The 56,438-nt window shown below is 71.9% G+C and carries 52 protein-coding genes, 1 tRNA gene, 1 pseudogene and 1 riboswitch (2 of these 55 only partly in view); of the genes and pseudogenes, 30 read left to right on the forward strand and 24 right to left on the reverse strand.

The features are described 5' to 3' along the window. Positions 1–2,552, forward strand: partial view of a BTAD domain-containing putative transcriptional regulator gene (locus ACWDVB_RS08930; protein WP_451514884.1) — the 3' portion only. The gene continues 1,153 nt to the left of window position 1, outside the view; 2,552 of the gene's 3,705 nt are visible here — the last part of the coding sequence; its start codon lies off the left edge, out of view; it ends in the stop codon at positions 2,550–2,552. Between the two features lie 3 nt (positions 2,553–2,555). Here the strand turns inward: ACWDVB_RS08930 and rocD are convergent, their stop codons facing one another. Beyond that, the gene (gene rocD / locus ACWDVB_RS08935; RefSeq protein ID WP_451515028.1) at positions 2,556–3,737 is read right to left on the reverse strand and encodes an ornithine--oxo-acid transaminase; all 1,182 of its coding nucleotides are present in this window, start codon (positions 3,735–3,737) and stop codon (positions 2,556–2,558) included. Positions 3,738–4,046: 309 nt separating this feature from the next. After that, positions 4,047–4,137: riboswitch (ZMP/ZTP riboswitch) on the forward strand. A gap of 40 nt (positions 4,138–4,177) precedes the next feature. Between rocD and ACWDVB_RS08940 the strand changes: the two genes are divergently transcribed. Continuing rightward, complete coding sequence (locus tag ACWDVB_RS08940) at positions 4,178–5,461, forward strand: serine hydroxymethyltransferase (RefSeq protein WP_451514885.1); 1,284 nt, start codon at positions 4,178–4,180, stop codon at positions 5,459–5,461. An 8-nt stretch (positions 5,462–5,469) separates the two neighbouring features. Here ACWDVB_RS08940 and ACWDVB_RS08945 read toward each other — a convergent pair whose 3' ends face one another. From ACWDVB_RS08945 to ACWDVB_RS08955, 3 genes are all read right to left on the reverse strand, one after another. Further along, entirely contained in the window at positions 5,470–6,192 is a 723-nt protein-coding gene (locus ACWDVB_RS08945; RefSeq protein WP_451514886.1) for a hypothetical protein, read from the reverse strand. A 71-nt stretch (positions 6,193–6,263) separates the two neighbouring features. Then, positions 6,264–7,133, reverse strand: a complete 870-nt coding sequence (locus tag ACWDVB_RS08950) for a hypothetical protein (protein ID WP_451514887.1) — start codon at positions 7,131–7,133, stop codon at positions 6,264–6,266. Beyond that, on the reverse strand, positions 7,126–7,674 hold the full coding sequence (locus tag ACWDVB_RS08955) for an RNA polymerase sigma factor (protein ID WP_451515029.1): 549 nt from the start codon (positions 7,672–7,674) through the stop codon (positions 7,126–7,128). Before ACWDVB_RS08955 ends, ACWDVB_RS08950 begins: the two co-directional genes overlap by 8 nt. A 142-nt stretch (positions 7,675–7,816) precedes the next feature. On the opposite strand from ACWDVB_RS08955, the gene trpS reads away from it, so the two are divergent. The 4 genes from trpS to ACWDVB_RS08975 all read left to right on the forward strand — a co-directional run bounded on the left by trpS (position 7,817) and on the right by ACWDVB_RS08975 (position 11,961). After that, the gene (gene trpS, locus ACWDVB_RS08960) at positions 7,817–8,830 is read left to right on the forward strand and encodes a tryptophan--tRNA ligase (protein WP_451514888.1); all 1,014 of its coding nucleotides are present in this window, start codon (positions 7,817–7,819) and stop codon (positions 8,828–8,830) included. A gap of 85 nt (positions 8,831–8,915) precedes the next feature. Further along, positions 8,916–9,497, forward strand: a complete 582-nt coding sequence (locus ACWDVB_RS08965) for a 2'-5' RNA ligase family protein (protein ID WP_451514889.1) — start codon at positions 8,916–8,918, stop codon at positions 9,495–9,497. 37 nt (positions 9,498–9,534) lie between these two features. Continuing rightward, positions 9,535–10,731, forward strand: a complete 1,197-nt coding sequence (locus ACWDVB_RS08970) for a hypothetical protein (protein WP_451514890.1) — start codon at positions 9,535–9,537, stop codon at positions 10,729–10,731. A 9-nt stretch (positions 10,732–10,740) separates the two neighbouring features. Then, positions 10,741–11,961: a hypothetical protein gene (locus ACWDVB_RS08975; protein WP_451514891.1), complete on the forward strand. Its 1,221-nt coding sequence runs from the start codon at positions 10,741–10,743 to the stop codon at positions 11,959–11,961. Between the two features lie 26 nt (positions 11,962–11,987). Here the strand turns inward: ACWDVB_RS08975 and ACWDVB_RS08980 are convergent, their stop codons facing one another. Both ACWDVB_RS08980 and ACWDVB_RS08985 read right to left on the reverse strand, forming a co-directional pair. Beyond that, the gene (locus ACWDVB_RS08980) at positions 11,988–12,743 is read right to left on the reverse strand and encodes a decaprenylphospho-beta-D-erythro-pentofuranosid-2-ulose 2-reductase (RefSeq protein WP_451514892.1); all 756 of its coding nucleotides are present in this window, start codon (positions 12,741–12,743) and stop codon (positions 11,988–11,990) included. A gap of 13 nt (positions 12,744–12,756) precedes the next feature. Beyond that, positions 12,757–14,136, reverse strand: a complete 1,380-nt coding sequence (locus tag ACWDVB_RS08985) for an FAD-binding protein (protein ID WP_451514893.1) — start codon at positions 14,134–14,136, stop codon at positions 12,757–12,759. Between the two features lie 176 nt (positions 14,137–14,312). On the opposite strand from ACWDVB_RS08985, the gene ACWDVB_RS08990 reads away from it, so the two are divergent. The 4 genes from ACWDVB_RS08990 to ACWDVB_RS09005 are packed head-to-tail and all read left to right on the forward strand — an operon-like array spanning position 14,313 to position 17,218. Further along, on the forward strand, positions 14,313–14,834 hold the full coding sequence (locus ACWDVB_RS08990) for a phosphatase PAP2 family protein (RefSeq protein WP_451514894.1): 522 nt from the start codon (positions 14,313–14,315) through the stop codon (positions 14,832–14,834). Beyond that, complete coding sequence (locus tag ACWDVB_RS08995; protein WP_451514895.1) at positions 14,827–15,786, forward strand: decaprenyl-phosphate phosphoribosyltransferase; 960 nt, start codon at positions 14,827–14,829, stop codon at positions 15,784–15,786. The genes ACWDVB_RS08990 and ACWDVB_RS08995 overlap by 8 nt, the downstream gene beginning before the upstream one ends. 2 nt (positions 15,787–15,788) lie before the next feature. Continuing rightward, entirely contained in the window at positions 15,789–16,277 is a 489-nt protein-coding gene (locus ACWDVB_RS09000; protein ID WP_451514896.1) for a GtrA family protein, read from the forward strand. Next, positions 16,265–17,218 carry a YihY/virulence factor BrkB family protein gene (locus tag ACWDVB_RS09005; protein ID WP_451514897.1) on the forward strand — a complete coding sequence of 318 codons (954 nt, stop codon included), beginning with the start codon at positions 16,265–16,267 and terminating at the stop codon, positions 17,216–17,218. Before ACWDVB_RS09000 ends, ACWDVB_RS09005 begins: the two co-directional genes overlap by 13 nt. Here ACWDVB_RS09005 and ACWDVB_RS09010 read toward each other — a convergent pair. Then, positions 17,163–18,371, reverse strand: coding sequence for a D-alanyl-D-alanine carboxypeptidase family protein (locus ACWDVB_RS09010; RefSeq protein WP_451514898.1), 1,209 nt, complete (start codon positions 18,369–18,371; stop codon positions 17,163–17,165). The genes ACWDVB_RS09005 and ACWDVB_RS09010 overlap by 56 nt on opposite strands. A gap of 163 nt (positions 18,372–18,534) precedes the next feature. On the opposite strand from ACWDVB_RS09010, the gene ACWDVB_RS09015 reads away from it, so the two are divergent. From ACWDVB_RS09015 to ACWDVB_RS09025, 3 genes are all read left to right on the forward strand, one after another. Then, on the forward strand, positions 18,535–18,777 hold the full coding sequence (locus ACWDVB_RS09015) for an SCO4848 family membrane protein (protein WP_125514575.1): 243 nt from the start codon (positions 18,535–18,537) through the stop codon (positions 18,775–18,777). 14 nt (positions 18,778–18,791) lie between these two features. Then, the gene (locus ACWDVB_RS09020; protein ID WP_451515030.1) at positions 18,792–20,036 is read left to right on the forward strand and encodes a metallophosphoesterase; all 1,245 of its coding nucleotides are present in this window, start codon (positions 18,792–18,794) and stop codon (positions 20,034–20,036) included. A gap of 132 nt (positions 20,037–20,168) precedes the next feature. Then, positions 20,169–20,528, forward strand: a complete 360-nt coding sequence (locus tag ACWDVB_RS09025) for a DUF7737 domain-containing protein (protein ID WP_451514899.1) — start codon at positions 20,169–20,171, stop codon at positions 20,526–20,528. Here ACWDVB_RS09025 and ACWDVB_RS09030 read toward each other — a convergent pair. After that, positions 20,515–21,807, reverse strand: coding sequence for an MFS transporter (locus tag ACWDVB_RS09030; protein WP_451514900.1), 1,293 nt, complete (start codon positions 21,805–21,807; stop codon positions 20,515–20,517). The two genes, ACWDVB_RS09025 and ACWDVB_RS09030, sit on opposite strands and share 14 nt — an antisense overlap. A 79-nt stretch (positions 21,808–21,886) precedes the next feature. On the opposite strand from ACWDVB_RS09030, the gene ACWDVB_RS09035 reads away from it, so the two are divergent. After that, positions 21,887–22,456 (forward strand): MarR family winged helix-turn-helix transcriptional regulator, encoded by a 570-nt coding sequence (locus tag ACWDVB_RS09035; RefSeq protein WP_451514901.1) that lies wholly within the window; start codon positions 21,887–21,889, stop codon positions 22,454–22,456. A 9-nt stretch (positions 22,457–22,465) separates the two neighbouring features. Here the strand turns inward: ACWDVB_RS09035 and ACWDVB_RS09040 are convergent, their stop codons facing one another. The 6 genes from ACWDVB_RS09040 to ACWDVB_RS09065 all read right to left on the reverse strand — a co-directional run bounded on the left by ACWDVB_RS09040 (position 22,466) and on the right by ACWDVB_RS09065 (position 27,250). Beyond that, positions 22,466–22,909 (reverse strand): VOC family protein, encoded by a 444-nt coding sequence (locus ACWDVB_RS09040; protein ID WP_451514902.1) that lies wholly within the window; start codon positions 22,907–22,909, stop codon positions 22,466–22,468. 211 nt (positions 22,910–23,120) lie between these two features. Continuing rightward, positions 23,121–23,891, reverse strand: a complete 771-nt coding sequence (locus ACWDVB_RS09045) for a succinate dehydrogenase iron-sulfur subunit (protein WP_451514903.1) — start codon at positions 23,889–23,891, stop codon at positions 23,121–23,123. Further along, positions 23,891–25,645: a succinate dehydrogenase flavoprotein subunit gene (gene sdhA, locus ACWDVB_RS09050; protein ID WP_451514904.1), complete on the reverse strand. Its 1,755-nt coding sequence runs from the start codon at positions 25,643–25,645 to the stop codon at positions 23,891–23,893. Before sdhA ends, ACWDVB_RS09045 begins: the two co-directional genes overlap by 1 nt. Before the next feature lie 16 nt (positions 25,646–25,661). After that, the gene (locus ACWDVB_RS09055; RefSeq protein WP_451514905.1) at positions 25,662–26,165 is read right to left on the reverse strand and encodes a succinate dehydrogenase hydrophobic membrane anchor subunit; all 504 of its coding nucleotides are present in this window, start codon (positions 26,163–26,165) and stop codon (positions 25,662–25,664) included. An 8-nt stretch (positions 26,166–26,173) separates the two neighbouring features. Continuing rightward, complete coding sequence (sdhC, locus tag ACWDVB_RS09060; protein ID WP_127911260.1) at positions 26,174–26,554, reverse strand: succinate dehydrogenase, cytochrome b556 subunit; 381 nt, start codon at positions 26,552–26,554, stop codon at positions 26,174–26,176. 147 nt (positions 26,555–26,701) lie between these two features. Then, complete coding sequence (locus ACWDVB_RS09065; protein WP_451514906.1) at positions 26,702–27,250, reverse strand: 2-oxo-4-hydroxy-4-carboxy-5-ureidoimidazoline decarboxylase; 549 nt, start codon at positions 27,248–27,250, stop codon at positions 26,702–26,704. Positions 27,251–27,736: 486 nt separating this feature from the next. On the opposite strand from ACWDVB_RS09065, the gene ACWDVB_RS09070 reads away from it, so the two are divergent. The 6 genes from ACWDVB_RS09070 to ACWDVB_RS09095 all read left to right on the forward strand — a co-directional run bounded on the left by ACWDVB_RS09070 (position 27,737) and on the right by ACWDVB_RS09095 (position 35,717). Then, a complete protein-coding gene (locus tag ACWDVB_RS09070; RefSeq protein ID WP_451514907.1) occupies positions 27,737–29,338 on the forward strand; it encodes a beta-N-acetylhexosaminidase in 1,602 nt (533 codons plus the stop codon). 107 nt (positions 29,339–29,445) lie between these two features. Beyond that, on the forward strand, positions 29,446–30,279 hold the full coding sequence (locus ACWDVB_RS09075) for a DUF4328 domain-containing protein (RefSeq protein ID WP_451514908.1): 834 nt from the start codon (positions 29,446–29,448) through the stop codon (positions 30,277–30,279). Positions 30,280–30,417: 138 nt separating this feature from the next. Beyond that, positions 30,418–30,924 carry a hypothetical protein gene (locus tag ACWDVB_RS09080; protein WP_451514909.1) on the forward strand — a complete coding sequence of 169 codons (507 nt, stop codon included), beginning with the start codon at positions 30,418–30,420 and terminating at the stop codon, positions 30,922–30,924. Between the two features lie 87 nt (positions 30,925–31,011). Further along, positions 31,012–31,620: a hypothetical protein gene (locus ACWDVB_RS09085; RefSeq protein ID WP_451514910.1), complete on the forward strand. Its 609-nt coding sequence runs from the start codon at positions 31,012–31,014 to the stop codon at positions 31,618–31,620. 243 nt (positions 31,621–31,863) lie between these two features. Beyond that, complete coding sequence (locus ACWDVB_RS09090) at positions 31,864–34,074, forward strand: hypothetical protein (RefSeq protein WP_451514911.1); 2,211 nt, start codon at positions 31,864–31,866, stop codon at positions 34,072–34,074. 44 nt (positions 34,075–34,118) lie between these two features. Then, a complete protein-coding gene (locus ACWDVB_RS09095) occupies positions 34,119–35,717 on the forward strand; it encodes an amino acid ABC transporter substrate-binding protein (protein WP_451514912.1) in 1,599 nt (532 codons plus the stop codon). 45 nt (positions 35,718–35,762) lie between these two features. Here the strand turns inward: ACWDVB_RS09095 and ACWDVB_RS09100 are convergent, their stop codons facing one another. Continuing rightward, on the reverse strand, positions 35,763–38,291 hold the full coding sequence (locus ACWDVB_RS09100; protein ID WP_451514913.1) for an FG-GAP-like repeat-containing protein: 2,529 nt from the start codon (positions 38,289–38,291) through the stop codon (positions 35,763–35,765). A 360-nt stretch (positions 38,292–38,651) separates the two neighbouring features. Between ACWDVB_RS09100 and ACWDVB_RS09105 the strand changes: the two genes are divergently transcribed. The 3 genes from ACWDVB_RS09105 (at position 38,652) to ACWDVB_RS09115 (ending at position 41,159) form a co-directional block, all read left to right on the forward strand. Next, positions 38,652–39,599, forward strand: a complete 948-nt coding sequence (locus ACWDVB_RS09105; RefSeq protein ID WP_451514914.1) for a hypothetical protein — start codon at positions 38,652–38,654, stop codon at positions 39,597–39,599. A gap of 148 nt (positions 39,600–39,747) precedes the next feature. Continuing rightward, on the forward strand, positions 39,748–40,374 hold the full coding sequence (locus ACWDVB_RS09110; RefSeq protein WP_451514915.1) for an RNA polymerase sigma factor: 627 nt from the start codon (positions 39,748–39,750) through the stop codon (positions 40,372–40,374). Beyond that, the gene (locus ACWDVB_RS09115) at positions 40,371–41,159 is read left to right on the forward strand and encodes a hypothetical protein (protein ID WP_451514916.1); all 789 of its coding nucleotides are present in this window, start codon (positions 40,371–40,373) and stop codon (positions 41,157–41,159) included. The genes ACWDVB_RS09110 and ACWDVB_RS09115 overlap by 4 nt, the downstream gene beginning before the upstream one ends. A 125-nt stretch (positions 41,160–41,284) precedes the next feature. Here the strand turns inward: ACWDVB_RS09115 and ACWDVB_RS09120 are convergent. The 3 genes and pseudogenes from ACWDVB_RS09120 to ACWDVB_RS09130 form a co-directional block, all read right to left on the reverse strand. Beyond that, positions 41,285–41,358 (reverse strand) — tRNA-Met (locus tag ACWDVB_RS09120). Between the two features lie 67 nt (positions 41,359–41,425). Then, entirely contained in the window at positions 41,426–41,689 is a 264-nt protein-coding gene (locus ACWDVB_RS09125; protein WP_451514917.1) for a type II toxin-antitoxin system RelE family toxin, read from the reverse strand. Next, positions 41,682–41,885: pseudogene (locus tag ACWDVB_RS09130) on the reverse strand (type II toxin-antitoxin system prevent-host-death family antitoxin); the annotation flags it as partial. The pseudogene ACWDVB_RS09130 and the gene ACWDVB_RS09125, both read right to left, overlap by 8 nt. A 285-nt stretch (positions 41,886–42,170) precedes the next feature. On the opposite strand from ACWDVB_RS09130, the gene ACWDVB_RS09135 reads away from it, so the two are divergent. Then, positions 42,171–42,860, forward strand: coding sequence for an RNA polymerase sigma factor (locus tag ACWDVB_RS09135; protein ID WP_451514918.1), 690 nt, complete (start codon positions 42,171–42,173; stop codon positions 42,858–42,860). Next, entirely contained in the window at positions 42,860–43,948 is a 1,089-nt protein-coding gene (locus ACWDVB_RS09140) for a hypothetical protein (protein WP_451514919.1), read from the forward strand. Before ACWDVB_RS09135 ends, ACWDVB_RS09140 begins: the two co-directional genes overlap by 1 nt. Positions 43,949–44,165: 217 nt before the next feature. Here the strand turns inward: ACWDVB_RS09140 and ACWDVB_RS09145 are convergent, their stop codons facing one another. Then, the gene (locus ACWDVB_RS09145) at positions 44,166–45,077 is read right to left on the reverse strand and encodes a L,D-transpeptidase family protein (RefSeq protein ID WP_451515031.1); all 912 of its coding nucleotides are present in this window, start codon (positions 45,075–45,077) and stop codon (positions 44,166–44,168) included. Positions 45,078–45,181: 104 nt separating this feature from the next. Between ACWDVB_RS09145 and ACWDVB_RS09150 the strand changes: the two genes are divergently transcribed. After that, a complete protein-coding gene (locus ACWDVB_RS09150; protein WP_451514920.1) occupies positions 45,182–46,762 on the forward strand; it encodes an acyl-CoA mutase large subunit family protein in 1,581 nt (526 codons plus the stop codon). 118 nt (positions 46,763–46,880) lie between these two features. Further along, positions 46,881–47,540: a leucine efflux protein LeuE gene (leuE, locus tag ACWDVB_RS09155; RefSeq protein ID WP_451514921.1), complete on the forward strand. Its 660-nt coding sequence runs from the start codon at positions 46,881–46,883 to the stop codon at positions 47,538–47,540. Positions 47,541–47,560: 20 nt separating this feature from the next. Here leuE and ACWDVB_RS09160 read toward each other — a convergent pair whose 3' ends face one another. Then, a complete protein-coding gene (locus ACWDVB_RS09160; protein ID WP_451514922.1) occupies positions 47,561–48,031 on the reverse strand; it encodes a MarR family winged helix-turn-helix transcriptional regulator in 471 nt (156 codons plus the stop codon). A gap of 34 nt (positions 48,032–48,065) precedes the next feature. Further along, positions 48,066–49,517: an FAD-dependent monooxygenase gene (locus ACWDVB_RS09165; RefSeq protein ID WP_451514923.1), complete on the reverse strand. Its 1,452-nt coding sequence runs from the start codon at positions 49,515–49,517 to the stop codon at positions 48,066–48,068. 29 nt (positions 49,518–49,546) lie between these two features. Between ACWDVB_RS09165 and ACWDVB_RS09170 the strand changes: the two genes are divergently transcribed. Next, the gene (locus tag ACWDVB_RS09170) at positions 49,547–50,215 is read left to right on the forward strand and encodes a TetR/AcrR family transcriptional regulator C-terminal domain-containing protein (RefSeq protein WP_451515032.1); all 669 of its coding nucleotides are present in this window, start codon (positions 49,547–49,549) and stop codon (positions 50,213–50,215) included. Here ACWDVB_RS09170 and ACWDVB_RS09175 read toward each other — a convergent pair. The 3 genes from ACWDVB_RS09175 to ACWDVB_RS09185 are packed head-to-tail and all read right to left on the reverse strand — an operon-like array spanning position 50,187 to position 53,694. Beyond that, positions 50,187–51,356 (reverse strand): acyltransferase family protein, encoded by a 1,170-nt coding sequence (locus ACWDVB_RS09175; protein WP_451514924.1) that lies wholly within the window; start codon positions 51,354–51,356, stop codon positions 50,187–50,189. The genes ACWDVB_RS09170 and ACWDVB_RS09175 overlap by 29 nt on opposite strands. Beyond that, positions 51,353–52,717 (reverse strand): polysialyltransferase family glycosyltransferase, encoded by a 1,365-nt coding sequence (locus tag ACWDVB_RS09180; protein WP_451514925.1) that lies wholly within the window; start codon positions 52,715–52,717, stop codon positions 51,353–51,355. The genes ACWDVB_RS09175 and ACWDVB_RS09180 overlap by 4 nt, the downstream gene beginning before the upstream one ends. Beyond that, complete coding sequence (locus ACWDVB_RS09185; protein WP_451514926.1) at positions 52,717–53,694, reverse strand: glycosyltransferase family 2 protein; 978 nt, start codon at positions 53,692–53,694, stop codon at positions 52,717–52,719. The genes ACWDVB_RS09180 and ACWDVB_RS09185 overlap by 1 nt, the downstream gene beginning before the upstream one ends. A 198-nt stretch (positions 53,695–53,892) precedes the next feature. On the opposite strand from ACWDVB_RS09185, the gene ACWDVB_RS09190 reads away from it, so the two are divergent. Then, entirely contained in the window at positions 53,893–55,248 is a 1,356-nt protein-coding gene (locus ACWDVB_RS09190; RefSeq protein WP_451514927.1) for a DUF6716 putative glycosyltransferase, read from the forward strand. A gap of 308 nt (positions 55,249–55,556) precedes the next feature. After that, positions 55,557–56,438, forward strand: partial view of a cytidylyltransferase domain-containing protein gene (locus ACWDVB_RS09195; protein WP_451514928.1) — the 5' portion only. Its footprint extends 432 nt past the window's final position; the window shows 882 of its 1,314 coding nt (coding positions 1–882); it begins with the start codon at positions 55,557–55,559; its stop codon lies off the right edge, out of view.

Genomic DNA, 56,438 nt, shown 5'->3' on the forward strand with positions numbered 1-56,438 from the left:
GCGGGGTGGGGCTGGGCGTCCCCGGCGTTCGCGACGTTCGCGACGATGCGGTGGTGCCGGGCGGGCGCGATGGCGGGGTGGGGCTGGGCGTCCCCGGCGTCCCCGGCGTCCCCGGCGTTCGCGACGATGCGGTGGTGCCGGGCGTGCGCGACGGCGGGGTGGGGCTGGGCATCCGCGATGACGGGGTGGTGCCGGGCGTCCCCGGCGTTCGCGACGATGCGGCGGCTGAGCAGTGGCTCGGTCGGGCCCTGGCCGGTCGACGGCTTCTCCTCGTCCTTGACAACTGCGAGCACCTTCTGGGCCCCGTCGCCGACATGGCCACCGCACTCCTGCGCCATGCCCCGCACGTACGGATCCTCGCCACCAGCCAGGAACCCCTCGCCCTCTCCGGCGAGACCCTGGAAGCCGTCGCTCCGCTCGGCGAGCAGGAGGCGCTGCGGCTCTTCGCGACCCGCGCCGCGGCCGCCGCGCCCGGCTTCACCCTGGACGACGGGAACCGGGAGGCCGCCGCCCTGATCTGCCGCCGCTTGGACGGCATCCCCCTGGCCGTCGAACTGGCCGCCACCCGCGTACGCGCCCTCGGCGTACACGCCCTCGCCGACCGGCTGCACGACCGGTTCCGCCTCCTGAACCAGGCCCGCCGCGACGCCCCGGCCCGCCAGCGGACCCTGCGCGCGATGATCGACTGGAGCTGGGAACTCCTGACACCCCCGGAACGCCGTGCCCTACGCCAACTAGCGGTCTTCCAAGGCGGCTTCACCCTGGCCGGTGCGGAGGAGGTCATACCGACCCCGACGGAGAAGGCATCGCCCTACGCCCCGGAACAGACCGCCCCGGAACAGACTGCCCCGGAACAGACCGCCCCGGCGCAGCCCGATCTGGAGGGCGACGGCGACACCCTCGACCTGATCACCCGCCTCGTGGACCGTTCCCTCCTCGCCCCGGTCACGGACGCGAGAGACCCGCGTGACCACCACGCCGAGCCGCCCGAGATCCGCTACCGCATGCTCGAATCCGTCACCGCCTACAGCCTCGAACGCCTTGACGACGCCGCCGAGACCCCCACCCTGCGCCGCCGCCACGCCCACTACTTCGCCACCTTCGCCGAACGCGCGGCCACCGCCCTGCGCGGCCCCGACCAGCGGAGCTGGCTGCGGCGCCTGGACCGCGAGACGGTGAACCTGCGCACCGCACTGGAGTGGTCCGTCACGGACGCCGACGCCGCGACCGCCCTGCGCCTGGTCAACGCCCAGACGTGGTACTGGTTCCTACGCGGCCGCCTGCGCGAAGCCATGCGCTCCCTGGACATGGCCCTGAACCTGCCCCTGCCCACGCAGTCGACCACCGCCGAGAGCCCGGCAACCATCGCCGAAGACACGGCGCTCGGCGCAGGCGCAGTCACAGCCGAAGTCACAGCCGCAGCCTCGGCGGCCGACGCCTCTGAACTGCCCCCGCGAGGAACCGACCCCGGGAAGCCCCCGGCGGACGACACGGCCCTCCCATCGGCCCGCACCGCCGCCGCCTCCGCGCACGCGGCCTTCGCCCTGCTGACCGGCGAGGACGCCTGCGCGCACGGCCGGACGTGCGAGCGCGGGCCCACCACCCCCGCCGACGCACGTTCTCGCTGGCTGCTCGCCTTCGCGCGGTGCGGGTTCGACCACACGCCGGATGAGGCCGCCCGCGTGGACGCGCTGCTCGCGGAGTTCCGCGCCGCGGGCGACCGCTGGGGCGAGGCCGCCACGCTCTCCACCCGTGCCACCCGCGCCCTCTACCGCGGCGACCTCCTCGCCCTGCGCCGCGACGCCACCCGCAGCGCCGCACTCTTCGCCGAACTCGGCGACCGCTGGGGCCAACTGCAGTCCTCCGAACAGCTCGGCGTACTCGCCGAAATCGCCGCCGACTACGACACGGCGGCCCGGCTCCAGCACGACGGCATGCGCGGCGCCGAGGAGCTCGAACTCTGGACGGACGTCTCCTTCCGCCTCTCCCGACTCGGCCGCCTGGCACTCCTGACCGGCGACGACCCCGCCGCCACGGACTTCCACACACGCGCGGCCCGCCTCGCCGCGCAGCAGACGCACCGCCCCGCCCAACAGTTCGCCGAGACAGGCCTCGCCATCGGCGCCCGCCACCGCGGCGACCTCGACACGGCCGAGGAACTCCTCCTCCCCTGGCTCGACTTCAACCGCCGCTTCGGCGTCGACTCCGGCACGGCCCTGATCCTCGCCCACCTCGGCTACGTCGCCGAACAGCGCGGTGACCCGGGCCGCGCGGAGCACCTCCATCGCGAGGGCCTGGCCGTGGCCCGCACGACGGGGGACGAGCGTGCCGTGGCCCTGGCCCTGGAAGGTCTCGCGGGCGCCAGATCCCTGGCCGGCGACCACGCCTACGCCGTCGGCCTCCTCGGCACGGCCGCCAGAATCCGCGAGGCGACCGGCGCCCCACTGCCCCCGGCGGAACGCACCGACACCGACCGCGCCGCCCGACGCTGCCGCTCGGCCCTGAGCGACGCCGCCTTCAAAGCGGCATACGAGAAGGGAGCAGACGCCTGACCCCTAACTGAGTACTGCCCGCAGCTGATCCAACCCCCAGTCCAGATCCTCCTTACTGATCACCAGCGGGGGAGCGAGGCGAATCGTCGCGCCGTGCGTGTCCTTGACCAGCACCCCGCGATCCATCAGCTTCTCGGACACCTCCCGACCCGTGCCGTATGACGGGGCGATGTCCACGCCCGCCCACAGCCCACGCCCCCGCACCTCCGTCACCTTTCCGGTCCCGGTCAGCAGCCCCAGCTCGGCGTGCAGATGCTCACCCAGCTCCGTGGCCCGCTCCTGGAACTCACCCGTCGACAGCATGGCGATCACCTCCAGCCCCACGGCGCAGGCGAGGGGGTTGCCGCCGAACGTCGACCCGTGCTCGCCCGGCTTGAACACCCCGAGCACATCCGCGTCGGCGACCACCGCCGACACCGGCACGACCCCGCCCCCGAGCGCCTTGCCCAGCACATACACATCCGGCACCACGCCCTCGTGCTCACACGCGAACGTACGTCCCGTCCGGCCGAGCCCCGACTGGATCTCGTCCGCCATGAAGAGCACCCCGCGCTCCCGGGTCAGCTCCCTGACCCCCGCCAGATACCCGGCGGGCGGCACCAGCACCCCGGCCTCGCCCTGGATCGGCTCCAGCAGCACCGCCACGGTGTCGTCGGTGACCGCGGCCCGCAGCGCCGCCAGGTCCCCGTACGGCACGATCTCGAACCCCGGGGTGTACGGCCCGAAGTCCGCCCGTGCCTCCGCGTCCGTGGAGAAGCTGACGATGGTCGTGGTCCGGCCGTGGAAGTTGTCGGAGGCGACGACGATCCTCGCCCGCCCGTCCGGCACGCCCTTGACCCTGTACCCCCATTTCCGCGCGGTCTTCACGGCCGTCTCGACGGCCTCCGCGCCGGTGTTCATCGGCAGCACCATGTCCTTGCCGCACAGCTCCGCCAGGCGTGTACAGAACTCGGCGAACCGGTCGTGGTGGAAGGCGCGCGACGTGAGCGTCACGCGATCCAGCTGTGCCTTGGCCGCGTCGATCAGGCGGCGGTTGCCGTGCCCGAAGTTGAGCGCGGAGTACCCGGCGAGCATGTCGAGGTAGCGGCGCCCCTCGACATCGGTCATCCACGCACCCTCGGCCGAGGTGACCACGATGGGCAGCGGGTGGTAGTTGTGCGCGCTGTGCGCCTCCGCCGAGGCGATGAACCGACCGGTGACCGAACCGGCGCCCGCTCCAGCGGCCGATGAGGGCGATGCAGGTGATGCAGGTGATGCAGGTGATGCAGGTGATGCAGGTGATGAGGATGGTGGCTGCGGTGACGAAGATGACGCAAACGGGGATGACATAGTCGACACGGGGTCTCCGTTCGTCCTGCGGCATGGCGCGATTGCGGCGGCCGGGTTGGCCCGGTTGGCCGAGTCGGCCGACTCGGCCGACTCGCCCACGTTCTATCGTCGCTCGCATCGCGGGCGAAGAAACCTGCCACAACGGCGTGCCCGCTATGGTGGCCCCAACAGCACGGCGACTGGCGCACGGGGAACGAACCCCGAGGAAGCCGTGCGAGGCAGAACCTTCGAGGTGCCGCCCGCCTGGGCACCCCGGGACCACGACCGGACACTTACCGCTCGCCCCGGAGGACGCCATGACTCTCCCTTCCTCTCCCTCTCACCACCACCCCGCCCTCGCCGCCGAGGACCCGGAACTCGCCGCCCTCATCGGCGCCGAGGAACAGCTCCAGGCCGACACCCTGCGGCTGATCCCCAGCGAGAACTACGTCTCCTCCGCGGTCCTCGAAGCCTCCGGCACCGTCCTGCAGAACAAGTACAGCGAGGGCTACCCGGGCCGCCGTTACTACGAGGGCCAGCAGAACATCGACCCCGTCGAGCGCCTGGCCATCGCCCGCGCCAAGGACGTCTTCGGCGTCGAGCACGCCAACGTCCAGCCCTACTCCGGCTCCCCGGCCAACCTCGCCGTCTACCTCGCCTTCGCCGAGCCCGGCGACACCGTGATGGGCATGGCCCTGCCCATGGGCGGCCACCTCACCCACGGCTGGGGCGTCTCCGCCACCGGCAAGTGGTTCCAGGGCGTGCAGTACGGCGTACGCCAGGACACCGGGCTCATCGACCTCGACGAGGTCCGTGACCTCGCCCTCAAGGAACGCCCCAAGCTGATCTTCTGCGGCGGCACGGCCCTCCCTCGCACCATCGACTTCGCCGCCTTCGCCGAGATCGCCCGCGAGGCCGGTTCCGTACTGGTCGCGGACATCGCGCACATCGCCGGTCTGATCGCGGGCGGCGCCCACCCCTCACCGGTGCCGCACGCCGACGTGATCTCCACAACCACCCACAAGACCCTGCGCGGCCCGCGCGGCGCGATGCTCATGTCTCGCGAGGAGCACGCCAAGGCCATCGACAAGGCGGTCTTCCCGGGCTTGCAGGGCGGCCCGCACAACCAGACCACCGCGGCCATCGCGGTCGCCCTCCACGAGGCGTCCACGTCCTCCTTCCGCGACTACGCCCACGCGGTCGTCGCCAACGCCAAGGCCCTGGCCGAGGCGCTGCTCGCTCGCGGCTTCGACCTGGTCTCCGGCGGCACCGACAACCACCTGATCCTGATGGACCTCACCCCCAAGGACGTCCCGGGCAAGGTCGCCGCCAAGGCCCTGGACCGGGCCGGGATCGTCGTCAACTACAACACCGTGCCGTTCGACCCCAGGAAGCCGTTCGACCCCTCGGGTGTCCGCATCGGCACCCCCTCCCTCACCTCCCGTGGTCTCGGCACCGAGCACATGGCGACCGTCGCCGACTGGATCGACCGCGGTGTCGCCGCCGCCGGCACCGGTGACGAGGAGGCGCTGACGAAGATCAGGGCCGAGGTCGCCGACCTGATGGCCGCCCACCCGGCCCCGGGTCTGCCGACGGACTGACCCCCGCCTCACTCCCGGCGCCAGGACACCTCCTGGATGTCCACCAACTCCTGCCGGGGGCCCGGATCTTCCTCCTGGGGCCCCCGGCGTCGGAGCAGCAGCATCCCGGCGACCCCCACGACCGCGCCGCCCGCCGCGCCGGACATCGCCCAACGCCAGCCCGTGCTGTCGTCGTACACGGGGCCCGCCTCCTGGTCGGCGGCGCGCGAAGGGCTGGTCTCCTCCTCGGGCTCCGACCACGCGGGCGGCGGTATCCCGGCGCTGCCGTTCTTCGAGGCCTTGCCGAGCATCCCGATGTCCTTCAGCAGCGCGCGCAGCCGAGCCGGGTCCTCGGCCTTGTGCCAGGAGCCGTCCATGGTCTCCATGTCCATCGATGTGTGGATCCATATGTCCTGGGCGGCGCCCGTGTCCCTCGTCGGCTTCGTCCTCGGATAGACGTGGTCCACCCGGCCCGGCTGCACGTCGTGGAGCAACCAGGTCACGTTGATCTGCCGGGTTCCGTTCCCCACCTCCAGGCCCGGTGGCATGTCGCTCTGGCCCCGATTCGGGGCGCCGAGCAGGGACTGCAACGCGCCGAACTCTCCGTCGGTGCTGTCGAGCGCCTTGGTCTGCCCGCTCTCGGGCGAAGCCACCAGCACGCTCGTCACCCCGCCCGCCGCTGCCTGCGGTGCGCTCACCAGGACCACCGCCGCGCCCGTCGCGAGCGCCGCCAGCCGCCTCACCATCCGCATGTCGATCCCCCAGCCGCCCGTCGGCGCGGTCCCTCCGCACCGATTCACTTCTGGTACACCGCCCGAGCCGTTCAGGTTCCCGATCCGGACGGCTCGGTCGGAACGGATTCCGCGATGTCCAGTGCCCGCTCCCTGGACGCCACCCCTTCGAGCCGCAGCGTCAGCTTCTGTCCCCGCGTCCACAGCAGGGTCGGGCCCGCCGTCCGCTCCGAGCGGGTCCACCGCTCGCCGTCCTCGTCCCGCATCCAGAACGTCAGCCGATGCGGGCGCGCGAACCACAGACCTTGATCACGTCCGACGTCGACGAAGTCCGGCAGCTCCCGCACCGTCTTGCCGAACCCCGGGTCGAGGAGGGCAGGGAACTCATCGAGCCGTACCGTCCGGCCACCTTCGCGCCAGCAGAGGCTGACCAGGACGCGGCCGCCCGGTTCGCGCGTCACCGACACCGCGTCCGGCGTGCCGAGCGACCGCGGCACCGCGGGCGTGAACCCGGAGCGGCTCCGCGCCTCCTCCAGCGACACGGGATCATCGCAACCGGGCACGCCGCGCCCGGCCGACGGTGACGCCGACGGGTCGTACCGCACCTCGACCCCGCCGAAGTCGAACCATTCGAAGACCGCCGCCCGCACCGGAGGCGTGAGCGCGAGCACCGTGAGCACTCCGCACAGCCCGGCCGTGACCACCCGCCACCGCGCCCGCAGCCCGCGCCGCAGACCGCGCCGCAACCGGCGCAGCCGCTCGGCGGGGCCGGTCGGCTCGGGGGCCGGGGGCGGGCCGCTCTCCGCGAGTATCTGCGCGATGACACGCTCGGCCATCGTCTCCCCGCGCGCGCCACCCGCGCCGTCCGCGCCCCGCGCGTCCATCGAGCGGCCGAGCGCCCGCAGCTCCTGCCGGAGCCGCTCCCGCTTGTCACCGTCCGACTCGCCGTGCCGCTCACTCATTTCCCTCACCTCCTTCCCCGGGAAGCAGCCGGCCCAGTGCGCGCAGCGCGCGGTTCAACCGGGACTTCACCGTGCCCCGCGGCCAGCCGAGCGCCTGGGCCGTCTCCGCCTCGTCCATCTCCAGGAGATAGCGGTAGATGACGACCATGCGGTGATCTTCGCCGAGCTGGTCCAGGGCGGCGAGCAGCGCCGTCCTGCGCTCGTCCCGCACGGCGGCCACCGCCGGGTCGGCCGATTCCGGTATCAGTGGCTCCGCCTCTATGAGCGCCGCCTCCCGTCCGACGACCGACCGCTGCCGGACCGCCGAACGCACTGTGTTCCTCGTCTCATTGGCGACGATCGCGAGCAGCCACGGCTTGAACGCCGAGCCGTCCCGGAACCGCCCCAGCGAGCAGTACGCCTTGAAGAAGGCCTGCTGCACCACGTCTTCCGCGTCCGATCCCGCGCCGAGTGCCACCGCCGCCCTGAGTGCGATGCCGGTGAACTCGCGCACCAAGTCCGCGTACGCCTCCGCTTCTCCGGCGCGCACGCGGGCGATCACCACACCCTCGTCGACGACGCGGCCCCCCTCCAGGACCTCCCCCTGTGTCCTCACACTCTTGATACACCGGTCGGGTGCGATCGGTTCCCACCGTCCCAAGCCTGTTTCCGAGCTATGAGAGTGACCTGAGAGAATGGGCCCCATGGCCTCTGAACGACCTCGTGTGCTCTCCGGGATCCAGCCCACCGCCGGCTCGTTCCACCTCGGCAACTACCTCGGCGCGGTCCGCCAGTGGGTCGCGCTGCAGGAGTCCCACGACGCCTTCTACATGGTGGTGGACCTGCACGCGATCACGATTCCGCAGGACCCCGCCGAGCTGCGTGCCAACACCCGGCTCGCCGCCGCCCAGCTGCTCGCCGCCGGTCTCGACCCCGAGCGCTGCACGCTCTTCGTCCAGAGCCACGTCCCCGAGCACGCCCAGCTCGCCTGGGTGATGAACTGCCTCACCGGCTTCGGCGAGGCCTCCCGCATGACGCAGTTCAAGGACAAGTCCGCCAAGCAGGGCGCCGACCGCGCCTCCGTCGGCCTGTTCACGTACCCGGTCCTGCAGGTGGCGGACATCCTGCTGTACCAGGCCCACGAGGTCCCGGTCGGCGAGGACCAGCGCCAGCACATCGAGCTCACCCGTGACCTCGCCGAGCGCTTCAACGGCCGGTTCGGGGAGACGTTCACCGTTCCGTCGGCGTACATCCTCAAGGAGACGGCGAAGATCTACGACCTTCAGGACCCGTCGATCAAGATGAGCAAGTCGGCGTCCACGCCGAAGGGCCTGATCAACCTCCTCGACGAGCCCAAGGCCACCGCCAAGAAGGTCAAGAGCGCCGTCACCGACACGGACACGGTGGTCCGCTATGACGTGGCGGAGAAGGCGGGCGTCAGCAACCTCCTCAGCATCTACTCCACGCTCACCGGAACCGGTATCGCGGAACTGGAGCAGAAGTACGTCGGCAAGGGCTACGGTGCGCTGAAGACCGACCTCGCCGAGGTCATGGTCGAGTTCGTGACCCCGTTCCGGGACCGCACCCAGGAGTACCTGGACGACCCGGAGACGCTCGACTCGATCCTGGCCAAGGGCGCGGAGAAGGCACGTGCCGTCGCCGCCGAGACCCTCGCGCAGGCGTACGACAGGGTGGGCTTCCTGCCCGCCAAGCACTAGCCCCGCAGGACCGAGCACGACAACCGCACCGCGCTGTTCAGCGAGCAGCGCCCCCTGCCCATCGACACGACGACAGGAGTACGACGTGGGGACCGTAACGATCGGCGTCTCGATCGCGGTCCCGGAGCCACACGGCAGCCTGCTCCAGGAGCGGCGTGCGGGCTTCGGGGACCCCGCGGCGCACGGCATCCCCACGCACGTGACCCTGCTGCCTCCTACTGAAGTGGAGGCGTCCGCGCTGCCCGCGGTCGAGGCGCACCTCCTCTCCGTCGCGGCGGCCGGCCGGCCCTTCCCGATGCGGCTTTCGGGCACGGGCACCTTCCGTCCGCTGTCACCGGTCGTCTTCGTGCAGGTGGTGGCGGGCGGCGCGGCCTGTTCCTGGTTGCAGGAGCGGGTGCGGGACGCGTCGGGGCCGATGGCGCGCGAACTGCAGTTCCCGTACCACCCGCACGTCACGGTGGCGCACGGCATCTCCGAAGAGGCCATGGACCGGGCGTACGAGGAGCTTTCGGAGTACGAGGCCGAGTGGCCCTGCACCGGATTCGCGTTGTACGAGCAGGGGTCCGACGGTGTCTGGCGCAAGCTGCGCGAGTTCGTCTTCGGTGGCCCCCTGGTGCCCCCTCAGACGCCTTCCACGGCCGTCCGGGGTACGCTGCCCGCTCGCTGACCGGGGGAGCCCTCGGCCGACCGTGCCGGGGGGGATCATGCGTGGATCAGCGGCCGCCGTCGCCGTGCTCGCCGTCATGGCGGCCGGCTGTGGCGCGGAGAAGCGCGGCGGGGACGCCGACGGCGAGCCGGGCAAGCCGCGCGCGACCGGGCTCTCCTGGGCGTACGAGCGCATCGACGACGAGAACGGCGAGCTGATCGACGGGGCCGCCATGGCGCCGGACGACATCTGGGCCCTGGGCAGCGACGGCGTCGGCGCGGACGGGCGGCCGGCGAAGGGGCACCTGCTGCACTTCGACGGCGAGAAGTGGTCGCGGAAGCCGATGCCGGTCGCGGGTGTCCCCGCTGTCTCGCGGATGGAGTACCTGGGGTCGGCGGGCATCTGGCTGAGCACTGTGGAAGGGACCGCTTCGGCGCCGGAGAATCCCCGCTACGCCCTCTGGGACGGCACCCGGTGGGGCCCCGTGAGGAACGCTCCGACGGGCCCGCTCACGGACGTCGAGGTCATCGCGCCCGACGACGTGTGGGTGCTCCGGGGCGACGGCAGGGTCACGCACTGGGACGGCGGCCGCTGGACGGTGACGCCCATGCCCGCGGAGAAGGTCGTGGCCCTCGCCGGTTCGGCCCGCAACGACGTGTGGGCGGTCGGCTCCCGCACGACGGGGCCGGGCATCGGCGGCGCGGGAGGCCAGGTGTCGCAGCCCGCCGCGATGCACTTCGACGGTGAGAAGTGGACGCTCATCAAGACCGAGACGTTCCGCTTCTCCGCCCCGGTGCCGCCCGAACCCTTCGCCGCGTTCAGGGAGATCGACGTCGCCTCCAAGACGTACGCCCGTGTCTCCGGAGACCATTCCTTCAAGGGATATGACGCGGAAGAGAACCCCGACCCGCGGCCGTCGTCCTTCACGCTGCGCTGGGACGGCTCCCGTTGGACGCAGGACGAGCCGTTCCCCGGAGCGTGCCGGTACCGGCGCCCCGTGATGAGGGACGGCGACGGTGGCTTCTTCATGGACGGCAACTGGCACCTTGCCGCCGACGGCACCTGCACCAAGATCAAGAAGCCGCGGCTGCTGCCCAACGTTGGAGGTGTGCGCCCGGAGTCGCAGCAGCAGCTCTGGCTCAAGAGGATCGTTCCGGTACCGGGCACGGACAAGGTGATCGGTTTTGGGACGGTCGACGTGCTGCAGAGCGGGGCGCCCGCGTCCAAGGCCGTCGTCGTCACTCTGAAGCGCTAGGGGACCGCCATGAAGAAGACAGCAGCGGTCCTGGCCTCCCTGGCCCTCGCCGTGGCGGGCTGCGGCAGTGATGACCGGGGTACCGCGCGGCGTCCGGCGACCGGCTCGCCGGCTTCCGCCGAGGGTGGCTCGTGGCGCCTGCAGTACGTCGACAAGGTGGGGAAGGGGGAACTGACCACCGTCACCGCGCCCTCCGGGGACCACATCTGGGCGGCGGGCTACGAGAGGGGCGACGGCAGCATGACCGACGACCCCGACGACCAGTACCTGCTGCACTACGACGGCACCGACTGGCGGCGTCAGAAGCTGCCGGCCGAACTCGACGGGAACATCCACCGGCCGCGGCTCGACTCCTCGGGCCCGGACAACGTGTGGATCTTCGGCTCCGGCCTCGACTCCGATCCCGACGCGGTGCAGAGCGCGGCACGCTGGGACGGCACCCGCTGGCACCGTGTCCGGTTGCCACAGGGCGAAGGCGCCATCGAAGAGGTCAAGGTCTTCGCCCCCGACGACGTATGGATGCTGCGAGGCTCGAAACAGATCACGCACTGGGACGGCACGCGCTGGAACGCCCATGCGCTGCCCGCGGTGGCCACCACACTCGACGGCACGGCGAGCGACGACCTATGGGTGGTCGGTTTCCGCACGAGTGGCCCCGGAGTGGGCGGTGCCGGCGGTGAGCTCAACCAACCCGCCGCGATGCACTGGGACGGCGCGTCGTGGACGACCACCCAGACGCCGAACTACCGCTTCCCGGCGCCCGTTCCGCCGGAACCGGGAGCCTCCCTCGCCGGTGTGGAGGCGGTGTCTCCCAAGGAGGCGTGGGCGTACGGCTCGCACACCTTCAACCACGGAGAGGCCGAGAGGGAGCCCTCCATCGAGCACATACTGCTGCGCTGGGACGGCTCCCGCTGGCACGAGCAGAAGGGCGGGGACCAGGACCCGTGCCTCTCCAAGGCCATCGCCACGCACGGCGAGGACGGAGGTCTGCTCTTCGGAGTACGTCACTACCGCTCGCCGCAGGGCCGCTGCACCGAGCTGTCCTGGCCGCGCCTGCCCGCGAAGGGCGAGATCACGGCCAAGGGAAAGCAACAGCTCTGGCTCGACCCGATCGTCCCGGTGCCGGGCACGAGGAAGTTCGTCGGGGCGGGGAAGGTCTACGTGCTGCAGAGCAGCGGCCCGCTGACCCTGCCGGTGGTCGCCACGTACGAACCGCCGAAGGGCCGTTAGGCCGTCGGCCGCGCCTGCGGGGGCCCTCAGAGCGGCAGACGCCGGAACACCGGCCTCGGTACGTGCCGCAGCGCCGACATGATCACCCGCAGCACCCCGGGCACCCACACCGTCTCCGAGCGTCGCCGCAGACCGGTCTCGATGGCCTCCGCCACCGCCTCCGGGGTGGTCGCCATGGGGGCCTCCTCCAGGCCCGCCGTCATCTTCGAACGTACGAAGCCGGGGCGGACGACCATCACGTGCACCCCGGTGCCGTACAGCGCGTCTCCGAGGCCCTGGGTGAAGGCGTCCAGGCCCGCCTTGCTGGAGCCGTAGATGAAGTTGGAGCGGCGTGCCCGCTCGCCCGCCACCGAGGAGAGCACCACCAAGGAGCCGTGCCCCTGGGACTGCAGCGCCCGCGCGCACACCAGGCCCGCGGAGACCGCCCCGGTGTAGTTGGTCTGGGCGACGCGCACCGCGGAGAGCGGTTCGTCCTCGTCGTGCGCCTGGCTGCCGAGGATGCCGAAGGCGAGCAGCACCATGTCGATGTCGCCCTCGGCGAAGATCTTGCCGAGGCTCTCCTCGTGCGACTCGGGGTCGAGCGCGTCGAAGGCGACGGTGCGCACCTCCGCCCCCATGTCGCGCAGCCCGGACGCGGCGCTCTCCAGAGCCGGTGAGGGGCGGCCGGCCAGCCACACCGTGCGGGTGCGGCGGGCGACGAGACGCCGGGCGGTGGCGAGCCCGATCTCCGAGGTGCCGCCGAGGACGAGCAGGGACTGAGGGGTGCCGAAGGCGTCTTTCATGAGTACCGGTCTCCTAGAGGGCGAGGCGGCGCGAGAGGTCCGAGCGGAACACGCCGCGCGGGTCAAGATCGGCGCGCAGTGCGCGGAAGTCGTCCAGCCGCGGATACATCGCGGCGAGCATCTCGGGCCGCAGCCGCGAGTCCTTGGCGAGGTAGACGCGCCCGTCGGCGGCGGCCACCTCCTCGTCGAGCTCGTCGAGGAAGACGCCGAGGCCCGGCAGGTTCGCGGGGATGTCGAGCGCGAGCGTCCAGCCGGGCATCGGGAACGACAGCCAGCCGGGATCGCCCTCTCCGAAGCGCTTCAGTACGGCGAGGAAGGACGGGCAGCCGCGCTCGGAGATGCGCCGTACGACGCGGCGCAGGGCCTCTTCCTTGCCGTACCCGACGACGAATTGGTACTGCACGAAACCGCCGCGTCCGTAGATGCGGTTCCAGTGGGGGACGCCGTCCAGAGGGTGGAAGAAGGCGGACATCTTCTGGAGTTCGCCGGTGCGGGAGCGGGGCGCCTTGCGGTACCACAGCTCGTTGAAGAGACCCACCGAGGCCTTGCCGAGCAGCCCTTCCGGTACGAAGGAGGGAGCGGCGGGGAGCTGACCCGGGCGGAACGCAAGCGGGGCTCTACGCGCGCGTGCCCGTGCCGGAAGCGCGTCCAGGGGGGCGTGATCGCCGCGGGTCAGGACCGAGCGGCCCATGGACGTCCCGCGCGCGAGGAGGTCGATCCAGGCCACCGAGTAGCGGTAGCGGTGGTCGGTCGCGGTGAGGCGGGCCATCAAGTCGTCGAGGTCCGTCGCGCGCTCCGTGTCGACGCACATCAAGGACGTCTCGACCTCCTGGAGCCGGACCGTCGCCGACACGATGAGCCCGGTCAGGCCCATGCCGCCCGCCGTGGCGTCGAACAGGGGGGTGCCCGGCGTGACGGTGTGGACCGTGCCGTCTGCGGTGAGCAGGTCCATCGCGAGCACGTGGCGGGAGAACGACCCCGAGACGTGGTGGTTCTTGCCGTGGATGTCGGCGCCGATGGCCCCGCCGACCGTCACATAGCGGGTCCCCGGAGTCACCGGCACGAACCAGCCGAGGGGGAGCAGGACTTCCATCAGACGGTGCAGCGAGACGCCCGCGTCGCAGACGACCGTGCCCGCGTCGGCGTCGATGGCGCGCACCCGGTCCAGGCCCGTCATGTCGAAGACGTCGCCGCCCGCGTTCTGCGCCGCGTCGCCGTACGCCCGGCCCAGGCCTCTGGCGATGCCGCCGCGCTCGCCGCAGTCGCGTACGGCGGCCGCGGCCTCCTCCTGTGTGCGGGGTCTCACCAGCCGGGCTGTGGTCGGGGCCGTGCGCCCCCAACCGGAGACGGACACGGCTTCAGAGGGCGTCAGGGCGGGGGAGTCGGCAGGCATGGCACCGACCGTAGCGCCCGCTTGGAGGTGCTTCGCAATAAATCATCCCTACTCTCACCGAAATGGGTGATTGAGCGAGTGTCATCCAAGATTGCCGGAATTATTTGAGGGTTGGCTAGAAGAGTCGAGGTGCCCAGCTCTCGAATCTCTTCGGATGTCTTCGAAAAAGAGGCCACATGCACGACATGGACCACAGGTTGCTGTCGGCCCTGCGCGACTGCGGCACCGACCCGCGCGTGGCCACCGCCGCGCGCGCCCTCTCCTGGAGCGGCGAGCACGGCGCCCTCTGGATCGCCGCCGGGCTCGTGGGCGCCGCCGTGGACCGCGAGCGGCGCGGCGCCTGGCTGCGGGCGACGGCGCTGACCGCCGCCGCCCACCTGGCCAGCATGGGCGTCAAGCGGGTCGTCCGCCGCCCACGCCCCGCAGGCCGCGGCGGCACCGAGCCCCTCGTGCGCACCGCGGGCCGGCACTCCTTCCCCAGCTCGCACGCCACCTCGGCGGCCGCGGCCACCGTCGCGTACGGAGCGCTGCGCCCCGTCGGCGCCCACCTCGTGCCACCGCTGGCCGCCGCGATGTGCGTCTCCCGGATGGTCGTCGGCGTGCACTACCCCTCGGACGTGGCCGCGGGCGCGGCGCTCGGCGCGCTCACCGCGCGCGTGGGAGCCGCCTGGATGAACGGGGGCCGCAGCCATGCCTGAACGTATCTCCACCGTCCTGGAGCGCCCTCGTCCGCCCCAGCCGTCCCGGCCGGGCCCCATCAGCCTGCCGCTCGGCCTCCTGAAGACCGCGCGCCCCCGCCAGTGGGTGAAGAACGTCCTGGTCGTCGCGGCTCCCGCGGCGGCGGGCGAGCTCTTCTCGCGCCATGCCCTCACGCAACTCGCGATCGTCTTCGGGCTGTTCACGGCCGCCGCGTCCGCCGTCTACCTGATCAATGACGCGCGCGACGCGGACGCCGACCGCGCCCACCCCACCAAGTGCCGCAGGCCGGTCGCGGCCGGGCAGGTGCCGGTGCCCGTCGCCTACACCGTCGGAGGGCTCCTGGCGGCCCTCGCACCGCTGGCCGCCGCCGTCCTGTGCACCCCGCTGACCGCCGCGCTCCTGGCCGCGTACGTCGGCATGCAACTCGCCTACTGCGTCAGCCTCAAGCACGTCCTCGTCGTCGACCTCACGATCGTCACGACCGGCTTCCTGATGCGCGCCATGATCGGCGGCCTCGCGCTCGACATCCCGCTCTCGCGCTGGTTCCTGATCACCACGGGGTTCGGCGCGCTCTTCATGGTCTCCGCCAAGCGCTACTCCGAAGCCGTCCAGATGTCCGCAGGCACGGAGAGACTGGGCGCCACGCGCGCGTTGCTCACCGAGTACACCACCGGCTATCTGCGCTTCGTATGGCAGCTGGCCGCCGGGGTCGCCGTCCTCGCGTACTGCCTGTGGGCCATGGAAGAGGGCGGCAGCACGGCCAACGGCAGTCTGCTGCCCTGGCGTCAGCTGTCCATGACGGCCTTCATCCTCGCCATCCTGCGCTACGCCGTCTTCGCCGACCGGGGCACCGCGGGCGAGCCGGAGGACGTCGTCCTGCGGGACAGGGCGCTCGCCGTGATCGGCATGGTGTGGGTGGCGATGTACGGGCTCGCCGTCGCGGACTGGTGAGTTTGAATTCCCTACGCGGACGTCTGCGTTCGCTCGGACCCGAGCTGCTGGGCTTCGCCGCCGCCGGGATCTGCGCGTACGCGGCCGACCTCGGCCTCTTCATCTGGCTGCGCGGGCCCGTGGGCATGGACCCGCTGACCGCCAAATCGCTCTCCTTCGTAGCGGGCTGCTCCGTGGCGTACGCGGGCAACGCGCTCGGCACCTACCGGCGCAGGGCCGCCGGGGTCCCACGGCTGCGCCAGTACGCGGTGTTCTTCGCCGTCAACGTCGCCGGCGCCCTCGTCCAACTGCTGTGCATCGCCGTGTCCCACTACGGGCTCGGCCTCACCTCGCAGCGCGCGGACACCGTCTCGGGCGCAGGCGTCGGCATGGCCCTCGCCACCGTTCTGCGGTTCTGGGGAACCCGGACGCTGGTGTTCCGCGTGTCGGGCGGTACTCCGGGCACGTCTTCGGACAGGACAGCAGGCAGGGAGGCCTCATGGACTGGCTGAAGAGACTGCCCGGCATCGGGCCGCTCGTCGAGAAGGGCATGCGCACGCACGCATGGCGCGCCTACGAACGGCTCGACGGCGTCCACTGGACCCGCCTCGCGGCCGCGATGACCTTCATCAGCTTCCTGGCGCTGTTCCCGCTGCTGACCGTCGCCGCCGCGATCGCCGCGGCGACGCTCTCCAAGAAGCAGCAGAACACCCTGGAGAACAGGCTCTCCGAGCAGGTCCCCGGCATCTCCGACCAGCTCGACCTCGACGCCCTGGTCGCCAACGCGGGCACCGTCGGCCTCGTCGCGGGCGCCCTGCTGCTCTTCACCGGAATCGGCTGGATCGGCTCCATGAGGGAGTGCCTGCGGGCCGTCTGGGAGCTGCCGGACGAGGAGGAGAACCCCGTCCTGGGCAAGGTCAAGGACGCCAGGGTGCTCATCGGGCTCGGCGGCACGGGCCTCGCCTCGTTCGCCGCGTCCGCGCTCGCCTCGACCGCCGTCGGCTGGACCGCCGACCTCCTCGGCATCGACGAGACGGGCTGGGGAGCGGTCCTGCTCCAGGTCGCCGCGTTCGCGATCGCCGTCCTCGCGGACTTCCTGCTGCTGCTCTACGCCCTGACGCTGCTGCCCGGCGTCCAGCCGCACCGGCGCGACCTGCTCACCGCCGGGCTGATCGGCGCGGCCGGCTTCGAGCTGCTCAAACTGCTGCTCGGCGGCTACATGAAGGGGGTCGCAGCCAAGAGCATGTACGGCGCGTTCGGCGTGCCCGTGGCGATGCTCCTGTGGATCAACTTCACCGCGAAGCTGCTGCTGTTCTGCGCCGCCTGGACGGCGACGCAGAAGGCCTCACATACGGCGGAGCACCCGGACGCCGCGGAGGGCGAGGAGACTCCCGCCGTCAGTCCTGACGCGGGCGACGGCCGGCCTGGCCCGGCAGCGGCATCCGGCGCCTGACGACGAAGACGCCCGCGGCGAGCAGCACGACCACGCCGCCCGTCACCGCCAGCGCGATGCCCATGCCGCTCGACCCTCCGTCGGAGGCGTGCGCCATGTTCGCGGCGGCGGCGCCGCTCTTGCCGTCACCACTGCCCGGAGCGCCCTTGCCCGCACCCGTGGCACCCTTCGGCGCGACCAGCTCACCCACCGGGTCGACCTTGCCCGCGGCCTTGAAGCCCCAGTCGAAGAGCCGCTCCGTCTCCTTGTAGACCGCGTGGGGCTCTCCGGAGGAGGGGTTCATGACGGTGACAAGGAGAACCTTGCCGCCGCGTTCGGCGACACCGGTGAAGGTGTTGCCCGCGTTCGTGGTGGTGCCGTTCTTGACGCCCGCGATGCCCTTGTAGGGCTCGACGCCCAGGGCGCCGGTGAGCAGTCGGTTGGTGTTCTGGATCCCGAAGGACTCGCGCTTCGTCCTGCCCTTGTCCTTGCCCTTGGTGATCTTCTTCGTCTCACCGGGGAACTGGGCGGTGGCCGTCGAGCAGTACTCCCGGAAGTCCTTCTTCTGCAACCCGGAGCGGGCGAACAGCGTCAGGTCGTACGCCGAGGAGACCTGCCCCTTGGCGTCGTAACCGTCCGGCGAGACCACGTGGGTGTCCAGGGCCTGGAGGTCCTCGGCGTGCTTCTGCATGTCCTTGACGGTCTTGTCGACGCCGTCGTTCATCGCGGACAGCACGTGCACCGCGTCGTTGCCCGACCGCAGGAACACGCCGAGCCACAGGTCGTGGACGGAGTACGTCTCGTTCTCCTTGATGCCGACCATGCTGCTGCCCGAGCCGATGCCCTCCAGGTCGGAGAGCTCGACCTTGTGCTTCTGCGTCTTGGGGAACTTCGGAAGGACCGTGTCCGCGAAGAGCATCTTGAGGGTGCTCGCCGGGGGCAGCCGCCAGTGCGCGTTGTGCGAGGCGAGGACCTCGCCGGACTCCGCGTCCGAGACGATCCAGGAGCGCGCCGAAAGGTCCTTGGGCAGCACGGGGGCACCCGACTTGAGCTTCACCTGGGTGCCCGGCTCGCCGAGCTGTGCGCCGCCGACGGTCGACATCGAAGCGGGCGGCTTCGGCTGGTCCTTGTCGTCCGGCTTCCCGTCCGCGAAAGCGGGGGCGGTGGCGGACATCGTCAGCAATGTCGCGGAAGCGAGCAGCAAGGCGGCTTTTCTGGAGGCAGGCACGGACGAGAACGTACAGGGCGCGGACATGGGCCCCGCCGCCGAGGTGCGCTGTGTCCCGTCGTCCCCACCCCGGCGGCGACGCGGCAGAGAACCTCGCGATACTGAACGCATGAAGCTCAGCCGCCCTGTCTCCTGGTTCCTGCTCGCCTTCGGGGTGTGGAGCTGGTTCATCTGGATCACTTTCGTCAAGAACCTGTGGAAGGACGGCAGCGGGCTCGCCTTCGATGACGCGGGAGACCCGACCGGGTACTTCTGGGTGCACCTGACGCTCGCCGTTGTCTCCTTTGTCTTGGGGACGGTGGTAGGGACCATCGGGTTCCGTGGAATCCGCGCTCTGCGCCGTACGTCATAGCCGTGGCCGTCCTCATGGTCCTCATGGGCCTTGCCGTGCTCGCGGCCTTCGCCGGGCTCCACTGGTACGCGTGGCGCCGCCTCGTGCGGGACACGACGGCCGGGCCCGGCCTCGCCCGCCGCGCGGGCACGGTCGTCTTCGTCGCCGGTCCGCTGCTGATGTTCGCCGCGCTCGTGGCGGAACGGACCGGTGCGCCCTTCCTGCTCCAGCAGGTGCTCGCCTGGCCCGGCTTCCTGTGGCTGGCGGTCTCGCTCTACCTGCTGCTCGCGCTGCTCGCGGGGGAGTTGGTGCGTCCCTTGGTGCGGCGGTGGGCGGAACGTACGCCCTCCGGGGACGGGGACGGGGACGGGGACGGGGACGGGGACGCGGTGGAGCCCTCCGAAGACGGGCCCTCCCAAGAGGCTGTCTCCGTAGAGGCCGCCCAGCCCCCCGCCCCCTCCCGCCGTCTCTTCGTCTCCCGTGTCGTCGGGGGCGCCGCCGCGGCCGCCGCCGTGGGGACCGTCGGCTACGGGACGTACGGCGTGCTCCGTGGGCCCAAGGTGAAACGGGTCACCGTGCCGCTGGCCAAACTGCCGCGCGGGGCGCACGGGTTCCGGATCGCCGTGGTCAGTGACGTCCACCTCGGGCCGATACTCGGACGCGGCTTCACGCAGCGCGTGGTCGACACCATCAACGCCACGCAGCCCGATCTGATTGCCGTGGTCGGTGACTTGGTGGACGGCAGCGTCGAGGACCTCGGCCCGGCCGCCGCACCGCTCGCCGGGCTGCGGGCGCGGCACGGCGCGTACTTCGTCACGGGCAACCACGAGTACTTCTCCGGAGCCGAGCAGTGGGTCGACCACGTACGCGAACTCGGTCTGCGCCCGCTCCAGAACGCCCGTACGGAACTGCCCTGGTTCGACCTCGCCGGCGTCGACGACGTGGCGGGCGAGAGCGAGGGCAAGGGCCCCGACTTCGCCAAGGCCCTCGGCGACCGGGACCGCTCACGGGCCTCCGTGCTCCTCGCACACCAGCCGGTCGTCATCCACGACGCCGTCGAGCACGGCGTCGACCTGCAGCTCTCCGGCCACACGCACGGCGGTCAGCTGTGGCCGGGCAACTTCGTGGCGGACCTGGCCAATCCCACGCTCGCGGGTCTTGAGCGGTACGGCGACACGCAGCTCTATGTGTCGCGGGGGGCGGGCGCGTGGGGGCCGCCGGTGCGGGTCGGGGCGCCGTCGGACATCACGGTGGTGGAACTGGCCTCGCGGAACGCCTGAGCCACGCGCCGACAACGCCCGTACGCCCCGCGTCTTTCGCGGCCTTGTCCAGCCGACGGACGCGGAGCATACCGGAGCTGGTCCTGAGCGACGACGTCCTGCGCGACGTCGACCTGTTCGTGGGCGTGGCCAGTGTGGGCAACGACCCGACGTGGCAGGACGGCGGCCCCGCGGGACGCTTCCGCGAGTACTGGACGTCGTACGGATTCGGCGAGCTCGGCCCGGGCGCCGAGACGCGGCGCGAGCTGGTCGCCCGCCTGGCACCGCGCCTCGCGATCGGCGATCGGCGACCGGTGCTCGGTCGAGGGGCGCTTCCTGCGCGCGCGGGGCGAGTTGCACACGTACAAGATCCACCGAGATCCACCTGGGGTCGGGGAACATCCTGCGGTCTCCCTCGGACCAGTACGTGTGCATCGTCCCCTCGGCCACGGGGCCGGTTGTCTGCCCTTCGAGGGCGACCGGACGCCGGTGGTCGTCCTCAGCCGGCTCTGACGGCGCCAGGCTCCTTTGACAGAGGGTCAGGCTCCGGCCCGTCCGCGCGCGTGGGGAGGGTGAACCGGCGTACGCCCGGCACCGCCGCCGTCCCCGCGCACGCCGTGCCCACGACCGCGGCGGCGATCCACAGCGGAGTCGCGGTGCCCCAGGCGCTCGCCATGAGCGGCGCCAGGACGTAGCCGAGCGGCATCGCGGCCATCGAGAGCAGCCAGTCGTACGAGGTGACGCGGGCCAGCACCGAGGACGGTATCGCCGCCTGCACCGACGTCTCCCAGACGGGGCTGAGGAAGCCGAGGCCTGCCTGGGCGAGGCCGTAGGCGGCGATGACGGCGGCCGCGGGGGCCTCGGCGGCGAGCAGCGCGAGCGGCAGGGCGTATGTCGCGAGGCCCAGGTTGGCCATCAGGATCGGCCGCTTGGGCCGGGCCCGCCCGGCGAGCAGCGAGCCGAGCAGCAGCCCGACGGCGCCCGCCTGGAGGATGCCGATCCACACCTCCTCGCCGCCCAGCTCCGCGACGGCGAGGGCGGGACCGAGGGTTATGAGCACGGCGGCGGCGCCGTTCCAGGCGGCGTGGGCGATCAGGCTCGTCCAGTACCAGTCGCGGCGCCGCACCTCCTGCCAGCCCTCGACGAGGTCCTTGCGCAGGGAGCGGTGCGGCTCCGTCGGCGCCTCGCGGCGGATGCGGACGGCCGAGAGCAGGCAGGCGCTGACGGCGAAGGAGACGGCGTCGAGGACGAAGGCCCAGCCGGGTCCCGCCGAGGTGATCAGGAGTCCGGCGAGGGCGGGGCCCGCGAGCGCGGTGCTGCTCCTGACGACGCCGAACAGGGAGTTGGCGCCGTGCCGGTCCTTCTCCGTGACCGTGCCGGTGATCAGCCGCGGCAGCGTCGGCATGGCGAAGGCGGAGGCGGCGCCGCCGACGGCCTCGGCCGCCGCGATGTGCCACAAGCGCGGGTCGCCGCCCAGCAGTTCGACGCCCACGAAGAGCTGGACCCCGCAGCGCACCAGGTCGGTGGTGAGGGCGATGGTACGGGCGTTGAAGCGGTCCGCGACGACCCCGCCGAGCGGCAGCAGGAGCAGCCGGGGCCCCATCGCGCAGCCGAGCACGAGGGCGAGCGCGGAGCTGGAGCCGGTGGCGCGCAGCACGGCGAGGGCGAGGGCCGCGGGGATCACGGCGTCGCCGATCATGGACAGGGTGCGGCCGAGGAAGAGCAGCCGGAAGGGGCGGTTGCGCAGCAGCGGATACGACGGGATGCGGGGGAGCGGCAGCGGCAGCGGCATGCGGGGACAGTATTTCGCTTCCGAAGTATTCGTCAACGAAATATCTGATGCCGAAGGGGAGGGCGTTAGTGTCGTCGGCATGGCGGAAAAGCAGAGCCCGGATCAGAGCGACGCGGCCGACGGGCAGCAGGCCCGGGACTGGACCGAGCGGGACTGGACCGACGGGCACGTCGAGCGGTGGCTCCCCGTGCTGCCCACGCTCGACCCGGACATCGAGGGCGCGGTCACCCGCATGAGCAAGCTCACCGTCCATCTGCGCCGCGTGCGCGAGCAGTCCCTCGCCGACTTCGAGCTGGACCGCCAGGAGTTCGACACCCTGCACAAGCTGGCGGGCCGCGGCGGCGCGGCGAGCCCCTCCGAGCTCGCCGCGGACCTCGACCTCGCTCCGGCCTCCGTCACGGGCCGCCTGGACGGCCTGGAGCGCCGCGGCCTGGTCCGCCGTACGCCGTCCAGAAGGGACCGCCGCCGGGTCGACGTGGAGCTGACGGAGTCGGGCAGGGCGACGTGGCGCGGGGCGATGGCCGTCCTCGGCCACGAGGAGGAGCGCCTCCTCGGCGTGCTCCCCGCGGCGGAGCGGGCGCGGCTCTCCGACATGCTGCGCCGGATCATGCTGGTGGCGGAGGCCGACGGGGGCGCCGGCTGGCGGTAGCTCCCCGTTTCAGGAACTCCGCGCCAGCTCCGGGCGCTTGAGGTAGTCCGTGAAGCCGATGACGTTGCCCCACGGGTCGGCGATCTCCACGGTCCACCCGGTGGCGACGGAGAACGGCTCGGCGAGCAGCACGACCCCCGCGTCCGCGAGCGCCCGCCCCTTGGCACGGGCGTCCCGGACCTCCAGCCACACGCGGGGCGAGGGCCACGGAGGCGTACGCGGCATGATGCCGTCCTCCACGCGCAGCAGGAGGCCGGGGGTCTCCTTGCCCACCTTCAGGATGGCGAGCCCGATCTCGTCGAGCCGGAACGAGACCGGGAACCCGGCGCGTTCGTAGAATCCGACGGCCTCGCCGAGGTCGCCGACGGGAAGCAGGACGTTGTCGAAGCCGAGCAGCTCCGCGGAGGGCTCAACGGACAGGCCGACCGGCTGGTTGTCTGACATGTCTGACATTCCGCCAGCGTAGGACGGTGGCCGCGGGGCGGGCGCAGGCGCGCGAGGACGATGCCGCGAGCGCCCCCATCTGGCCCGCACCGGGGCGCCCGCCCGGTGAGCGACGGCACCTTGCGGTCCTCGCCCCGGCGCACCGGACGAAGACGATGACGAAAGCGGCCCCGCTCCGGAGAAGGAGCGGGGCCACAGTGACGTACGGGCGGAAGCCGGGTCAGTAGCGACGCGTGATCAGCGCGCGCTTGACCTCCTGGATCGCCTTCGTGACCTCGATGCCACGCGGGCACGCGTCCGTGCAGTTGAACGTCGTGCGGCAACGCCACACGCCGTCCTTGTCGTTGAGGATCTCCAGGCGCTGCTCGCCCGCCTCGTCACGGCTGTCGAAGATGAAGCGGTGCGCGTTCACGATCGCGGCCGGGCCGAAGTACTGGCCGTCGTTCCAGAAGACCGGGCACGAGGACGTGCAGGCGGCGCAGAGGATGCACTTCGTCGTGTCGTCGAAGCGCTCGCGGTCCTCGGCGGTCTGCAGACGCTCGCGCGTCGGCTCGTTGCCCTTCGTGATGAGGAAGGGCATCACGTCGCGGTACGCCTGGAAGAACGGGTCCATGTCGACGACCAGGTCCTTCAGGACCGTCAGACCCTTGATGGGCTCGACCGTGATCGGCTTCTCGGGGTTGATGTCCTTGATCAGGGTCTTGCAGGCGAGCCGGTTGCGGCCGTTGATCCGCATGGCGTCCGAACCGCAGATGCCGTGCGCGCAGGAGCGGCGGAACGTCAGCGTGCCGTCCATGTCCCACTTGACCTTGTGGAGGGCGTCGAGGACACGCTCCTTGGGGTCGATCTCCAGCTGGAAGTCTTCCCAGACGGCGTCCGCCGAGACCTCGGGGTTGAAGCGGCGGACGCGGAGGGTGATCGTGATGTACGGGGAGTCGGCGAAGCCCGCCTCGGGCTTGACGTCTTCCTTGTCGAGGGTCGGGGTTGCCATCAGTACTTACGCTCCATCGGCTGGTAGCGGGTCTGGACGACCGGCTTGTAGTCGAGACGGATCGTCTCTGTGCCGTCGTCGCCGACCTCGCGGTACGCCATGGTGTGGCGCATGAAGTTGACGTCGTCGCGGGTGGGGAAGTCCTCGCGGTAGTGGCCGCCGCGGGACTCCTTGCGGGCGAGCGCGGACTGCGCCATGACCTCGGCGAGGTCGAGCAGGTTGCCCAGCTCGACGGCCTCCAGGAGGTCGGTGTTGAACCGCTTGCCCTTGTCCTGGATCGAGACGTTGAGGTAGCGCTCGCGGAGCTCCGCGATCTTCTCCACCGCCGTCTTGATCGTCTGCTCGGTGCGGAACACCATGACGTTGGCGTCCATGGTCTCCTGCAGCTCCTTGCGGAGCTCGGCGACCCGCTCGGTGCCCGTGGCGTCGCGCAGCCGCTCGACCTGGGAGACGACCAGCTCCTCCGGGTTCTCCGGGAGCTCGACGAAGTCGGCCTTCGCCGCGTACTCGGCGGCGGCGATGCCCGCGCGCTTGCCGAAGACGTTGATGTCCAGGAGCGAGTTGGTGCCGAGGCGGTTGGCGCCGTGGACCGACACGCAGGCCACCTCGCCCGCCGCGTACAGGCCCGGGACGACCGTCGTGTTGTCCGCGAGGACCTCACCCTGGACGTTCGTCGGGATGCCGCCCATGGCGTAGTGCGCGGTCGGCTGGATCGGGATCGGGTCCGTGTAGGGCTCGATGCCGAGGTAGGTGCGCGCGAACTCCGTGATGTCCGGGAGCTTGGCGTCCAGCTGCTCCGGCGGGAGGTGCGTGAGGTCGAGGTAGACGTGGTCGCCCTCGGGACCGCAGCCGCGGCCCTCACGGATCTCCGTGTAGATGGAGCGCGAGACGACGTCACGGGACGCGAGGTCCTTCATGACCGGCGCGTACTTCTCCATGAAGCGCTCGCCGTCCTTGTTGCGCAGGATGCCGCCCTCACCGCGGGCGCCCTCCGTGAGGAGGATGCCCATGCGCCAGATGCCGGTCGGGTGGAACTGGAAGAACTCCATGTCCTCCAGCGGCAGCCCGCGCCGGTAGCAGGCCGCCTGGCCGTCACCGGTGAGCGTGTGCGCGTTCGAGGTCACCTTGAAGAACTTGCCGGTGCCGCCCGAGGCGTAGACCACGGACTTCGCCTGGAAGATGTGGATCTCGCCGGTCGCCAGCTCGTACGCGACGACGCCCGCGCTCTTCTTGACCCCGTCCACCTCGACGATGATCTGGTCGAGGACGTAGAACTCGTTGAAGAACTCCACACCCTCCTTGACGCAGTTCTGGTAGAGGGTCTGGAGGATCATGTGGCCGGTGCGGTCGGCCGCGTAGCAGGACCGGCGGACGGCGGCCTCGCCGTGGTTACGGGTGTGACCGCCGAAGCGGCGCTGGTCGATCGTCCCGTCCGGGGTGCGGTTGAACGGCAGCCCCATCTTCTCCAGGTCGAGGACCGCGTCGATGGCCTCCTTCGCGAGGATCTCGGCGGCGTCCTGGTCGACCAGGTAGTCGCCGCCCTTGATCGTGTCGAAGGTGTGCCACTCCCAGTTGTCCTCCTCCACGTTGGCGAGCGCGGCGGCCATGCCGCCCTGCGCGGCGCCCGTGTGGGAGCGGGTGGGGTACAGCTTGGTGAGCACGGCGGTGCGGCTGCGCTTCGTCGCCTCGATGGCGGCGCGCATGCCGGCGCCGCCCGCGCCGACGATGACGGTGTCGTACTTGTGAATCTTCACTGAGGTCGCCTCGGCTTTAGCGGATGTTCGGGTCGAAGGTGAAGATCACCAGCGTGCCCAGAAGGATGGTGAACACCGTGGCGGTGTACAGCAGGCCCTTGAGCCACAGACGCGTGTTCGGGCGCTCGGCGTAGTCGTTGATGACCGTGCGCAGGCCGTTGGCGCCGTGCAGCATCGCGAGCCACAGCATCAGCAGGTCCCAGACCTGCCAGAACGGCGAGGCCCAGCGGCCCGCGACGAACGCGAAGCCGATCTTCGAGACACCGCCGTCGAGCACCAGCTGGATCAGCAGGTGGCCGAGGACGAGTACGACGAGCACGACACCGGACAGGCGCATGAAGAGCCATGCGGCCATCTCGAAGTTGCCGCGGGTCGAGCGCGGGGTCTTGGCGGTGCGCTTGCGAGGCGCCTCGATGAGCGGGGCCGGGTGGTCCACGTCGTAGAGCGAGGCACCCTCGACGGGGCCCACCCCGGACGAACCGGACGAGCCGGACTTCTCAAGTGTGGTGTCAGCAGACATGTCTGGCGTCAGCTCCCGAAGACTTCGCGGACGGCGTGGCCGAGGACGGGGTAGAGCGCCCCGATCATCAGCACGACCCAGATGCCGACGACGGTCCACAGCATCTGCTTCTGGTAGCGGGGACCCTTCGACCAGAAGTCGACGGCGATGACGCGCAGGCCGTTGAGTGCGTGGAAGAGGATGGCGGCGACCAGGCCGTACTCGAGGAGTGCGACGAGGGGCGTCTTGTAGGTGCTGACGACATCGTCGTACGCCTCCGGGGAGACGCGGACGAGAGCGGTGTCGAGCACATGCACGAACAGGAAGAAGAAGATGAGGACGCCGGTGACTCGATGAGCCACCCAGGACCACATTCCTTCCCGGCCGCGGTACAGCGTTCCAGCCGGCACGGAAGTTCCTCCGGGAGCGGGGATTGGGGCCGGCCGGCTTCTCGGTCGGACGAGCCCGGCCGGGTACGGTCCACCGGCCGCTCGTCATCGTATCGACGAGTTGTCGGTAGCCCTGCGCCGGGTCCGCAGGTGTGATCAAACAGGCAATCAAACAGGCACGTACGGGCTATCAGGGCGCGATTGCGGGCGAGTGGTGTGAGCGGCGTGGCGCCTGGTCAGGCCCGTCAGACGGCCACGGGCCAGCCGGCGCAGCTCCTCGGCGGCGACGGCGCGTTCCTCCTCCGGATCGTTGCCGAGGCGTGACCGGAGGGTGGAGAGCAGGTGGTCGAGGGCCTCCTCCGGGGCGACGTCGTCGAGACAGACCACGAAGACGTGACCGAAGCGGCTCTCGTACGCGGCGTGGGCGGCGCGGAGGGCGGTGTGGGCGGCGGTGTACGTGGCGTGGGGTGTCCCGGGGGCGGTGATGTACGTCGTCCGGGGTGCCCCGTGGTGGGGTGCCGGCGGGGCGAGAGGTTCGCGGGCCAGGGCCTCGGCGAGGTCGCCGGGTGAGAGGTCGTACGTCGCCTCGTCGGAGGCGGCGAGCAGCGCGTCGAGGTCCGGATAGGGCCGGTGGGCGGCGACGCGGCGGGCCCAGCGGAGGCTGCCGCAGCAGGTGAGCAGCGCGGCTTCGGCCGCGTGCGGCGTGGCGCGGTTCAACTGTTCCGGCGTGGCCTCCGGGGCGGCGGCGTGGGCGGCGTCGCCGGAGGGCCGGGGGGAACGGTGCGGGGACAGCGGGGGCTCCTGGGCCGGGGGCGGGGCGTGTGTCTTGTGTGGGAGTGGTGCGTGGGCGGTGCGTATGGGGACGTAACGCTAGCCAGGGGTGAAGAGAGACGTCCGATGGATGAGCGAATTTCACTCGGATGGGAGGGATTCGCTTCGCGGGTTGACGGGGGCTCGCGGGGGGGCGCGTCGCGGGGGCGCGTCGTAGCGTGGCGGTATGGCTGTGACTTCTGGTGCGGGGTGGCGGGGGCGGACGTTGATATGTGCGGCCGCGTCGCGGCGGGGCTCTCCCACGGGTCCGCCCGTTTGCCCGGGGTTGCCTGGGTTGCCTGATGGGTGTGGGGGTTCCGGCCCATCCCATGCGCCGCGGAGGCAGGGCCGGGGGGCCGGGCCATCGCACCGGCGCCCCCCGGGGAGGCGGCGGTGAGGCGCGGGCCCGTCGCGGCCGGTGGTGCCGTCGTCGTCGCCGGAGCCGTCGCGCTGACCGTGGCGTTCTGGCCCGGCGCAGACGCGGGTGAAGGCAGGGCGAACCCCGTGGAGCCGCCTCCCTCGGCCGGCAAGCCCACCGCGTCGCGCACACCGGGGCCCAGCAAGGGCTACCCCTTGTCGAAGGCCCCGGCCACCATCCCCGCCGTGCGCGAGCACACCGCCGCCCGCGGCCCCGGCTGGCGCCCCCAGGAGAACGCGGGCCGCGTGGTCGTCCGTGACCAGGACCTCGCCGACGAGGGCCGCCTGCTCGCCGGAGAGCTGCGGCTGAAGTACGCCGGTGAGAAAACCCCCCGGCGGGGGGACGTCGAACTGGCGCTCGCCCCGGACGAGGACGCGGACCCGGAGTCGTACACCCTCTCCGTGAAGAACCGCAGGGTCCGCATCACCGCCCCCGCCGAGGCCGGCGTCTTCTACGGGACCCGCACACTCAAGCAAGCGGTGAAGGCGGACCGGACGGCCCCCGAGGGCGTCGTGCGGGACCGGCCCGCCAAGCCGCAGCGCGGCTTCATGATCGACATCGCCCGCAAACACTTCGACGCGCAGTGGATCGAGGACCGCGTCCGCGAGCTGGGCGACCTGAAGTACAACCAGCTCGGCCTGCACTTCTCCGACGACCAGGCCTTCCGCATCGAGTCGGACTCGCACCCCGAGATCGTCTCCTCCGACCACCTCACCAAGGCCCAGGTCCGCCGCATCCTGAAGCTGGCCGCGAGCCGCCACATCACGGTCGTGCCGGAGATCGACTCGCCCGGCCACCTCGGCGCGGTGATCGAGAAGCACCCCTCGCTCCAGCTCCGCGACGCCCGCGGCACCGCGACGCCGGGCGCCGTCGACATCTCCGATCCGGAGGCGGCGGAGATCGTCGACGACCTCCTGGAGGAGTTCGCGGAGCTCTTCCCCGGCCGCTACTGGCATCTCGGCGCGGACGAGTACCGCGCCCTCATGGTCAAGAACCCCGAGGCGTCCTACCCGCGGCTGGCCGCCGCCGCCCGCGAGCGGTACGGGCCCGAGGGCCGTGTGCAGGACCTGGCGACGGACTGGCTCAACGACCGGGCCGAGGCCGTACGCCCGTACGAGAAGAAGCTCAAGGCGTGGAACGACGGCTTCTTCCGCGGTGGGCAGGTCCAGCCCGCCGACGACCTGGAAGTCGCGTACTGGACGGGCAAGGAGATCGGCGCCCGCGACCCCGTGGAGTATCTGGAGGCCGGGCGCGAGCTGGTCAACTACAACGACGAGTACCTCTACTACGTCCTCGGGCAGCCCAACGCCTTCCGCTACCCGACCGGACAGCGGATCTACGAGAGCTGGACCCCGCTGGTGATCCGCGGCACGCGGCCGGTGAGCGAGAAGTACGACGACCAGATCCTCGGCGGGTCGTTCGCGGTCTGGTGCGACCTCGCCGGGTCGCAGACGCAGGCGCAGGTCGCGGAGGGCATCCGCATGCCGCTGCGGGCCACTGTCCAGAAGCTGTGGGACCCGACAGAGCCCGCGCTCTCCTGGAACGACTTCGTCAAACTCGCTGATACCGTCCGGTAGCCGCCGCCGGTAGCCGCCGGTCGCGCCCTGGGGAGGGACGCGGGCGGATCTTCGTATGTCAGTCCATGCTCGCGTATGCCCGTGAGCCCGTGGGGGGTCGCTCAGTAATGCTGTGCACGTCATGTCAGTTCAACACGGCGACGACGTCGCAGGGGCTCTGCGACGTCTGCGTCCAGGCGGCCGCCGCGTCCGCGCCGCCGCCGGTCCCGCCCGCCCCGGCCGGTGCCTGGCTGCGCTCGCCGGTCGGGCTCGGTCGGGCGGTCGTGGTGCTGCTCGGCGTCGTCATCGCCACCGACCTGTACGCGCTGTGGGCGGGCACCGTGATGCGCGACGTGATGAACGACCTGATCACGGGGGATTACGGGACGGACATCGAGCGGGAGGCGCAGCACGCCGACGTGCTGTACGCGCAGAGCGGGTCCGTGCAGTTGGTGGCGCTGATCGCGACCTGCGTCGTCTTCCTCGTCTGGTTCCGCCGGGTGCGCGTGAACGCCGAGGTGTTCGAGCCGTACATCCATCGGAAGACGCGCGGCTGGACGGTGTGGGGCTGGTTCGTGCCGGTCGTGAACCTCTGGTTCCCGCGGCGGATCGCCCTCGACATCTGGGACGCGAGCGGCGACCGTTCGGTGGCCCCGGACCGTACGCTGACGCTCGACGCGTCGGCGGCGCGCGGCCCGCACCCGCTCATCAACGCGTGGTGGACGCTGTGGGTGGCGAACATCCTCGTCAGCCGCTGGGCGTCCCGGGTGTACGGAAAGGCCGAGGAGGCCGAGGAGATCAGGTCGGCGCTCAACGGCATGATGCTCACGGACGCCCTCGACATCGCGGCCGCCGTGCTGGCCATCGTCTTCGTGCTCCGTCTCACGCGTATGCAGGACCGCAAGGCCAGGCTGGGCCCACCCTTGGCGCAGCCGGCGCCGGAGCCCTTCGCCGCTCCGTGATCCCCCCTTCCGGTGGCGAACTCGCGTAACCGTGTGGTGTATTCGGCCAGGAGGGGAGAACTGCCGCCGGAGTGGGCAGAAGGGCTTGAACGCGGTCGGTAGGGGCAGTCGGTACGGAGTACAGCGGGGGGACGCGCCATGGGCTACTGGGGCTATTACGTCGTGGGCAGGAGCGAGCGGCCGCTCGCGGAGTCCACGGCGCTCGCGGACGTACGGGACGACCTCGCCCTCCTCGATCGGCGGGCCGACGGCTGGCAGGTGTGGGAGGTGCCGGGCGGCGACGGCGCGCGCGACGTCGGGAACATGAACGCGCTGGCCCTGGAGACGGGCGCGCCCGCGCTCTTCGGGTACGTGATGGACAGCGACTGCGTGATCATCGAGGCGGCGGCGCCCGAGAGCGGGGCGTGGACGACATGCCTGGCGCGGCGCGCGATGGCCGCGTACCTCGGCGACGGCGAGCTGACCGTGGAGGACTACTTCCTGGAGCCGCGCGACGCCGCAGGACGCGCGGTCGCCTGGGCCGCCGAGTCGGGCAGGACGGTGCGGGCGGCCGGGCTGCTCGACGTGCTGAACGCCGATGCCGAGCCGTCGGCGGAGCAGCTCTTCTTCCGTTTCCTGGACCGGCTCGGCGTCGTGCCGCAGTGACGCGGCATTGACGTGCAGTGACGTTCCCGGGGCAGCGCACGCAGTAAGGATGAAGCGCAGGTAGGTCCGTGACGGGAGACGTACAGCATGAGCCTGGTGGAGCTGATCGCTCAGGCCGACGAGCGGGGCCTCGCGGCCAGCGGGCTCGCCTGCCTCGACCGCTGCGTGCCGGTGCTCGGCGGCGAGGACGAGCTGCTGCGGCCGCTGTGGGCGAGGCTCGCGGAGGGCGCCGACTGGAGCGGGCCGCTGGCCGAGGCGCGCGCCGCGCTCACATCCGCGCCGGACACCCCTCCTCGGCCCTCCGAGGAGGCCGTCGCGCTCGCCCTCCGCATGCTCGACGCCGTCCCCGCGGCGCACTCGGGCCCGGCGGTACGGGAGTGGGCCGACGGCTGCTCCGTCGCCGCCCTCCAGGTCCACCGCCTGCTGGACACCGCGCCCACCGGCGGTACCCGCACGGTGGCTGCGCGCCGCGAGGGCCGCACGGACGGCATGACGCCGCTGGTCGCGGCCGAATTCCGGCGTCAGGTGCAGATCCTGGAGCTCCTGTCCAACAAGGGCGCGGGGCCGGCGGGTGGCCTGCGGCAGGCACTGGACGTCTCCGTGGAGGGGCGGCGGGTGCTGCGGGCGGTGGTGTCGCGGCGGGAACGGGAGCGAGAGCGGGGGCTGGAGCGGGGGCGGGGGCTGGGGCGCGGCTGAGGAGTGCGGCTCGCCTCGCCTCCCCGCATGCCGTACGTGGTGAATGCGGCGCGGATACCGAACAGCACCGTGCCCCCTAAACCGGCGATTTCCTTGATGTCGGTCGCGTCGGCGCGCCGGTGCGTAAGCGTGAATCAGCCGAATTCCAGGGGGTTTTCAAAAGGCTCCCTAAAGTCCGGGGGCTTGGCTAACCTGGCGTGCCACCAATTGACCAACTGGCCGCCATGGCCGCGGAGAGCGCCCGTGCCTGATGAACTCGGATTCGAAGAGCTGCTCGGTGACGGCGGCCTGGTCGCCCGGCTGCTCGGGAAGACCGCGGCCGGGCGCAAAAAGGAACCGCTCTTCGGGCCCGATCTGCCGGTGGTCCTTCTCGTGGGCGGGCCCGGAATGGGCAAAGGGCGGCTCCTGAGGTGTGTGCGGCGGCACTTCGGGCCGCGCGTCCCCACCGCGTACGTCGACTGCGCCCGGACCGAATGCCGCGAACAGGCCGAGCAGCGGCCCGGCAGCCGCTCCGAAGTGACCGAGGTGCTGCGCACCATCGCCTTGCAGTACGGCGACTGGGACGGGGACGGCGGTGCCATCGCCGTGCCCCGGCTGTACGCGGGACTGGCCGCCGCCGCGGGCAGTGACGGCCTCGCCAACCCCGCCGCCCTGGTGGACGAGGTGCGCCGCCTCGACGAGCTGCTGCCGCCGCGCTCGTTCTGGCGAGGGGTGGTCAGAGGGGCGGCCCAGAACTATCTCGGCTTCGTCGGTGGCCTGATCGTCGACCCCGTGGTCGGGCCGTTCGTCAACGCCCTGATCGAAGGGCTGTTCGCGCGGACATCCGCCGAGGGCAAGGCCGCCCTCGCCGAGACCTACGGCGACTACCCCGGAGCGGGCGGCCAGCCGCGCGCCGGGCTGCGCGCTCTGGCCGCCGACTTCCAGCAGGGCTTCGAGTCCCGCCGCATCGCGGAGAACTTCCTGCTCAGAGCCCTGCGGCAGGATGTCGACGCCGCCTACCGCTCGGTCCACGGCCGCCTGACACGCGTCGGCCGCCCCGCCCTGCTGCTCGACCACGCGGACAACCCGCTCGGCAGGAAACTGGTGAAGCCGACCCTGGAGGACCGGGAGCTGGGGCGCCACGACCGCCTGATGGTCTTCGCCACCGCGCGCCGCGAGGACGGCGGCCGCTTCCTGCGGCACGCGGGCAACACCCCGGCCACCCCTGCCGTCTGGGAACCGGTCCTCGGCGGGCTGCCCGAGTGGAGCCGTCCGGCGGCGCACGTGCCGGACCACGCACCACTGTGGCGCGGCGTCCTCCTCGTACGCATGCCCAAACTGACGCGCGAGCAGCAGAAGGCCGAGACCGGCAGGCTGCGCACCCGCCAGGAAGGCGCGGGCAACGCCACGCGGCTCCGTATCGACAGCGGTATCCACCGGCTCAGTGCCGGGCGCCCGCTGTTCGTGACACGGCTCGGCGAGGCCACCGCGTCGCTGACCTTCGACGAACCCGCCGACTGCGGCGACTGGGCGCTGCTCGACACCCGCGTGCCCGCCGGGGAGGACGACGAGGGGCGCCCGGTGGCCGACCGGCCGGTGGCCGACGTACTCCTCGACGAACTCGTCGTCGGGCAGCTCCCCGAAGAGCTGCCCCCGGAGCACCGGGGCCACTGGCTGGACCTGCTCAGTCACCTCTCGGTGGCCCACGACGCGGAGTGCGCCCAGACCCTGATGCGGGCGGCGCAGGAGGGCCGCGACGAGCGCCTGTCCGCGTACCGCATCGCCGAACTCCTGGAGGACAGCGGCTGGCCGCACTGTCCCCGGCACTTCATCGGCGACCTGGGCCTGCGCCGCCTGCTGATGCGCAGGCTCCACCGGATGCGCGCCGATGGCGCCGCCTGGCACGCCGACCACGCCCTGCTGCAAGGGCACTACCGCGACCTCGGCGACCACCACCCCGACGAGCTGTTCGTGACCGCCGCCGCGCACCGCATGCACCACCTGCTGGCCTCCGACGGCGCGGAACTCGTCACGCGCTACCTCTCCGACACCTTCCTGGAGCGCCCCACCCGCGACTGGTGCGGGGAGCTGCTCGCCATCGCCGACGCCCCTCTCATCGGGGCGCCCGACGACCGGCTCGCGCACGCGCTCGGCGAGACCCAGGTGCGCGGCGACACCCGGCGCCGGAAGGTGGACCGGCTGCTGCACGCGGCATGGCTGAGCGAGGAGCGGACCCGGCCGCTGGATGAGACCGTGCCGGGCGCCCTGCGCGGCCCGCTGCGTGAGCTGAGCGAGGAACTGGCGGGGGTCGCCGACGAGGCGGTACGGGACCAGGGGCCCGAAGGGGCCGACGCGGCAAGGGCGGCCGACGGGGCCGCGTTCCTCGTCCACGTGGCCCGCGACTGGGGGGACCGGGCCGACGACAAGCAGCCGCTGAAGCGGTGCAGGTGCACGGAGCACATCGGGTTCGGCTGAGCACGTCACCGGAAGTCACCGTCCGGAGAGGGAGGGCAGCGGCGTTGAGAGGGTTCAGGGACTGGCTGTACAACACGTTCTGGGCGACGTTGAGGCGCAAGATCCTCACCGTCCTCGGCCTCGTGACCGTGGGCGTACTCGCCTACCTCTTCCTGCCGCGCCCGTGGGAACAGGAGACCGAGAGCTGCGCCACCGGCGTGGAGAAGCACGACGGCGAGTGCATCGGTGTCAACGGCACCGGCTACGACTTCGGCACCCCGGAGATCACCGAGGTGGCCCGCGCGATAGCGAAGGAGAACGAGGAGTTCGTCGGCGACAAGCCGCACATCACCGTCGCCCTGATGCTGCCGCTCCAGTCCGACATGGCCGCCGAGCGCAAGCAGCTCCGCAGCGAGATCCAGGGCGCCTACCTCGCCCAGTACCGCGCGAACCGCGAGGAGAGCACGCCCCTGCTGCGTCTGGTCCTGGCCAACCCCGGTGACGCGTACGGTCAGCAGGAGAAGGTCGTCGACCAACTGGCGGACATGTCGACCGACAAGCGCGACAACCTCCGTGCCGTGACCGGCTTCAACCTCAGCCTGAACGCGACGAAACAGGCCATCAAACGCCTGACCAACGAGCTGCACATCCCCGTCCTCGCCGCCCGCGTCAGCGCCGACGAACTCGCCAACCCGGAGAACAGCACCGGCAAGGACCCCTATCCCGGCCTCGCCCGCATCATCCCCACCAACCGCCAGCAGGCGGACGCGCTGGCCAATTTCCACGGCAAGCTGGACGACGACCAGACGGTCCTGGTCAGGGACAAGCGGCCGCACGACATCTACAACGAGTCGCTCGCCAAGGCGTTCAGCCGCGACGAGAAGGGACCGCCGGGACCCAAGGAGCAGCCCTTCGAGTCCCCGTCGATCACCGACCCGGGGGACACGGGCAACGACTTCACGCTCATCGCCCAGAACATCTGCCAGTCCTCGGCGCACTACGTCTACTTCGCGGGCCGCCCCGTCCACCTGCGGCTCTTCGCCCTGAAGCTGGCCGACGTGCAGTGCAGGGGGAAGAAGTACACGATCGTCAGCGGCTCGGGCGCGGCCACGCTCAACCGCTATATGAGCGGCGACGACTGGGACAGGCTGCGCGGCGGCGGGAAGGAACCCGTCATCACGGTGCAGTACGCGGCTCCTGGCCACCCCGACGCCTGGAACCGGGAGCTCAGCCGCAAGGACGGCGCCAAGGAGCGCCCGGCCCGCTTCACGGAACCCCAGCAGGAGCTGAACGAGCTGCGCGCGCTGATCAAGAAGGGGAGCGCCGGGGACATCGGGGACGTACGCCTGGACGACTCCCGCACCATGCTGGTGTATGACGGCACACGCACCATCGCCCAGGCCGTGCTGCTGGCCAACGCCCAGACCGAGGGCACCGTGCCGCCGCTGAAACGGGTCTCCGACATGTGGCAGCGCCTCGAAGCGGTCAACCGGGTCCGCGGGACCAGCGGCTGGATCTGTCTGACCAACGCGGGCAACGCGTACGACAAGCCGGTGGCCGTGGTCGAACTCGACCCGCGTACCGAGGATTTGCGGTACGTCGGCATCGGCTGGCCGGAGGGCAAGGCCCAGCCCGCGGACTGCCGGGTGCCCAGCGACACGTGAGGCGCCGCTCCCCGGGGTCCGGCCCGGGGAGCGGCGCGTGAGCTGTTACGGCGTCAGCGTCTGACCCAGACGGGCCCCCGCCGGGGTCCCCAGCGTCGTACGCCCGTAGTAGACGCCACTCGATCCGGGCACGCCCGAACCGCCGCTGTCCAGCTGGAGAATCGTGCCGTCGCCCGCGTCCTCGCCGTCGACGCCGATGGCCAGGTCCGCGTGGCCGGAGCCGGACAGGTCCGCCAGCGTGACCGAGGAGCCGAGGCGGTCGCCGGACTCCGTGGAGCCGGGGACGCCGGGCTCATCCTGCGAGAACGCCTGCGCGCCCGTGCCGGTGAGGCCGGACGAGGAGCCCTTCAGGAGCAGGGACGTACCGGCGTCCTTGCGGCTGGTGCCGGAGCGGGTGATGTCCTCGCCGGGGGCGCCTGTGAGGACGTCCGCGTAGCCGTCGGCGTCGTAGTCGCCCGCCGCGACCGACCAGCCCATCGCGTCACCCGACTCGGCCGCGCCGACCACGCCGCTCGTCGCCTGGTGGACCGTCTTCATGCCGGTCGTGGTGAATCCCGTGGACGTGCCCGGGACCACCGTCACCTGGCCGCCCGCGTGCGCGCCCGACTCGGCGGTGTACGGCTGGCCGATGACCAGGTCGTCGTAGCCGTTGCCGTTGACGTCGCCCACGGCGACCGAGCGGCCGCCGGGCACGGAGAGGACACCGACCCGGCTCAGACCCGAGCGGCCGCCCCGGAACCAGGTGACCTTGCCCTTGCCGGCCTGGTCGCGGTAGGTGAGGGCGACGTCCGCGTAGCCGTCGCGGTTGAAGTCGCCGGACGCGGCGTCCGCGTATGAGATCGCCGTGTCGCGCGAGGTGAGGCTGCCGCCCGACCCGCGGTCCGCGTCGAGCCGCGCGGCCCACGAGCCGCCCGTGCCCGTCGCCGCCGCGAAGACGTCCGCCTTGCCGTCGGCGTTGAAGTCGCCGGACGCGACCGCGGAGCCGAACCTGGCCTTGCGGTAGTGGAAGTCGTCCGAGAGCTGCATGTCCGTGCCGGACGTGAAGGACGGGCCGTACAGCATGGTGACCGCGCCGCGGTCGGTGTTGCCCGAGCCGTCGTCCTCGCCCGGGGCGCCGATGACGAGGTCCGCGTACCCGTCGGCGTTCAGGTCGCCCCACGCGGTGGCGGCCGCCCACTCGTCGCCGCGCTCGGAGACGCCGGGGACACCGGCGCTCGTCTGCGTCAGGGAGATCTTCGCGCCGCCCACCGGGCCGTCGAGACCGCCGGGTATGACGGTGAGGCGCCCGCGGTTGCCCGACGCCTTCGGGGTGCCCGCGACCAGGTCGGTGATGCCGTCGCCGTTGAAGTCGCCGGTCGGGACGGCGGAGTTCCGGCCCGCGCCGCCCGCGTAGCGGCGGATCTCGCCGAGCTCGGCGTACAGGTTCTTGCCGGGGCCCGAGGCCGCCTGGGCGTCGCGTTGGCCGGAGACCGTGTACAGCGACGCCTGCTCGCCCTTCTTCCACACGCCCGTGTCGTCGGAGGCGGTCAGCGTGACCTTGCCGGTCGGGCTGCCGTCGTACTGTCCGAGCTTCCAGGCCGCCACGCGCGCCACCGACTCCAGGGCGGCGCGGGTCGGCCTGCCCGCGGACCTGTCCGTCGCCGGGTCGCCCTCGAAGTCGCCGAGGACGGCGATGCCCGCCGAGTCACCGTCGAAGCCTTGGGTGTGCGCGCCGCGCACGGGTACGTCGACGCCGCCGGCGCGGCCCTCGAATATGCGGCCGCACTTGTCCACGAGGAAGTTGTATCCGAGGTCGTTCCGGCCCTCGGTCTTCACCTGGTACGCCAGCAGGCCGCGGACCAGGGCCGGGGACTGAGCGCAGCTGTAGTGGTCCGAGTCGACCGAGTCGACCGCGTGGTGGACGAAGACCGCCTTGACCTTGTCGATGTACTCCGGCGGTTCCTCGACGAGCGACTCGTCGGCGCCCCAGGCCGCGCGGCTGATGACGGGTGGCTGGGTGACGGTGGGGGCGTCTGGGGCGTCTGGGGCGGCTCGGGCGAAGGCGGCGGGGGTCATGGCTGTGCCGGTGCTTCCGCTTCCGGTCGTGCCGGTGCCGGTGCCGCCGTCCAGGGACGGGTTCTTCGCCTCCTGGGACGTCACGCCCGGGTCCACGAGATTGACCTTGAGCCCCTCGGGCAGCCCCGCACTTGCCGTGCCGTCGGCCGCGACGACGCGGACCTCCACACCGTCTGAGGGGCCCACCCACAGCGGCTCGGAGGCGCCATGCATGTCTGCCTCCGCCTCCGCCTCCACCTTCTCCGGCGGATGCGGTTCCAGATCCAGGCCGCGCCAGCCGCTCCACTTGCCGGAACCGAGCGCGCGCGTACGGACCTGCGCGCTGCCCTTCAGCTCCTCGGTGGCGCCGCTCCACGAGACGCCGAGCAGCGAGAACTGCTCGGTCGACGTGCGCGGCAGCTCCCGCTTCACGGCGCCGTCGCCCTTGAGCGCGAGGTCGTGCACGCTCACCGGCCGCTTGGCGCGAGGATCTGCGCCGGTACGGCCGTCGGCGCCCGGGTCGGCCACCGCGTACGTCACCGCCCCCGCACCTCCCAGCACGACGGCACCGAGCGTCAGCCACGCTCTGCGCTGGAGACTCAGCGGTCTGTACGCATGCGTGGTACGCGCCTTTTCACGTGGTTTGCGCGGGCTCAATTGCCCCACCCCTCAGCGAATTTCAAGTAACCAAGCAAGTAATCAGTTAAGTAACCAAGCGAGTTCCTACGACCGGCATGGCGGGCAAAGGGTTGTACCCGTGAGGGCGTTTTGTCGCGTGATGTTCGCCGCATGCCCGAGGTGTGACGCGGGGCCCCGTGAATGCGCTGGGTCGTGTGACAGTTGTGAACCGGTGGAGTGGCGGAGTGGGCGGGGACTCGGGTGACTCGGGTGAGGGAACAGATGGCACGTCGCGTGAACGGCCGGGCGGGGACGCGCAGACGGTGGATGCGGGCGGCCGCGCTCTCCGTGGCGATGGGCACGGCGGCGGGCACGCTGGTGTCGTGCGGCTCGGACGGTTCGGACGGTTCGGTGACGTACTCCGGCGGCACGTTCGAAGAGATGGACCGGGCGGGTTCCGCGGCCGACGGTGCAGACAGTGCCGGCGGTGACGCGGAGCCCGCGTCCCGCGACCAAGCGCGCGGCAGGGAACTCGCCCTGAAAAGCATGGAACTGCTCAGAACCGCCGACACGGTGCGCATCGGCGTCGACATGGTGACCGCCAAGGGCCACCAGAAGGTCTCCCTGCACATGGACCGGCAGAGCAACTGCACGGGCACCTTCAACTCGGGCCCGACGCAGCGCGGCGATCTCATCATGATCGCGGGCGGTGCGACGTACGTAAGGTTCGACGACGACGCGCTCGACGCGATCCTGGAGATGGGCGAGCGGCGCGGCCCCGAGACGGCGGCCCGCGTCCGCGAGCGGACGGCGCTGGCGCGCGGGAAGTATCTGAAGATCCCGGCGGGTTCGGCCGCCGGGGGCCCCTCGATGCCGATGGGCAGCTGCGACCTCGACAAGATCACCGAGAAGATCGGTACGCCGGAGCTGGACGAGGTCATCACCGCCCGGCCCACGACCCGGCGGTACGGCACGGACGTCACCCCGCTCATCGAGAAGAAGGACGGCGAGGAGACGAACGTGTACGTGGCCGCCTCCGGCAAGCCGTACATCCTCGGTGTCGAGGCGACGAAGGGCGGCGGCATGTTCTCGGGCGGCGACCAGACCATGAAGATGCGGATGTCCGACTACGACGAGCCGGTCGCCGCGGTGGCCCCGGCGCCGGCCCTGACCGTCGACATCTCGCAGATCAGCCCCGGCGGCGCGGGCGGCGGACTGTTCGAGGTCTGAGCGCGCCGAGGGAGTACGCCCTTGCACGCCCGCACGGCCGCACGCCCCCGCACGCCCCGCACTGTGACATTTCCGCGCTCGGCGACGCTGGTGACCTTGGGGGCATCGGCAGGGTTGATCGTGCCGCGTTCGGCCGGATGGGAGAGCGTTGGGCCAGGGTGGGGAGCCGCGTCGCGCGCGGGCGCACGACGTGGAGCTGGGCAGGGCCGTAGCGGCGGCCCAGGAAGGCGACGAGGCGGCCTTCGCGGTCGCGTACCGGATCGTCCAGCCGGGACTCGTCGGATATCTGCGCGGTCTCGTCGGCACGGACGGCGAAACGGCCGAGGACGTCGCCGCCGAGGCCTGGCTGGAGATCGCCAGGGACCTCGGCCGGTTCCGGGGGGACGGGGCGGGCTTCCGCGGCTGGACCGCGACGATCGCGCGCCACCGGGCCTTCGACCACCTGCGCCGCCAGAAGGCGCGACCGCGCCCCTCCGCGCTGGAACAGGACCTGCTCGAACTGCCCGGCGCGCACAGCACGTCGGCGTCGGCCCTGGAGGCGGTCTCGACCGAGCGGGTGCTCGCCCTGGTCGCGACCCTGCCGCGCGACCAGGCGGAAGCGGTACTGCTGCGGGTGGTCGTCGGCCTCGACGGTCCCGCGGCGGCACGCGTCCTCGGCAAACGCCCCGGGGCGGTGCGGACGGCCGCGTACCGGGGTCTGAAGAGGCTGGGCGAGCGGCTGGGGCTCGACGGTGTGACGGATGACGGTCCCGGCACGCTGGGGGAGTCGAGATGAACGCAGACGAACCCTTGGGCCCCGACGGTGCGCGGGACCGTCCCTCCCTCCTCGACCTGCTCGCCGAGGCCGTGCGGTCCGGCGCGGACGCCGGGGTGGACGCCGGGGTGGACGCGGACGCGCAGCGGGACGCGGTCGCGGCGTTCCGCGCGGCGCGCGACGCGGGCGCGCACGGTGCGAGGCCCCGCCGCCGCGACGACTGGCGCCCCCGCGAACGCCGTCGGGTCGGCTTCTCGCTGCGGGCGGCCGGAGGTGTGGTGCTGGCCGGGGGCCTCCTGGGCGGCGTGGCACTCGCAGCCGCGGGCACCCTCTCCGACGACCCGCCCCCCGAGAACCGCCCCCGGCCGACTTTGTCGTCGTCCCCGACGACCGGAACGACGGACACCCCGGACCGCGGGCTCCCTTCCCGGCAGGGCCCCGGGCACCCGAAGGAATCCCCGAAGCCACCCGGGGAGGGGCCCGAGGGGCGGGGTACGGGCAATCCCGAGCCCAAGGAGAAGGGCAAGCCCGGCGCCGAGGGCAAGGGCAAAGGCAAGGGCAAGCCCGAGGAAAAGGGCAAAGGCAAGGGGAAGTCCAACGGCGAGGCCAAGCCCAAGACAAAGGGCAAGCCTCAGGACAAGGGCAAGCCTCAGGGAAAGGCCAAGAGCAAGTCCGAGGACAAGGGGACGTCGAAGGACAAGGGGACACCGAAGCGCAAAGGCAAGACCGCCCCCAACGCCAAGCCCAGGAAGCCCCACCTCCACCCCCGCACGCACACCAAGGGCGAAAACGGAGCCAAGCAGTAACTGGAGGCGCTCCCCGCAAGGCCGACGGCCGGTTTCCGCGCCGCTCATCCCCGGAGCGGGCCTGGCGGGCATGGCCAAATGCGTCCGGCCCCTCCCGACGTCATGTCGGAAGGGGCCGGTTCTCGTAGCGGGGACAGGATTTGAACCTGCGACCTCTGGGTTATGAGCCCAGCGAGCTACCGAGCTGCTCCACCCCGCGTCGGTAACCCCACCCTACGTCATGAATATGGGTGCGGGCGCCACTGAGGACGGAACGGCGAGGCACCTCACGTCTCGTGGACCGTGGAGCGATGTCCGACGTGAACGGCCCATACGACCAGTTCGCCGTTGTCGATGGTGTAGACGACGCGGTAGTCGCCGACTCGGAGGCGACGGCGGTCGGGTTGGGATACGAGCGCCGTGGTGTTGAATCCGAGCGGGTTGCTCTCCAGTTCCGTCAGCTTGGCCAGGATGCGCAGCGCGATGTCGCCGGGGACCTTCCGGAGTTCGGCTTGCGCCTCGGGCCGGAAGACGGTGCGGTACTCACTCACCGCGCGCCAGGGTTTCCTTCATGATGTCCTCGATGGGGACGCCGGCCGAGCGGTTCGCCATCCGCTCGTCGATGATGCGATTGATCTCGCGCTCTTCCCACTGCTGGTACTTGCGCAGGACATCGATGGAGACGACGGCGGCGACTTCTTTTCCTCGTCGCGTGATTACGGTGGGCTGGTCATCGCGGTCGGCCCGTCAAGTCCGGGGCGCCGGATGTCCCGCATCGCCGCAGATGGGGCGGTATACCGGGGAACCGGCCGGGGCCGCCACCCCCCACAGGAGAGGCCCCGGCCGGCACACGGTACGAACCGCGGGCGGTCCGTACTCCCTTCAGCGCCGTCCGTGCGTTTTCTGTCACACCGCGTTCTGTCACCCGTTAGTTGCACGTTGTACAAACATGGACGTGGGGCCGGACAAGGCCGTAGCGTGCTGCTTCGCGCCGGGGCCGGGCGCAGATCTCCGAGTGGCAGGATTGAGAGAGTGCTGGGGGACGACGCGGAGCTGACCGCCGCGGTGCTTGCGGCGCAGGACGGGGACGAGACCGCGTTCCGGACTGTGTACCGCGCTGTGCACCCACGGTTGTTGGGATACGTACGTACGCTGGTCGCCGACCCGGACGCCGAGGACGTCGCCTCCGAGGCCTGGCTTCAGATAGCGCGCGATCTGGACCGGTTCAGCGGCGACGCGGACCGGTTCCGGGGCTGGGCGGCGCGCATCGCGCGCAACCGCGCCCTCGACCACATACGCATGCGGGGGCGCCGCCCCGCGATAGGCGGCGACGAGTCGGAGCTGACCGGGAAGCCGGGTGAGGCGGACACCGCCGGGGAGGCGATGGAGTCCCTCGCCACCGGCGAGGCGCTGGCGCTGATAGCGAGGCTGCCGCAGGACCAGGCCGAGGCCGTCGTGCTCCGAGTCGTCGTGGGCCTCGACGCCAAGAGCGCCGCCCAGACCCTCGGCAAGCGCCCCGGAGCCGTCCGTACCGCGGCGCACCGCGGCCTGAAGCGGCTCGCCGAACTGCTCGGCGCGGACCCCGCGGAGCCCCCCGGCGCGCTCGGCGCCGTACCCCCACAAAGGGACCCGCAAAGAGACCCGCAGAGAGAACCGCGCGGCCGCGCGGTGACGTCCGCCGGTGTGACGCAATCGCGTACGCGGACGCAGAAGGACATGTGATGGCCGACGAGCAGGACAAGTGGCTGGACCGCGACGCGGCGGAGCGTTTGCTGCGCGGCGAGCCCCTCGAAGGCGTCGACCCTCACGCGCGCGTACAGGCCGACCGGCTCGCCCAGGCGCTCGGCGCCCTGGCCGCCACGGACCGCCCGGACGCCCCCGGCGAAGGCGCCGATGCCGGCGAACTCCCGGGCGAGGCCGCCGCGTTGGCCGCGTTCCGTGCCGCCCGGGCGGCGGACTCGGGCTCCGCGGAGGCCGGTCACCGCTCGGCCGCGTACGCGACGTCCGCCCATGAGGCCGCCGCCGCCGAGACCGTACGCAGGAGCCGCGCCGCCGACCGGCCGAGACCGAGCCGCTGGGGAAGACCGGTGCGCTTCGGGCTCGCCGCGGCGCTCGCGGGCTGCATGGTCGGCGGTGTCGCCGTGGCCGCGGGGACGGGCGTGCTGCCCTCGCCGTTCGGCCGGCACGACGAGCCGAGCCCGGCCGCGTCCGTGTCGCCCGTCGCCACCCCCGAGGAGCCGCGGGCCTCCCCGTCGGACGAGGCCCGGGAGCCCTCCGAGGATCTGCTGCCGGACGACACCACGGCGCCCGACGACGAGCCCACACGCGAGCCGCGCACCCATACGCCCCCCGAGGCGGAGGCCGGCGGCGACCACTCCGGCGGCGCCACGCGGCTGCCCGGGGACGAGGGCACGCGCACGCCCCGCACCGACGGGGGCAAGAACTGGTACCGCAGGGTGGTGGCCGCCTGCCGCGACTACCGCAGCGGCGCACTCCAGGGCGAGAAGCGACGCCGCCTCGAAGAGGCCGCCAAGGGCCACTCGCGGGTGGAGGAGTTCTGCGGCCGCGTCCTCGGCGGCTCGGGAGGCGGCGGCCAGCAGGGCAACGGCGGCGGCCAGGGCGGTGGCAACGGCGGAAGCAACGGCGGCGGCGGTGACGAGAACAACGGCGGCGGTGACGGTGAGAACGGCTCGGGCGGCGAAGGGGACGGCGGCTCCGGCGGCGACACCGGCGGCGCCCCCGTCCCGCCCCCGGGCCTCCCCGCCCCCACCCCCACGGGCTCGTACAGCGCCCTGCCGACCCTGCGCTGACGCTGAACCCGGTGGGGACGATCCGCCGCCCGCCGCGAGGTGTGACGTTTTTCGACGGGGTGACGCAGTAAGAAGTGAGCCGACTGGTCATCGGCCCGCGCACGAGCCGGGGGTTCCCCCCGTACCTTCGGCTCCGTGCCATCGGCGTGGGCGGGATACGTTCCCCCGATCCCGCCCACGCCGCTTTTCGTACCTCTGCCCCCTGTCACCAGCAGAGCTACTTGTAGATGACGACCCGGTCGCCCATCCGCACCTGGGCGAAGAGGCTCGCGATCTTCCTCTCGTCCCGGACGTTCACGCAGCCGTGCGACCCGCCCGCGTACCCCCTGGCCGCGAAGTCCGCCGAGTAGTGCACCGCCTGGCCGCCGCTGAAGAACATCGCGTACGGCATGGCCGTGTCGTAGAGCGTCGAGACGTGGTGCCGGGACTTCCAGTAGACGCTGAAGGTGCCTTCGCGCGTCGGCGTGTACTGCGCGCCGAAACGTACGTCCATCGTCGACAGGGCCTTGCCGTCGACCATCCACGTCAGCGTCCGGCTGCTCTTGGCGAGGCACAGGACCCGGCCGGTCAGGCACCGCTTGTCCGGCTTGGCGGGCGGGCTGCCGCCGCCCGCGTACAGCTCGTCCCGCGTCGGCTCACGCGTCATGCGGAGCAGCCGCTGCCAGGTGACGGTGTCGGTCCTGCCGGTGGCGGGCAGCCCGCGCTTGCCCTGGAACGCCTTGACCGCGCCGGCGGTGTGCGCGCCGTACGTCCCTGTGGGGTTCACGCGGAACCAGCCGATCTGCCGGAGCCTGGCCTGTAGCTCCCGCACCTGGCCGCCGCGTTCCCCCGCCCGCATGAGCGTCCGGGGGGCGGGCGCGGGAGGAGCGCTGGGCCGGGAGGCCGAGGGGGCTGGAGGGGCCGGAGCGGGGGGCGGCGCGGTCGAGGCGCGCGGCGAGGCGCGTGGCGAGGGCGGGGGGAGCGTCGGCGCGGCGGAGACGTGCGGCTTCGCGCCGACGCCCCGCGCCCCTTCCTCACCCGGCCGCCCGCCATCCGGGTCGACGACCACCGGCTTGCACCCCGCGACCAGCGCGAGCACCGCCACGGCCCCCACAGAGAGCACGCCCTTCCCCATGCCGGCCTTCCCCATTCCACTTCTGCCCATCACGCCCCCTGAGCTCCTGGACAACACTTCTAAGTGTTTCCCGGTTTGCCGCGCGTGACGCGTCCGGGAGGCGGGCGCAAGCTGGACGCATGACACACGAGTCGGAGTCCGGACTGCCCATCGAACCCGTGTACGGCCCCGAGGCCCTGGAGGGCTGGGACCCGGCGCGGAAGCTCGGCACCCCAGGTGCGTACCCCTTCACGCGCGGTGTCTACCCGACGATGTACACCGGTCGGCCCTGGACGATGCGTCAGTACGCGGGCTTCGGCACCGCCGCGGAGTCCAACGCCCGCTACCGGCAGCTGATCGAGCACGGCACGACCGGCCTCTCGGTCGCCTTCGACCTGCCGACCCAGATGGGCCACGACTCCGACGCGCCCCTCGCGCACGGCGAGGTCGGCAAGGTCGGGGTCGCCGTCGACTCGGTCGAGGACATGCGGGTGCTGTTCGACGGCATCCCGCTGGACCAGGTCTCGACGTCGATGACGATCAACGCGCCCGCCGCGCTGCTGCTCCTCATGTACCAGATTGTCGGCGAGGAGCAGGGAATCGCGGCGGACCGGCTCACCGGAACGATCCAGAACGACGTACTGAAGGAGTACATCGCACGCGGCACGTACATCTTCCCGCCGCAGCCCTCGCTGCGCCTGATCGCGGACATCTTCCAGTACTGCAAGGCCGAGATCCCGCGGTGGAACACCATTTCGATCTCCGGCTACCACATGGCGGAGGCGGGCGCCTCGCCCGCGCAGGAGATCGCGTTCACCCTCGCCGACGGCATCGAGTACGTCCGTACGGCGGTGGCCGCCGGCATGGACGTGGACGACTTCGCGCCGCGCCTGTCCTTCTTCTTCGTGGCGCGTACGACGATCCTGGAGGAGGTCGCCAAGTTCCGCGCGGCCAGGCGCATCTGGGCCCGGGTCATGCGGGAGGAGTTCGGCGCGCGGAACCCGAAGTCGCTGATGCTCCGCTTCCACACGCAGACCGCGGGCGTCCAGCTCACCGCGCAGCAGCCCGAGGTGAACCTGGTCAGGGTCGCCGTCCAGGGCCTGGGCGCGGTCCTCGGCGGCACCCAGTCCCTGCACACCAACTCCTTCGACGAGGCGATCGCGCTCCCCACCGACAAGTCGGCCCGGCTGGCCCTGCGTACCCAGCAGGTACTGGCGTACGAGACGGACGTGACGGCGACGGTGGACCCCTTCGCCGGGTCGTACGTCGTGGAGAGCATGACGGACGACGTGGAGGCGGCGGCGCTCGACCTGATGCGGCGGGTCGAGGATCTGGGCGGCGCGGTGCACGCCATCGAGCGGGGCTTCCAGAAGAGCGAGATCGAACGCAACGCCTATCGCATCGCGAAGGAGACGGAGAGCGGCGAACGCGTCGTCGTCGGCGTCAACCGCTTCCAGCTCGACGAGGAGGAGCCCTACGAGCCGCTGCGCGTCGACCCCGCCATCGAGGCCCGGCAGGCCGCCCGCCTCGCCCGGCTCCGCGCGGAGCGCGACGGTGCGACGGTGAACGCGGCCCTCGCCGCGCTCCAGGCGGCGGCGAAGGGGGAGGCCAACGTCCTCCACCCGATGAAGGACGCCCTGCGCGCCCGCGCGACGGTGGGCGAGGTGTGCGGGGCGTTGCGGGAGGTGTGGGGGGCGTACGTTCCGGTCGACGCGTTCTGAGACGGCGAACGGGGTGCCGTCCGGTTGCCGTTCGGGTGCCGTTCGGGTGCCGTTCGGATGCCGTCCGGATTCCGGATATCCCGTACCCGGTGTCGTACGCGCGTGCGACACTCCGCCCATGCTGGGTGTAACCGATCTTCCGACCTATCTCGCGGGCCTCGTCCTGATCATTCTGCTGCCGGGCCCGAACTCGCTGTACGTGCTCTCCGTGGCCGCGCGCCGGGGCGTACGCACCGGTTACACCGCCGCGGCGGGCGTCTGGTGCGGCGACGCCGTGCTGATGACCCTGTCGGCGGCCGGCGTGGCCTCGCTGCTGCAGGCCAACGCGCTGCTCTTCGGGATCGTGAAGTACGCGGGCGCCGGCTATCTGACGTGGCTCGCGGTCGGGATGCTGCGGGCCGCCCTCGCGATGTGGCGGGCGCGGCACGAGAGGGCGGTGCGGGAGGACCCGGCGGGCGGCGGGGGAGAGGGCGCGGCCGAGCGGCCGTTCCGCAGGGCGCTGGTGATCAGTCTGCTCAACCCGAAGGCGATTCTGTTCTTCATCGCCTTCTTCGTGCAGTTCGTCGACCCCGGGTACGCCTACCCCGCGCTCTCCTTCGTCGTACTCGGCGTCTTCGCGCAGATCGCGAGCTTCCTCTACCTCACCGCCCTGATCTTCGGCGGCACCATGCTCGCCGCCGCCTTCCGCCGCCGCAAGCGGCTCTCGGCGGGGGCCACTTCGGCGGCGGGCGCGCTGTTCATCGGGTTCGCGGTGAAGCTGTCGCTCAGCAGCGTCTGAGGCCGCCGGGCCCGGCCCGCTCAGTGGTGCCAGGCCGAGCCGCCCACGTTGTGGATCATCCGCTGGAGGACCTTCAGGGTGCTGACGTACTCCTCGTCCGTGACGCCCTCACGGATCTCCGCGACGATGCTCTGCTGCCGCTCGGCCACACGGTCCCGCAGCGCGCGGCCCGCGCCGGTGAGGGCGAGCCGGCCCGCGGCGTCCTCGGTGAGCAGGCGGCGGTCGTGCAGCGCGCCGATGTTGTGCCGCAGGGAGCTGTCGCCGGTTTCGAGGTAGCCCCGCAGGACCGCCACGACCTCGTCGCCGTCGCGGCCCTCCGGCGGCGCGTCCACGAGCTGGTTGAGGACCCACCACTGGGGCTGGGTGAGGCCGAGTTCCGCGAGGGCGGTGCGGATGTGGGTGACCACGGCCGTGGCCGCCGCCGAACTCCAGTATCCGATGGGCTGGTTGAGGAGGTCGGCGTCGGTGTGTGAGTACGTGAAGGTCGTCATGCGCCCGAAGGTAGGACCTCAAGCGGACTTGAGGTCAAGCCGCACATCGCGTCAGGTACTCCACCAGACCATCCCGCGCCTCCTCGCCCGCCCACCCGACGTACCCGTCCGGCCGGACCAGGAAGAGGCCCTTCCCGTACGGCTCGTACGCGGGTACGCGCTGGACCCGCACCACATCGCCGTCCAGCGGCGGCAGCTCCGCGTCCGTGCCCACCGCGAGCAGCGTGAAGTGCGGGCCCCGGAACGCGTCGAACAGGGTCCCGGATCCGCACGGCCCGTCCGGTGCGCGGTCGCCCGCCCGCAATGCCTCTTCCGCGAGGCCCTCGCGGGTCTCCACCGCCAGTGACGCCTCGCGGTAGCCGATGCCGAGCTGCCGGGTGGCGGCGCCGCGTCGCGCCTCGCCGCGGTGGATGCGGGTGGAGAGTCCGAGCATCCGGGCGGCGTTGGGCAGCCGCTCCTCCTCGTAGGTGTCGAGCAGGGCTTCGGGCGCGCCGTGCCGCAGCACCGCGCCCAGCTTCCAGCCCAGGTTGTAGGCGTCCTGGACGCTGGTGTTCAGGCCCTGGCCGCCCGCGGGCGAGTGGACGTGCGCCGCGTCCCCGGCGAGGAAGACGCGGCCCTCGCGGAAACGGTCCGCCAGTGCCGCGCGCGGCCGGAAGTCGGAGGACCAGCGGACCTCGGTGACGTCGTCGCCGCGCAGATGCGTGCGGGCGGCGACGAGGCCGCGTACGCCCGCGAGGGAGAGGTCGGGCGCCGTCCCGGCGGGGAACTGCGCGGTCAGTTGGAAGTCGTCGGTGCCGGGCAGCGGGCAGATCGCCGTGTACAGGCCGCTGTCGTCGGCGGCCGGGAACAGGTGCCAGTTGTCGCGGTCCAGCGCGGGGACGCGGATGTCCGCCACCAGGATCGGGTTCGGGTCCACCGTCTCGCCCGCCATGGTGATGCCGAGCGTCCGGCGCAGGGTGGAGCGGCCGCCGTCCGCCGCCACCGCGTACACCGCGCGCACCGTCCCGCCCGTCGACAGCGCGGCCGTGACCCCCGCGGCGTCCTGGGTCAGGCCGGTCACGGCCGTGCCGAACGCGACGTCACCGCCGAGCCGGCGCAGGCGCGCGAGGAGGATCTCCTGGGTGCGCCACTGGGGGAGCATGCGGGGTTCGGTGTACGGGGCGGTCTCCGTCGGCTCCGGTTCGTCGAACATGCGGTACTCGCCCTGCCGCCGCCCGCCCCGCCACACCATGCCGACCGGCATCGGGCCGCCCGCCGCGCGGACCGCGTCGGCCACGCCGAGGTCGTCGAAGACCTCCAGCGTGCGCGGCTGGAGGCCCTTGCCGCGCGAGCCGGGGAAGAGGACCGGAGCCCGCTCGACGACGAGGGCGCGGACCCCACGCCTGGCCAGGTCGCAGGCGAGGGTCAGCCCGGTGGGACCGGCGCCCACGACGAGCACGTCGCTCTCCACACGCGGGACCACGTCCTTAACGCTGTTAAGTTCCATGCGGCAGAGCCTGCGCTTAACGGTGTTAAATTGTCAAGGTGGCTACGACGAAGCTGGACCGCACCCGCGTGGCGCGCACCGCGCTCGACCTGCTGAACGAGACCGGCCTCGAAGGGCTGACCCTGCGTGCCATCGCCCAGCGCCTCGACGTGAAGGCGCCCGCCCTGTACTGGCACTTCAAGGACAAGCAGGCGCTGCTCGACGAGATGGCGACGGAGATGATGCGGCGCATGGCCGACGACTTCCTTGCCATGCCGGCCGACGACTGGCGCGGCGCCCTCACCGGCGCGATGCGCGGGCTGCGCGGCCATCTGCTGCGCTACCGCGACGGCGCCAAGGTGTTCAGCGGCACCCAGTACACGGACCTGTCGTACGTGGCCCCCCTGGAGACCTTCCTGCGCACGCTCGTCACGGCGGGCTTCACACCGGGCGCGGCCGCCCGCGCCTGGTTCACCGTGTACGGCTACACCATCGGGTACGTCATCGAGGAGCAGGCCACGGCTCCCGGCCCCGGCCGCGGAGAGAGCGGCTACGACCTCGCGGCACGCGCCGAGCGCCTGGCCGCCTACCCGCTGGCCGCGGCGGCGGGCGAGGAGATGTTCCGCGGCCACGACCGCGGCTTCGAGGCGGGGCTCACCGCGGTCGTGGCGGGGATCGGGGCGACGCTCCTCACTTCGGGGGCGTCGGGCTCCGGTTGAGGCCCCTGCGGATCAGCGGCGTCAGCCGCTCCTCGACGTACCGGTTCAGGAGCCACGCCAGGGCCAGCATCCCGGCGATCGTCAGCGCGAACGTCGCGTACGAGGGCAGTCCGAGGCCCCGGTGCAGCGCCTGGACCGCCACCCAGCCCAGGTGCTCGTGCACCAGGTAGAAGGGGTAGGTGAGGGCGCCCGCGACCGTCAGCCAGCGCCAGTTCACCCGGTCCAGGTGGCCGAGCGCGATCAGGAGCACCGCCGCGAAGCCCGCCGTCACGACCGCGATGATCACGAGCGAGGAGCGGTACGAGAAGAAGTCGGGGTTCGGCGCGTGCCACAGCCCGGCGACCGCGTAGTGCTGGCCGAGCAGCCAGCTCACGCCCACGATGCCCCACGCCGTGAGGTCGCCGCGGTCGCGGTGGACGAGGTAGACGCCGATGCCGCCGATGAAGAAGGGGGCGTACTCCGGCATGAGGACCAGGTCGAGGAGCGGCACGTCCGCGGTCGTCGCGACCGCCGCCGCCAAGGTCCACACCGCGCAGAACAGCACCACCCGGGCACGGGTCGCGCCCGGCAGTACGACACACAGCGCGAACAGCGCGTAGAAGCGCAGCTCGGCCCAGAGCGTCCAGCACACGCCGAGCACCCGGTCCACGCCGAGCGGCTGCTGGAGCATGGTGAGGTTCACCAGCGCGTCGCTGGGCGAGACCGCGTCGTACGCGACGACCGGCAGCGCGAAGACCGCCGTCACCAGGAGGACCGCCGCCCAGTACGAGGGCAGCAGGCGGGAGGCCCTGGACGCGAAGAACGAGCGCAGGGGCCTGCCCCAGCCGCTCATGCAGATGACGAAGCCGCTGATCACGAAGAAGATCTGCACGCCGAGGCAGCCGTACGCGAACCACTCGTGGGCGGTGGGGAACTGGAGCCTGGGGGAGCTGCCCCAGGCCTTGGATATCTCGCCGTCGCGGCCGCCGTAGTGGTAGGCGGCGACCATGAGCGCGGCGACCAGGCGCAGCCCGTCCAGCGCGCGCAGCCGGGGCTTCGCGCGGGCGGGAACGACGGTGGCTGTGGGCGTGGCCGTGGCCGGGCGTGCCGAGGTGCCCGCTCCCGGGGACGCGCGCGGGAGCGTTTGTGCGGGGGCCGTCATCCGAGCGCGGTCCGCTGGATGGAGCGCCGCACCGAACGGGCGCGACGCGCGACGCGACGTACCGCCGCGTTGCGCGGGATGAACGCGAGCTGCGAGGGCAGCGCACCGGGCAGGGCGAGCGCGGTGAGGCGGCGCCGCTTGAAGTAGCGCCAGGTGCGGGCGGAGAGGTTCCCGGCGAGGTAGCGCTCGGCGTCGGGGCGCAGACGGGGATAGATCTGCGGCTGCATCGCGAAGCCGACGGCCTTGAGGAGGTTCGTCAGCTCACCGGTGCCCATGCCCGCCCGCCGCTCCGAGACCGCCGCGCGGTCGGTCAGCTCGGGCAGCAGCGCGTCGACGATCGTGACGGGGACGCGGTTGCTGTTCTGGTAGGGCGCGAGGCGTTCCAGGAGGAGGTCCGTGCCGGTGCGGGCGACGGGCAGGTCGTAGAGCGCGGACGCCGTGAGCAGCGCCGTGGAGAAGCAGCCGACGACGAGCGCGGGCCGCATCCGCTGGTAGAGCACCTCGGCGAGCACGGGCGATTCGAGCACCGTCAGCTCGACGCCGATCGCCCGCGCCTCCTTCTCCAGGGTGCGCGACCAGCGGGCGGGCGCCGTGGGGTGGGGCTTGAACACGACCTGGGTGTGGCCGAGTTCGGCGGCGCCGCGCACCATGTGGACGTGCAGCTCCTCCTCTTCCTCGGCGGTGAGGATGTTCAGGGCGGAGAGGTACTGGCCGAGAACGAGGACGGGCGCGTCGAGGCTGGGCAGCGCGTCGCCCGCCGCCTCCGCCTCTTCGTCCTCGGCCAGTTCGGCGAGCACCTTCACGAACGCGTCGGTCGGTACGATCTCCGGCTCGACGCCGAACTCGGTGAGCAGCAGCGGGGTGAGCCCCGGCACCAGGTCCAGATGGAGCAGGCGCCGTACGCGCGTGCCCACCAGGGGGTCGATCTTGTTGCGGGTGGGGCCGTAGCTCATCAGGCCGTCGGCGTAGACGTCGACGGGGGCGCCGGTGAAGATCTGCGTGAGCGCGAGCGCCGGGTTGACCTGGATCGACTCGACGGCCAGCTCGACATCGTCGTCGCCGAGATCCCAGAGCATCCGCACGTACCGCTCCCACAGCACGACGTCGTCGCCGCGCGGGGACCAACCACCCGGGTGGAAGGGGGCGATGGCCTCGTTCCAGGAGCGTACGTCGTCGAAGCGGCCGCGCAGCCGCGCGAACCCCGGCATCGCGTCGAGCGAGGTCGTGGTCTCCGGGGTCGCCGCGTTGTTGCTGATGAGGAGGATGCGGCGGCCGGCGGGGCCGAAGCGGTCGGCGTCCAGGGCGGCGGCGAGCGTCGCGGCGCCGTACAGCGTGGACGCCAGGAAGATCTGGGTCGCCATTACGCGGCCACCTCCGGCGACACGGGCCGACGGCGCAGCCTGCGCAGCCGGGTCGCCCGCTGGACGTCCATGGAGTCGAGCGCGTCGTCCAGCACGCCCTGCGGCATCCGCTTCAGCGCGGCCGCACTCATTGACTTCAATTTGCGCGCCACGGGTGGCTCGAACCTTTCGATGGATCCCAGATGGTGGGAGATGATCGCGCAATAGGTGCGCACGGCCTTCGGCAGGAGTCTGTCGGCGTCCCGGTCCGCCGCGGTTTCCCGTACCACCTGGTCGAATGCCTTGATGAAATCGAGCTGCCGTACGTCGCCGATCTGGGTGAGCGACGAGGCGACCCCGCGCCGGTAGAACACGCCGAGAAGGCTCACCGCGGCGAAGGATTCCGCCTCGCGGTGCAGCCGCCAGATCCAGGGCCGGTCCTCCGCGGTGCGCAGACCGTCGGTGAAGTGCAGCAGGCCCGCGTCGGCGAGCCGGCGGTGGTAGATGCCCGCCCAGGCGTACGCGTAGTCGACGGACGTCGACCGGTCGGCGGGGAGGATCACCTCGCGCGGGTCCAGCACGACGCCGCGCCTGCCGTGCGGGACCCGGTGGACCGAACGGGACCGCGCGGTGCACTGCACATGGTCGGTGCGGACGAAGTCACAGCCCAACCCCTCGATGGCGGCGAGGAGTTGTTCGTAGTAGCCGGGGGCGAGCCAGTCGTCACCGTCCAGGAAGGTGAGGTACTCGCCGCGCGCCGCGTCGAGGCCCGTGTTGCGGGCGGTCGCGAGCCCTCCGTTCTTCTCATGTCTGAGGTGGACGGCGCCGGGAAGCTCGCGCGCCGCACGCTCCAGGATGTCCGGGGTCTCGTCGCGCGAACAGTCGTCGACGAGAATGAATTCGAAGTCGTCGCGCGCGTTCGCGCGCAGACTCCTCAAGGTGTCGGGCGCGTATTGCTGCACGTTGTAGAACGGCACGATGACGGAGAGCTTAACCACGAGGGTGACGTTAGGTGTCGGCCCGTCATTCGTCTCGACCCGCAGTGGGATGCCAGGTGAACGACGCGTGGCGGAATGGTTAACCGGGCTGCCGGGAAGGCGTTTCACGGGCCGATTAGCCATTCGTCGGCATGCTGTTAACCGTTTGTTGCACCTGAGTTGGGCCGCGAATCGAAATGGCTTCCTAGCGTCTGGGACGTGCCAGCAAGTAACCGAAACCCGCTGCGGGTGGCCGTGCTCGCCGATTCCGATACGCGATGGAAATGGGGCGCTCTTACCGCGAACCGCATCGTATCGGACAGTCGGTCCGAGTCCGACGGTCATCGACTCAGCGGGTACCTGCTCCGCGGCCGGGCCACCCCGACGCCCCGGCAGCTCGAAGAGGTGGGTGTGCGCGCGGACTCCCTGCGCGAGGTCACCGCCGTCGAGTTCCTGCGCGAGATGGAGCGGGACGCGCCCGATGTGATCGTGCTCGCCCTGGTGGGCGGGGCGGTCCAGGCCGTGCTGCACGGACTCGCCCGCGTCACCGAGGACGCCCGCCTCACCGGGACCCCCCAGAAGCGGCCCGTCGTCGTCACCGGCTATGTCGGCGTCGTCTACGAGAAGCTCACCGACGGCCTCCTCCTGCGGCACGGCGCGGACGTCGTCCTCGCCAACTCCCGTCAGGACGCCGAGCGCTTCCGCGCGGTGTACGAAGGGGTGGGCGCCGACGCCTCGTCGGTCACGGAGGCCGCCCTGCCGTTCCTCGGCGGCGCGCCCTACCGCACCGAGAACGACCCGTACACCGTCGTCTTCGCCGCCCAGCCCTCCGTACCGGACAGCGCCGCGCACCGCACCTACCTGCTGCGCCGCCTGGCCGAGCACGCCCGGCTGCACCCCGACCGCGAGGTCCTGCTCAAGCTGCGCAGCAAGCCCGGCGAGCACACCACGCACATCGAGGAGCTGCCCTACCAGAAGCTGGCGCAGCGGATCGACGGGGGCCTGCCCGCCAACTGCCGCCTCGTCTACGGGCACATGGGCGAGGTCCTGGACCGCACCGACCTGCTGGTCACCGTCAGCTCCACGGCCGCCCTCGAATCCCTGCACCGGCGCATCCCCACCGCGGTCCTCACCGACCTCGGAGTGCGCGAGGCGCTCGGCAACCACCACTTCACCGGTTCCGGATGCCTCGCCTCCTGGGACCAGCTGGACGCGGGCCACCTGCCCGTGCCCGACGAGCGGTGGCTGGCCCGGCAGGGCGTCGCCGCCGACGGGGCGTACGAGCGGGCCTTCGACGAGGCGAGGCGGAAGGTCACCGACCTCCTCGCCGACGCGGCGGCCGGCCGCATTCCGCCCCTGAAGCCGTACTACGGCCTCACCACCGCCCGCGGCTATCTGCCCGGCATCCTCGCCCGCCACCACCTCGCCCCCGACGGCTCCCCGCTGCCGGGCACCCCCACGGCCGACAGGGACCCCGGCCCCGTACGCCAGATCGTGCGCCGCGCGGCCCGCGGCGCCTACCGCCACGGGGTGCAGCGCGTGGCCCCCGTCATCCGCCGGATGGGCGAGCTGTGACCCGCCACGACCGTCCCGCGGCCGAGGAGCCCGCTGTGACCTCCTATGACCGTTCCGCGGCCGGGGGGCGCGCTGTGGCTTCCCGCGGCCGTCCCGCGGCGGAGGAGTTCGCTGTGACCCGCCAGGACCGTCCCGCGGCCGAGGAGCCCGCTGTGACCTCCTACGGCCGTCCCGCAGCCGGGGGGCGAGCTGTGGCCTCCCACGACCGTCACCGGGCGGCGGAGCCCGCTGCGACCTCCTACGGCCCTCCCGCGGTGGACGGTCGCGCTGTGACCTCCCCCGACCTTCTCCCACTCCCAGGAGCCCCCATGTCCCACCCCGGCCCAGCGAGTACGCCGGTCCGTCGAGTCCTCGCCGTCATTCCCGCCCGCGGCGGCTCCAAGGGTGTGCCCGCCAAGAACCTCGCCCCGGTCGGCGGCGTGCCGCTGGTGGTGCGCGCCATCCGGGAGTGTCTGGGCGCGCGGCTCGTCACGGACGTCGTGGTCTCCACGGACGACCAGGTGATCGCCGAGGCCGCCCGCGCCGCCGGCGCCGAGGTGGTGCTTCGCCCCGCCGCGATCGCCGGGGACACCGCGACCAGCGAGGCCGCCGTCCTGCACGCGATGGACGCCCACGAGGCCCTGCACGGCGCCCGCGTCGACGTCGTCCTGCTCGTGCAGTGCACCAGCCCCTTCCTCACCCGCGAGGACATCGACGGGGTGGCGGCCGCCGTCGTGGAGAACGGCGCGGACACGGCCGTCACGGTCGCCCCCTTCCACGGCTTCATCTGGCGGGACGCGGCGGACGACGCCACGGACGGCTCCCCGTCCGCGGAGGTCCCCGCGCAGCGCTCGGACTCCGTGGGCGGCACGGCGACGCTCGCCAACTCCACCCGCACCCGCGGCGGCTACGGCGTCAACCACGACAAGTCGTTCCGTCCGCGCCGCCAGGACCGCCCCCAGGACCTCCTGGAGACCGGCGCCGCCTACGCGATGGACGCGGCCGGCTTCCGTACCCACAAGCACCGCTTCTTCGGCCACACCGAGCCGGTCCGCACCGACCCGGCCCGCGTCCTTGAGGTCGACGACCCGCACGACCTCGCGCGGGCCCGCGCGCTGGCGCCCCTCTTCGACACGGGCCACGCGAAAGCCCGGCCCACCGCCGCCGACATCGACGCGGTGGTCCTCGACTTCGACGGCACCCAGACCGAC

The sequence above is a fragment of the Streptomyces sp. NPDC003379 genome (assembly GCF_053589195.1).

Coding starts and splice junctions, on each gene's coding strand:
- ACWDVB_RS08940 (WP_451514885.1), top strand. CDS start 4,178: ATGACTCTCCCTTCCTCTCCCTCTCACCACCACCCCGCCCTCGCCGCC.
- ACWDVB_RS08945 (WP_451514886.1), bottom strand. CDS start 6,192: ATGCGGATGGTGAGGCGGCTGGCGGCGCTCGCGACGGGCGCGGCGGTG.
- ACWDVB_RS08950 (WP_451514887.1), bottom strand. CDS start 7,133: ATGAGTGAGCGGCACGGCGAGTCGGACGGTGACAAGCGGGAGCGGCTC.
- trpS (WP_451514888.1), top strand. CDS start 7,817: ATGGCCTCTGAACGACCTCGTGTGCTCTCCGGGATCCAGCCCACCGCC.
- ACWDVB_RS08970 (WP_451514890.1), top strand. CDS start 9,535: ATGCGTGGATCAGCGGCCGCCGTCGCCGTGCTCGCCGTCATGGCGGCC.
- ACWDVB_RS08975 (WP_451514891.1), top strand. CDS start 10,741: ATGAAGAAGACAGCAGCGGTCCTGGCCTCCCTGGCCCTCGCCGTGGCG.
- ACWDVB_RS08980 (WP_451514892.1), bottom strand. CDS start 12,743: ATGAAAGACGCCTTCGGCACCCCTCAGTCCCTGCTCGTCCTCGGCGGC.
- ACWDVB_RS08985 (WP_451514893.1), bottom strand. CDS start 14,136: ATGCCTGCCGACTCCCCCGCCCTGACGCCCTCTGAAGCCGTGTCCGTC.
- ACWDVB_RS08990 (WP_451514894.1), top strand. CDS start 14,313: ATGCACGACATGGACCACAGGTTGCTGTCGGCCCTGCGCGACTGCGGC.
- ACWDVB_RS08995 (WP_451514895.1), top strand. CDS start 14,827: ATGCCTGAACGTATCTCCACCGTCCTGGAGCGCCCTCGTCCGCCCCAG.
- ACWDVB_RS09005 (WP_451514897.1), top strand. CDS start 16,265: ATGGACTGGCTGAAGAGACTGCCCGGCATCGGGCCGCTCGTCGAGAAG.
- ACWDVB_RS09010 (WP_451514898.1), bottom strand. CDS start 18,371: ATGTCCGCCACCGCCCCCGCTTTCGCGGACGGGAAGCCGGACGACAAG.
- ACWDVB_RS09015 (WP_125514575.1), top strand. CDS start 18,535: ATGAAGCTCAGCCGCCCTGTCTCCTGGTTCCTGCTCGCCTTCGGGGTG.
- ACWDVB_RS09020 (WP_451515030.1), top strand. CDS start 18,792: ATGGTCCTCATGGGCCTTGCCGTGCTCGCGGCCTTCGCCGGGCTCCAC.
- ACWDVB_RS09030 (WP_451514900.1), bottom strand. CDS start 21,807: ATGCCGCTGCCGCTGCCGCTCCCCCGCATCCCGTCGTATCCGCTGCTG.
- ACWDVB_RS09035 (WP_451514901.1), top strand. CDS start 21,887: ATGGCGGAAAAGCAGAGCCCGGATCAGAGCGACGCGGCCGACGGGCAG.
- ACWDVB_RS09040 (WP_451514902.1), bottom strand. CDS start 22,909: ATGTCAGACATGTCAGACAACCAGCCGGTCGGCCTGTCCGTTGAGCCC.
- ACWDVB_RS09045 (WP_451514903.1), bottom strand. CDS start 23,891: ATGGCAACCCCGACCCTCGACAAGGAAGACGTCAAGCCCGAGGCGGGC.
- ACWDVB_RS09055 (WP_451514905.1), bottom strand. CDS start 26,165: ATGTCTGCTGACACCACACTTGAGAAGTCCGGCTCGTCCGGTTCGTCC.
- ACWDVB_RS09075 (WP_451514908.1), top strand. CDS start 29,446: ATGCTGTGCACGTCATGTCAGTTCAACACGGCGACGACGTCGCAGGGG.
- ACWDVB_RS09080 (WP_451514909.1), top strand. CDS start 30,418: ATGGGCTACTGGGGCTATTACGTCGTGGGCAGGAGCGAGCGGCCGCTC.
- ACWDVB_RS09085 (WP_451514910.1), top strand. CDS start 31,012: ATGAGCCTGGTGGAGCTGATCGCTCAGGCCGACGAGCGGGGCCTCGCG.
- ACWDVB_RS09105 (WP_451514914.1), top strand. CDS start 38,652: ATGGCACGTCGCGTGAACGGCCGGGCGGGGACGCGCAGACGGTGGATG.
- ACWDVB_RS09115 (WP_451514916.1), top strand. CDS start 40,371: ATGAACGCAGACGAACCCTTGGGCCCCGACGGTGCGCGGGACCGTCCC.
- ACWDVB_RS09140 (WP_451514919.1), top strand. CDS start 42,860: ATGGCCGACGAGCAGGACAAGTGGCTGGACCGCGACGCGGCGGAGCGT.
- ACWDVB_RS09145 (WP_451515031.1), bottom strand. CDS start 45,077: ATGGGGAAGGCCGGCATGGGGAAGGGCGTGCTCTCTGTGGGGGCCGTG.
- ACWDVB_RS09150 (WP_451514920.1), top strand. CDS start 45,182: ATGACACACGAGTCGGAGTCCGGACTGCCCATCGAACCCGTGTACGGC.
- leuE (WP_451514921.1), top strand. CDS start 46,881: ATGCTGGGTGTAACCGATCTTCCGACCTATCTCGCGGGCCTCGTCCTG.
- ACWDVB_RS09160 (WP_451514922.1), bottom strand. CDS start 48,031: ATGACGACCTTCACGTACTCACACACCGACGCCGACCTCCTCAACCAG.
- ACWDVB_RS09165 (WP_451514923.1), bottom strand. CDS start 49,517: ATGGAACTTAACAGCGTTAAGGACGTGGTCCCGCGTGTGGAGAGCGAC.
- ACWDVB_RS09175 (WP_451514924.1), bottom strand. CDS start 51,356: ATGACGGCCCCCGCACAAACGCTCCCGCGCGCGTCCCCGGGAGCGGGC.
- ACWDVB_RS09180 (WP_451514925.1), bottom strand. CDS start 52,717: ATGGCGACCCAGATCTTCCTGGCGTCCACGCTGTACGGCGCCGCGACG.